The sequence below is a fragment of the Polymorphospora sp. NPDC050346 genome (assembly GCF_040655695.1).
In the GTDB taxonomy this organism is placed as follows: domain Bacteria; phylum Actinomycetota; class Actinomycetes; order Mycobacteriales; family Micromonosporaceae; genus Polymorphospora; species Polymorphospora lycopeni.
The window spans coordinates 246015-303685 of record NZ_JBFAKM010000001.1 but is presented as its reverse complement, the minus strand read 5'-3'; the positions used below and the strand labels follow the sequence as shown (position 1 = coordinate 303685).

At 72.1% G+C, this 57671-nt stretch carries 43 protein-coding genes and 1 tRNA gene (2 of these 44 cut by a window edge); 26 read left to right on the top strand and 18 right to left on the bottom strand.

Going from position 1 to position 57671, the window contains the following annotated elements; all coding sequences use genetic code 11:
- From AB0I42_RS01235 to AB0I42_RS01205, 7 genes are all read left to right on the top strand, one after another.
- On the top strand, positions 1-368 hold the 3' portion of the coding sequence (locus AB0I42_RS01235; protein ID WP_357533019.1) for a winged helix-turn-helix domain-containing protein. 139 nt of this gene lie to the left of the window's left edge; only the last 368 of its 507 coding nucleotides appear in the window; its start codon lies off the left edge, out of view; its stop codon occupies positions 366-368.
- A gap of 57 nt (positions 369-425) precedes the next feature.
- Positions 426-2936 carry an ATP-dependent Clp protease ATP-binding subunit gene (locus AB0I42_RS01230; RefSeq protein WP_357533017.1) on the top strand — a complete coding sequence of 837 codons (2511 nt, stop codon included), beginning with the start codon at positions 426-428 and terminating at the stop codon, positions 2934-2936.
- A 37-nt stretch (positions 2937-2973) separates the two neighbouring features.
- On the top strand, positions 2974-4224 hold the full coding sequence (locus AB0I42_RS01225) for a nitric oxide synthase oxygenase (RefSeq protein WP_357533015.1): 1251 nt from the start codon (positions 2974-2976) through the stop codon (positions 4222-4224).
- Between the two features lie 94 nt (positions 4225-4318).
- The gene (locus AB0I42_RS01220; RefSeq protein ID WP_357533013.1) at positions 4319-5779 is read left to right on the top strand and encodes an FAD-dependent oxidoreductase; all 1461 of its coding nucleotides are present in this window, start codon (positions 4319-4321) and stop codon (positions 5777-5779) included.
- Positions 5780-5839: 60 nt separating this feature from the next.
- Positions 5840-6211: a VOC family protein gene (locus tag AB0I42_RS01215; protein ID WP_357533011.1), complete on the top strand. Its 372-nt coding sequence runs from the start codon at positions 5840-5842 to the stop codon at positions 6209-6211.
- A 40-nt stretch (positions 6212-6251) separates the two neighbouring features.
- Positions 6252-7970, top strand: coding sequence for an alpha/beta fold hydrolase (locus tag AB0I42_RS01210; RefSeq protein WP_357533009.1), 1719 nt, complete (start codon positions 6252-6254; stop codon positions 7968-7970).
- 47 nt (positions 7971-8017) lie between these two features.
- On the top strand, positions 8018-9085 hold the full coding sequence (locus AB0I42_RS01205; protein WP_357533433.1) for an alpha-hydroxy acid oxidase: 1068 nt from the start codon (positions 8018-8020) through the stop codon (positions 9083-9085).
- A gap of 1 nt (position 9086) precedes the next feature.
- Here the strand turns inward: AB0I42_RS01205 and AB0I42_RS01200 are convergent, their stop codons facing one another.
- The 3 genes from AB0I42_RS01200 to AB0I42_RS01190 all read right to left on the bottom strand — a co-directional run bounded on the left by AB0I42_RS01200 (position 9087) and on the right by AB0I42_RS01190 (position 11305).
- The gene (locus AB0I42_RS01200) at positions 9087-9839 is read right to left on the bottom strand and encodes a helix-turn-helix domain-containing protein (RefSeq protein WP_357533008.1); all 753 of its coding nucleotides are present in this window, start codon (positions 9837-9839) and stop codon (positions 9087-9089) included.
- A gap of 360 nt (positions 9840-10199) precedes the next feature.
- Entirely contained in the window at positions 10200-10727 is a 528-nt protein-coding gene (locus AB0I42_RS01195) for a copper resistance CopC family protein (RefSeq protein WP_357533006.1), read from the bottom strand.
- Complete coding sequence (locus AB0I42_RS01190; RefSeq protein WP_357533004.1) at positions 10724-11305, bottom strand: hypothetical protein; 582 nt, start codon at positions 11303-11305, stop codon at positions 10724-10726. The genes AB0I42_RS01195 and AB0I42_RS01190 overlap by 4 nt, the downstream gene beginning before the upstream one ends.
- A 121-nt stretch (positions 11306-11426) precedes the next feature.
- Between AB0I42_RS01190 and add the strand changes: the two genes are divergently transcribed.
- Entirely contained in the window at positions 11427-12479 is a 1053-nt protein-coding gene (add, locus tag AB0I42_RS01185; RefSeq protein WP_357533002.1) for an adenosine deaminase, read from the top strand.
- On the opposite strand, the gene AB0I42_RS01180 is transcribed toward add, so the two are convergent.
- Positions 12466-13386 carry a homocysteine S-methyltransferase family protein gene (locus AB0I42_RS01180; RefSeq protein ID WP_357533000.1) on the bottom strand — a complete coding sequence of 307 codons (921 nt, stop codon included), beginning with the start codon at positions 13384-13386 and terminating at the stop codon, positions 12466-12468. The two genes, add and AB0I42_RS01180, sit on opposite strands and share 14 nt — an antisense overlap.
- Before the next feature lie 155 nt (positions 13387-13541).
- Here AB0I42_RS01180 and AB0I42_RS01175 point away from each other — a divergent pair, with 155 nt between their 5' ends.
- A complete protein-coding gene (locus AB0I42_RS01175; protein ID WP_357532998.1) occupies positions 13542-15827 on the top strand; it encodes a hypothetical protein in 2286 nt (761 codons plus the stop codon).
- Between the two features lie 60 nt (positions 15828-15887).
- On the opposite strand, the gene AB0I42_RS01170 is transcribed toward AB0I42_RS01175, so the two are convergent.
- Both AB0I42_RS01170 and AB0I42_RS01165 read right to left on the bottom strand, forming a co-directional pair.
- Positions 15888-16415, bottom strand: a complete 528-nt coding sequence (locus AB0I42_RS01170; RefSeq protein ID WP_357532996.1) for a class I SAM-dependent methyltransferase — start codon at positions 16413-16415, stop codon at positions 15888-15890.
- Between the two features lie 47 nt (positions 16416-16462).
- Positions 16463-17668: a serine hydrolase domain-containing protein gene (locus AB0I42_RS01165; protein WP_357532994.1), complete on the bottom strand. Its 1206-nt coding sequence runs from the start codon at positions 17666-17668 to the stop codon at positions 16463-16465.
- 232 nt (positions 17669-17900) lie between these two features.
- Here AB0I42_RS01165 and AB0I42_RS01160 point away from each other — a divergent pair, with 232 nt between their 5' ends.
- From AB0I42_RS01160 to AB0I42_RS01150, 3 genes are all read left to right on the top strand, one after another.
- The gene (locus AB0I42_RS01160; RefSeq protein ID WP_357532992.1) at positions 17901-19157 is read left to right on the top strand and encodes a cytochrome P450; all 1257 of its coding nucleotides are present in this window, start codon (positions 17901-17903) and stop codon (positions 19155-19157) included.
- Between the two features lie 189 nt (positions 19158-19346).
- A complete protein-coding gene (locus AB0I42_RS01155; protein ID WP_357532990.1) occupies positions 19347-20882 on the top strand; it encodes an MFS transporter in 1536 nt (511 codons plus the stop codon).
- An 87-nt stretch (positions 20883-20969) separates the two neighbouring features.
- Positions 20970-21665, top strand: a complete 696-nt coding sequence (locus AB0I42_RS01150; RefSeq protein WP_357532988.1) for a class I SAM-dependent methyltransferase — start codon at positions 20970-20972, stop codon at positions 21663-21665.
- 16 nt (positions 21666-21681) lie between these two features.
- Here AB0I42_RS01150 and AB0I42_RS01145 read toward each other — a convergent pair whose 3' ends face one another.
- From AB0I42_RS01145 to AB0I42_RS01125, 5 genes are read right to left on the bottom strand one after another with little or no spacing between them, the layout of a single operon-like run.
- On the bottom strand, positions 21682-22458 hold the full coding sequence (locus AB0I42_RS01145; RefSeq protein WP_357532987.1) for an ABC transporter ATP-binding protein: 777 nt from the start codon (positions 22456-22458) through the stop codon (positions 21682-21684).
- Complete coding sequence (locus tag AB0I42_RS01140; RefSeq protein ID WP_357532985.1) at positions 22455-23486, bottom strand: iron chelate uptake ABC transporter family permease subunit; 1032 nt, start codon at positions 23484-23486, stop codon at positions 22455-22457. The genes AB0I42_RS01145 and AB0I42_RS01140 overlap by 4 nt, the downstream gene beginning before the upstream one ends.
- On the bottom strand, positions 23483-24475 hold the full coding sequence (locus tag AB0I42_RS01135; RefSeq protein WP_357532983.1) for an iron chelate uptake ABC transporter family permease subunit: 993 nt from the start codon (positions 24473-24475) through the stop codon (positions 23483-23485). Before AB0I42_RS01135 ends, AB0I42_RS01140 begins: the two co-directional genes overlap by 4 nt.
- Positions 24462-25280, bottom strand: coding sequence for a siderophore-interacting protein (locus AB0I42_RS01130; RefSeq protein WP_357532982.1), 819 nt, complete (start codon positions 25278-25280; stop codon positions 24462-24464). Before AB0I42_RS01130 ends, AB0I42_RS01135 begins: the two co-directional genes overlap by 14 nt.
- On the bottom strand, positions 25277-26278 hold the full coding sequence (locus tag AB0I42_RS01125; RefSeq protein ID WP_357532980.1) for an ABC transporter substrate-binding protein: 1002 nt from the start codon (positions 26276-26278) through the stop codon (positions 25277-25279). Before AB0I42_RS01125 ends, AB0I42_RS01130 begins: the two co-directional genes overlap by 4 nt.
- Positions 26279-26411: 133 nt before the next feature.
- Between AB0I42_RS01125 and AB0I42_RS01120 the strand changes: the two genes are divergently transcribed.
- The 3 genes from AB0I42_RS01120 to AB0I42_RS01110 all read left to right on the top strand — a co-directional run bounded on the left by AB0I42_RS01120 (position 26412) and on the right by AB0I42_RS01110 (position 35572).
- Positions 26412-27212: an AraC family transcriptional regulator gene (locus AB0I42_RS01120; protein WP_357532978.1), complete on the top strand. Its 801-nt coding sequence runs from the start codon at positions 26412-26414 to the stop codon at positions 27210-27212.
- Between the two features lie 141 nt (positions 27213-27353).
- Positions 27354-31973, top strand: a complete 4620-nt coding sequence (locus tag AB0I42_RS01115) for a hypothetical protein (protein WP_357532977.1) — start codon at positions 27354-27356, stop codon at positions 31971-31973.
- 2 nt (positions 31974-31975) lie between these two features.
- On the top strand, positions 31976-35572 hold the full coding sequence (locus tag AB0I42_RS01110) for a hypothetical protein (protein ID WP_357532975.1): 3597 nt from the start codon (positions 31976-31978) through the stop codon (positions 35570-35572).
- 24 nt (positions 35573-35596) lie between these two features.
- Here AB0I42_RS01110 and AB0I42_RS01105 read toward each other — a convergent pair whose 3' ends face one another.
- Positions 35597-36121 carry a hypothetical protein gene (locus AB0I42_RS01105; protein ID WP_357532973.1) on the bottom strand — a complete coding sequence of 175 codons (525 nt, stop codon included), beginning with the start codon at positions 36119-36121 and terminating at the stop codon, positions 35597-35599.
- 188 nt (positions 36122-36309) lie between these two features.
- On the opposite strand from AB0I42_RS01105, the gene AB0I42_RS01100 reads away from it, so the two are divergent.
- A complete protein-coding gene (locus AB0I42_RS01100; protein ID WP_357532972.1) occupies positions 36310-36612 on the top strand; it encodes a hypothetical protein in 303 nt (100 codons plus the stop codon).
- Complete coding sequence (locus tag AB0I42_RS01095; protein WP_357532970.1) at positions 36609-38273, top strand: amidase; 1665 nt, start codon at positions 36609-36611, stop codon at positions 38271-38273. The genes AB0I42_RS01100 and AB0I42_RS01095 overlap by 4 nt, the downstream gene beginning before the upstream one ends.
- Positions 38274-38320: 47 nt before the next feature.
- Here AB0I42_RS01095 and AB0I42_RS01090 read toward each other — a convergent pair whose 3' ends face one another.
- Positions 38321-41311: a carbohydrate binding domain-containing protein gene (locus tag AB0I42_RS01090; protein ID WP_357532969.1), complete on the bottom strand. Its 2991-nt coding sequence runs from the start codon at positions 41309-41311 to the stop codon at positions 38321-38323.
- A 744-nt stretch (positions 41312-42055) separates the two neighbouring features.
- Between AB0I42_RS01090 and AB0I42_RS01085 the strand changes: the two genes are divergently transcribed.
- From AB0I42_RS01085 to AB0I42_RS01070, 4 genes are all read left to right on the top strand, one after another.
- Complete coding sequence (locus tag AB0I42_RS01085) at positions 42056-43426, top strand: MFS transporter (protein ID WP_357532967.1); 1371 nt, start codon at positions 42056-42058, stop codon at positions 43424-43426.
- A complete protein-coding gene (locus AB0I42_RS01080) occupies positions 43423-45237 on the top strand; it encodes an alpha/beta fold hydrolase (RefSeq protein WP_357532965.1) in 1815 nt (604 codons plus the stop codon). The genes AB0I42_RS01085 and AB0I42_RS01080 overlap by 4 nt, the downstream gene beginning before the upstream one ends.
- Before the next feature lie 265 nt (positions 45238-45502).
- The gene (locus AB0I42_RS01075) at positions 45503-47455 is read left to right on the top strand and encodes a RiPP maturation radical SAM C-methyltransferase (RefSeq protein ID WP_357532964.1); all 1953 of its coding nucleotides are present in this window, start codon (positions 45503-45505) and stop codon (positions 47453-47455) included.
- Between the two features lie 11 nt (positions 47456-47466).
- Complete coding sequence (locus AB0I42_RS01070; RefSeq protein WP_357532962.1) at positions 47467-48150, top strand: DUF5825 family protein; 684 nt, start codon at positions 47467-47469, stop codon at positions 48148-48150.
- A 15-nt stretch (positions 48151-48165) separates the two neighbouring features.
- Here the strand turns inward: AB0I42_RS01070 and AB0I42_RS01065 are convergent, their stop codons facing one another.
- Positions 48166-48789: a GNAT family N-acetyltransferase gene (locus AB0I42_RS01065; protein ID WP_357532960.1), complete on the bottom strand. Its 624-nt coding sequence runs from the start codon at positions 48787-48789 to the stop codon at positions 48166-48168.
- A gap of 188 nt (positions 48790-48977) precedes the next feature.
- Between AB0I42_RS01065 and AB0I42_RS01060 the strand changes: the two genes are divergently transcribed.
- Positions 48978-49406, top strand: a complete 429-nt coding sequence (locus tag AB0I42_RS01060; RefSeq protein WP_357532958.1) for a hypothetical protein — start codon at positions 48978-48980, stop codon at positions 49404-49406.
- 176 nt (positions 49407-49582) lie between these two features.
- On the opposite strand, the gene AB0I42_RS01055 is transcribed toward AB0I42_RS01060, so the two are convergent.
- The 4 genes from AB0I42_RS01055 to AB0I42_RS01040 all read right to left on the bottom strand — a co-directional run bounded on the left by AB0I42_RS01055 (position 49583) and on the right by AB0I42_RS01040 (position 52088).
- A tRNA-Arg gene (locus tag AB0I42_RS01055) sits at positions 49583-49657 on the bottom strand.
- Between the two features lie 20 nt (positions 49658-49677).
- Positions 49678-50418 carry a winged helix-turn-helix domain-containing protein gene (locus AB0I42_RS01050; RefSeq protein WP_357532957.1) on the bottom strand — a complete coding sequence of 247 codons (741 nt, stop codon included), beginning with the start codon at positions 50416-50418 and terminating at the stop codon, positions 49678-49680.
- 76 nt (positions 50419-50494) lie between these two features.
- On the bottom strand, positions 50495-51175 hold the full coding sequence (locus AB0I42_RS01045) for a DUF305 domain-containing protein (RefSeq protein ID WP_357532956.1): 681 nt from the start codon (positions 51173-51175) through the stop codon (positions 50495-50497).
- A 43-nt stretch (positions 51176-51218) separates the two neighbouring features.
- Positions 51219-52088 (bottom strand): DUF3105 domain-containing protein, encoded by an 870-nt coding sequence (locus AB0I42_RS01040; RefSeq protein WP_357532954.1) that lies wholly within the window; start codon positions 52086-52088, stop codon positions 51219-51221.
- A 205-nt stretch (positions 52089-52293) separates the two neighbouring features.
- Between AB0I42_RS01040 and argS the strand changes: the two genes are divergently transcribed.
- From argS to thrC, 4 genes are all read left to right on the top strand, one after another.
- Positions 52294-53964: an arginine--tRNA ligase gene (gene argS, locus AB0I42_RS01035; RefSeq protein ID WP_357532952.1), complete on the top strand. Its 1671-nt coding sequence runs from the start codon at positions 52294-52296 to the stop codon at positions 53962-53964.
- Positions 53965-54041: 77 nt separating this feature from the next.
- Complete coding sequence (gene lysA / locus AB0I42_RS01030; protein WP_357532950.1) at positions 54042-55427, top strand: diaminopimelate decarboxylase; 1386 nt, start codon at positions 54042-54044, stop codon at positions 55425-55427.
- Positions 55428-55441: 14 nt separating this feature from the next.
- Positions 55442-56734, top strand: coding sequence for a homoserine dehydrogenase (locus tag AB0I42_RS01025; protein WP_357532948.1), 1293 nt, complete (start codon positions 55442-55444; stop codon positions 56732-56734).
- 178 nt (positions 56735-56912) lie between these two features.
- A protein-coding gene (gene thrC / locus AB0I42_RS01020) for a threonine synthase (RefSeq protein ID WP_357532947.1) crosses the window boundary here: on the top strand, positions 56913-57671 show its 5' portion. It continues 291 nt past the right edge of the window; 759 of the gene's 1050 nt are visible here — the first part of the coding sequence; its start codon is at positions 56913-56915; its stop codon lies off the right edge, out of view.

Genomic DNA, 57671 nt, shown 5'->3' with positions numbered 1-57671 from the left:
ACGCCAAGGAGGACTGGGTGCGCGCCCCGGTCAGCCGCACGGACCTGGAAGCCCGGATGGCCACCCTGCGCGCGAAGGCATGGGTGGACAGCGTTCCGCAGATCGACCCCGTCGGCGTGCTGCGCTACGGCGGCCGGTCCTGCGCGATCTCGCCGACCGAGGCCGACATCCTGGAATGCCTGACCCGCAACTTCGGCGAGGTCGTGTCGCGCGGCGAGCTGCTGCGCTGCCTTCCGGAACGCCCCGCGCTGAGCCGGCGCAACGCGCTGGATCTGCACATCATGCGGGTCCGTCGCCGGATCGGCCCGCTGAACCTGGCCATCCGCACCGTGTGGGGCCAGGGCTACCTCCTGGAACTCGTCAAGTGACGCGCCGGCGCGGCTGACGGCGTACCGGCCCCTGCGGATTCGTGTCGAGGAGCAGAGATGTTCGAGCGGTTCACCGACCGAGCGCGACGGGTTGTCGTCCTGGCTCAGGAAGAAGCCCGGATGCTCAACCACAACTACATCGGCACGGAGCACATCCTGCTCGGCCTCATCCACGAGGGCGGCGGGGTGGCCACGAAGGCCCTCCAGGGCCTCGGTATCTCCCTGGAAGGTGTCCGACACCAGATCGAGGAGATCGTCGGGCAGGGGCAGCAGTCGCCGAGTGGACACATCCCGTTCACGCCGCGGGCGAAGAAGGTCCTGGAGCTGTCGCTGCGTGAGGCGCTGCAGCTCGGGCACAACCACATCGGCACGGAGCACATCCTGCTCGGGCTGATCCGGGAGGGTGAGGGCGTCGCCGCCCAGGTGCTGGTCAAGCTCGGCGGGGACTTCAACCGGGTCCGCGACCAGGTGACCAAGCTGCTCTCCGGGGAGGGCCGAGAGGCGATCACCCCCGGTGCGCACGCCCAGGAGACCGGGGTGCAGGTCAGCCCGGTGCTGGACCAGTTCGGTCGTAACCTGACCCAGGCCGCCCGGGAGGGCAAGCTGGACCCGGTCGTCGAGCGGGACCGCGAGATCGAGCGGGTCATGCAGGTCCTCTGCCGGCGTACGAAGAACAACCCGGTGCTGACGGGCGAACCGGGGGTCGGCAAGACCGCGGTGGTCGAGGGCCTGGCCCAGAAGATCATCAAGGGTGAGGTGCCGGAGACGCTGAAGGACAAGCAGCTCTACACGCTTGATCTGGGTGCTCTGGTCGCGGGTTCGCGGTATCGGGGTGATTTCGAGGAGCGCTTGAAGAAGGTGCTCAAGGAGATCCGTACCCGGGGTGACATCATCCTGTTCATCGACGAGATTCACACGTTGGTCGGTGCGGGTGCGGCGGAGGGTGCGATCGACGCGGCGTCCATTCTGAAGCCGATGCTGGCCCGTGGTGAGTTGCAGACGATCGGTGCGACGACGCTGGACGAGTACCGCAAGTATGTGGAGAAGGACGCGGCGTTGGAGCGGCGGTTCCAGCCGATCCAGGTGGGTGAGCCGTCGCTGGCGCACACGATCGAGATCCTGAAGGGCCTGCGGGACCGTTACGAGGCGCATCACCGGGTGACGATCACCGACGCGGCGTTGGTGGCCGCGGCGACCCTGGCGGACCGGTACATCTCGGATCGGTTCCTGCCGGACAAGGCGATCGACCTGATCGACGAGGCGGGTGCGCGGATGCGGATCCGTCGGATGACGGCGCCGCCGGATCTGCGGGACTTCGACGAGCGGATCGCGCAGGTGCGTCGGGACAAGGAGTCCGCGATCGACGCGCAGGACTTCGAGCGGGCGGCGCAGTTGCGGGACAAGGAGAAGCAGCTGCTGGGTCAGAAGGCGCAGCGGGAGAAGGAGTGGAAGGCCGGGGACCTGGACGTGGTGTCCGAGGTCGACGATGAGCAGATCGCCGAGGTTCTGGCGAACTGGACCGGTATTCCGGTGTACAAGCTGACCGAGGAGGAGACTTCCCGGCTGCTGCGTATGGAGGCCGAGCTGCACAAGCGGGTCATCGGTCAGGAGGACGCGGTCAAGGCGGTCTCGAAGGCGATCCGTCGTACCCGTGCCGGGTTGAAGGACCCGAAGCGTCCTTCGGGTTCGTTCATCTTCGCCGGCCCGTCCGGGGTTGGTAAGACGGAGCTGTCGAAGGCTTTGGCGGAGTTCCTGTTCGGTAGTGAGGACGCGCTCATCCAGTTGGACATGAGTGAGTTCCATGACCGGTACACGGTGTCGCGGCTGGTGGGTGCGCCTCCGGGGTATGTCGGCTATGACGAGGGTGGGCAGTTGACGGAGAAGGTCCGTCGTCGGCCGTTCTCGGTGGTGTTGTTCGATGAGATCGAGAAGGCTCATCCGGATGTGTTCAACACGTTGTTGCAGATCCTGGAGGATGGTCGGTTGACCGATGGTCAGGGTCGGATCGTGGACTTCAAGAACACGGTGATCATCCTGACGACGAACCTGGGTACGCGGGATGTGGCGAAGGCTGCGTCTCTTGGTTTCCAGGCTTCTGAGGACTCGGAGTCGAACTACGAGCGGATGAAGACGAAGGTCAACGATGAGTTGAAGCAGCATTTCCGGCCGGAGTTCCTGAACCGGATCGATGACACGATCGTGTTCCATCAGTTGCGGCAGACGGAGATCCTTTCGATTGTGGACATCATGATCGGTCGGATCGAGACGCAGTTGCGGAACAAGGACATGAGCATGGAGTTGACCGACGACGCCAAGCGGTATCTGGCGAAGAAGGGGTTCGACCCTGTGTTGGGTGCGCGTCCGTTGCGTCGGACGATCCAGCGTGACATCGAGGACAACCTGTCCGAGCGGATCCTGTTCAACGAGCTGAAGCCGGGCCAGATCGTCGTCATCGACTGCGAAGGCGACCCCGACGATCTCGACGGCGCCCAACTCGTGATGCGCGGCACCGAGCAGCCGGTGGAGACCGTACCCACCGCCGCCAGCACCCCGGGCGAGCCGGGCTAGGGACGCCACCGACCTCCGCGAGCGATCAGGAGTGACCATGACCGTCCCCAGCCGCATCTGGTCGCCGCCGCCGTCGCGCCGGCCGAGCCGGTCGGCGCCATTGGCGGAACTGCCCGCACCGGCGGCCGTCGAGGAGGCGGAAGCCTTCATCCGGCAGTACCACGCCGAGACGCCGGCCCTCGGCCCGCCGACGGAACGCGTCGCCGAGGTCCGCCGGCAGATCGCCGAGACCGGAACGTACGAGCAGACCGCCGACGAGCTGCGGTTCGGTGCCCGGGTCGCCTGGCGCAACAGCGACGCCTGCATCGGCCGGCTCTACTGGCGCAGCCTGCAGGTGCGCGACCTCCGCACCGCCACGACCGGGCGGGACGTGATGCTCGCCTGCGTCGACCACCTGCGGGCGGCCACCAACCAGGGACGGATCCGTCCGGTCATCACGGTGCTTCCGCCGGACCGGCCCGGTCGGCCGGGGCCACGGATCGTCAACGACCAGCTCATCCGCTACGCCGGCTACCGCGAGCCGGACGGGTCGGTCCGCGGTGACCCGCGCAACGTCGAGCTGACCGAGCTGGCCCGTTCGCTCGGCTGGCAGCCGCCAGGCCCGCCCGGCCGGTTCGACGTCCTGCCGCTCATCGTCGAACCCGCCGGTGGCCGGCCGATGCTCGCCGAGCTACCGGCCGACGCCGTACTGGAAGTCGACATCGAGCACCCGGAACTGGACACGATCGCCGGCCTGGGGCTGCGCTGGCACGCCGTACCGGCGATCAGCAACATGGCGCTGCGGATCGGTGGCATCACCTACCAGGCGGCACCGTTCAACGGCTGGTACATGGGCACCGAGATCGGCGCGCGCAACTTCGGCGACATCGACCGCTACGACATGCTGCCGGCGGTCGCCAAACTTCTCGACCTGGACACCTCGGCCGAGCACACCCTGTGGCGGGACCGGGCCCTGGTCGAACTCAACCGGTCGGTCCTCTACTCGTTCCGTAAGGCCAACGTCACCATCACCGACCACCATACGGAGTCCGCCCGATTCATCACGCATCTGCGCAGTGAGGAGCGGGCCGGCCGGATATGCCCGGCGGACTGGAGCTGGATCGTGCCACCGATGTCCAGTTCGCAGACCCCGGTATTCCACCGGTACTACGACACCGCCGAACTGCTGCCGAATTTCCTCACCCCGGCGGCCACCCCGGCCACCGGCTGTCCGTTCAGTTCCGGTACGGCCACCACCGGCGACTCGCCGCCGTCTTCGGCGGCCGAATTAATGGCATCAGACATCTAACAGAATTTTCCAGCCGGTACGTACCGGCGTATAGCTTGCATGGAAATTGGCAACAGTCAGCAGCGTCACGCGCCGCCAGCCAGGGAGCGAACAAATGCCTGAGCAGGATTCAATTGACGTAGTCGTGGTCGGAAACGGCGTCATCGGCACCTCCATCGCCTACGAGTTGGCCCGGCGTTCCCCGGGGACGAGCATCGTCGTGCTCGGCCCGCGGCACCGCTCGGGCGCCGCCTCGATGGCCGCCGGCGCCATGCTCAACACCTTCGGCGAGATCACCAAGTACACCCTGATGTCGCCGGCCAGCCAGGCCAAGTTCCAGCTCTGCCGCGACGCGCTGGACGCCTGGCCCGCCTGGCTGGAGCAGCTCAAGCAGGAGTCCGGGGTCGCCGACGTCGACAAGTCGCTCAGCCACGGCACGACCGTGCTGCTCAACGCCAAGTCCGGTCACCTGGACGACGAGAACTTCGCGGCCCTCCTGGCGGCGCTGGCCAAGTTCGACGAACCGCACGAGGAGATCGCGCCCGCCGACATCCCCGGCCTGGACCCGCTGGCCGAGGCCCGGCCGCTGCGTGCCCTGCACCTGCCGCGCGAGGGCGCGATCGACGCCCGCGCCGTCCTGTCGGCGCTGGAGACCGCCGCGACCCGGCACGGCGTACGGTTCGTCGACGCCGAGGCCGCCGGCTTCGAGGTCGAGAACGGCACCGTACGCGGGGTGAGCCTGGCCGACGGCAGCACGCTGAGCGCCGGCACCGTCCTGCTCGCCGCCGGCTCGTTCAGCGGCCCGCTCACCAGCGTCTTCGAGGAGGGCAGCGTCCCGGCGATGTTCGCCGGCAAGGGCATCGCGGTCCAGACCCAGCGGCGGGTCGGCGTCGGCTTCCAGCACGTGGTGCGTACGCCGAACCGCTCCGGCTCCTGCGGCCTGCACGCGATCCCGCTCGGTGACGGGGTCGAATACCTCGGCGCCACCAACCTGCTGTTCTCCGAGCCGGCACACACCCCCGACATCGGCATGAGCGAGTTCCTCGTGCAGGTGGCCCGCGAGCAGCTCGACCACCGGCTGTTCTACTCCGACGTGGTGAGCTGGCTGGTCGGCAACCGCCCGGTCGCGATCGACGGTTTCCCGCTGATCGGCCGTACGTCGATCGACGGGCTGCTGGTCACCACCGGCACCTACCGGGACGGCTTCCACTGCTCGCCGGTGCTGGCCAAGCTCGTCGTCGACGACATCCTCGGCGAGGGCAGCCTCGCCGAGGCGCTGCCGCACTTCAAGCCGGAGCGGCGGCCGATCGAGTCGATGACGGTCGAGGAGGCGGTCAAGGAGTTCGCCTTCCACGGCGTCTCCGCCTCGATCGAGGCCGGCCTGCGGCTGCCCTCGCACACCGACACCACGGTGCTCGACGTGTTCTACCAGCAGGCGGCGCAGCGCTACTACGACGCCGTGGAACACCCGATCGGGCTGTCGCCGGAGGTGCTGCTCAGCATCGTCTTCGACCCCGACCACGCCGACCACCGGATCACCCGCTACCTCAACGCCGTCCACGCCCGTTACGCGTAGGTTCCCCGGGCCGGGTCCGACGGACCCGGCCCGCCGATCCCGACTGGGAAGGTGAGTGCTGTGCCGACCGGCAGCGTCGAATGGTTCGACATCCGTACCCCGGACCCCGAGGCCGCGAAGGCCTTCTACGCCGAGCTGTTCGCCTGGACGTACCAGCCGTTCGCGCCGCTGGGGGAGGTCATCGGGGCCACCATCTGGCACGACGGCAAGGAGATCGGAATGATCACCCAAGCCGACGGGGCGATCGTCGGCACCGCCAGCACCGTGCTGTTCGTCTACACCGACGACCTGCGCGGCACCGTCGAGCAGGCGGTGAAGCTCGGCGGCACGGTCCGCTCCGAACCGTCCATGATGGATGCCGAGTCGGGCGCGTTCGCCGAGCTGGCCGACCCCACCGGCGTACCGATCGGCGTGTGGAGCATGACCCTGTAACACCGCCGGATCACCGGGCGGGCGAGACGAGGTGGGGGAGATGACGGACAAACCCGTACGGCGGCACTGGCGGCTCCTGGGGGTCGGCCTGGTCGGCCTGCTGACCGTCGTCACGGCCGTGCTGGCCGTCCAGCTCGGCGCCCGTAACCTCGGCGGCGTCCCGCACCGCGACGTCGTCATCGACGGCCGCATCCCGGCCACGATGTACGTGCCGGGCGCGGTGCCGGGCAACAGCAGCACGGTCGACCTGCCGCCGTCGCCGCCCGGCGGCCTGCCGGCCGTCGTCCTGGCGCACGGCCACTCCGCGGACCGTTCGATGATGAACTGGCTCGCCCGCCGGCTGGCCGACGCCGGCTTCGTGGTGGTCACCTTCGACTTCCGCGGGCACGGCGGCAACACCGACCGGCACGAGATCCACGGCTTCGAGGGGCGCCGCGCCGACCTCACCGCGGTCTTCGAATGGGCGGCCCGGCAGTCGTACGTGGACGAGCGGCGGATCGCGGTCGCCGGGCACAGCATGGGTGCCGCCGCCGTGGTTGACTTCGCCACCCACGACACGCGGCCGGTGGCCACGATGGCGCTCGGCGGGTCGGTCGCCTCGGTGGAGGGCGGCGTCACCGCCCGCAACATGCTGTTCCTGGTCGCCCAGGGTGATCCGGTCCTGGTCCGGGACGAGGCGGTACGGACCGCCGAGGAGGTCTTCGGCGGCGACATCGACTTCGGCAGCGAGTACGGCGACATCGCGGCCGGGTCGGCGGTCGGGTTGCGCGAGATCGCCAACTCCAACCACCTGTCGATGCTGTACGCCGGGCAGACCGCCGACCTGATGGCCGACTGGATGGACCGGGCGGCGGGGCCGGGCGCGGCACCGCGTACCACCGACGACGACACCCGGCTGCTCGCCGTGTTCTACCTGGTCGCCGCCGTCGGCGTGCTGTTCGGGCTGGGGATGCTGGCCGGCACCGTCGCCGGGCGCCGGCCGGACCGCCGGGGCGCCGGCTGGCGCGCCCTACCGCTGGTGCTGGTCGCCGTGGTGCTCCCGATCCCGTTCCTGGCCTGGGGCGACGCCGGCTTGCTGATCGGCGTGGAGGCCGGTGGTGCGCTGGCGCTGCTGCTCGGGGTGGCCGGCGTCCTGCTGCTGGCCGTACGGCGCCTCGATCCGGTGCGGCGCTGGCTGACCCCGACCGGGCCGGTGCCGGCGTACGCCGCGACGGCATCCGTCGCGCCACCCGGCGCGGCACCGGCGCGGGTCGCGCCGCCGGAGCCGGCACCGGAAGCGGTGGCGCCCCCGGCCGGGCCGCGCCCCGAAGCCCCGACGGCCGGGGTACGCCGGCTGCTGCTGCCGGTGGCGCTGGCCGTGGGCGGCCTCCTGCTGGTCCTGCTGCCGGTCGGACCGACCGGACACACGCTGGTCCCGACCCCGGCCCGGATCGTGATCGCCCTGCTGATGGCGCTGATCATGCTGCCGTTCTTCCACGTCGTCGACGACCTGCTGCGGGCCGGCTCGCCGCTCGCCGCCAGCGGCTGGTCACTGGCCGCCCGCGTACTGATCCTGGGCGCCGTGATGGTCGGGGTCGGCAACGCGGTGCTGCCCGGCATGCTCGGGCTCTACCTGATGGTGCTGGCGCCGTTCCTCATCCTGCTCGAACTGGTCGTCGCCGGGGTCTACGTCGCCAGCCGGGACCCGCGACTCACCGCGCCGGTGCAGGCGCTCGCGTTGGGTTGGCTGCTGGCCACGCTCTCGCCGGTGGTCTGGTGAGCGACACCCTGACCGGTCCGGTCGAGGCCGCGGTCTGCCTCGACGACCTGCGGGCCGCCGCCGGCGCGACGACCACCGCCGACGCGTGGAACTTCGTCGAGGGCGGCAGCGGTGGCGAGCACACCATGCGGGAGAACGGGCTGGCGTTCGACCGGGTCCGCCTGCTGCCCCGGGTCGCGGTCGACGTCGCCGGCCGTACGGCCCGGACCCGGCTGCTCGGCCTGCCGGTGCCGGTCCCGCTGGCGGTGGCGCCGATGGCCTACCAGACGTGGCTGCACCCGGACGGGGAGGTCGCCACCGCGGCGGCGGCCGCCGCCGCCGGGGTGCCGTTCGTGGTGAGCATGATGGCCAGCCGTACGGTCGAGGACATCGCCGCGACCGGTGCCGCCACCGTCATGCAGCTCTACTGGCTGCGCGACCGCGGGCTGTTCCGGGAACTGATCGGCCGGGCCGAGGCGGCCGGCTGCGCGGCCCTGATGCTGACCGTCGACGTACCGCTGCTCGGCCGCCGGCTCCGCGACATGCGCGGCGGGCTGGTCCGGCCGGCGACGGTGGTGGCGGCCAACCTCGGCGGCGCGGGCGGCGGCCCGGGCGCGGGTGCCGGCCGGGCCGGCAGGTCGGAGGTGGCCCTCCACACCAAAGTCCTGTTCGACCCCTCGTTGAGCTGGGCGGACGTGGCCTGGGTCCGGTCGGTAACCCGGTTGCCGCTGGTGCTCAAGGGAATCCTCGACCCGGACGACGCCGCGCTGGCGGTCGACGCCGGCGCCGACGCCGTGGTGGTCTCCAACCACGGTGGGCGGCAACTCGACGGGGCGGTTGCGACGGCGACCGCGCTGCCGGCGGTGGTCGACGCGGTCGCCGGCCGCTGCGAGGTGCTGGTCGACAGCGGCATCCGCGGTGGCGTCGACGTGCTCAAGGCCCTGGCGCTCGGCGCGGCCGGGGTGCTGGTCGGCCGGCCGTTGCTGTGGGGACTGGCGGCCGGGGGAGCACCGGGCGTGACCCGGGTGTTCGACCTGATCAGCGAGGAGCTGCACGAGGCGATGGCGCTGGCCGGCTGCCCCGACGTGGACAGCGCGCGCCGGCTGCGTACGTCGGTCGCCGGCGGCGGGTGCTGAGCTACCGCGCGGAGGTCAGTGCCGGGTCGGCGCCGGTCGCCGGCCGGCGGGGCGTGCGGCGGGCCGGCCCCAGCAGGCTGCGCTCGGCGGGCTCGGAGCCCAGGCCGAGCAGGTAGAGGCAGCGCGGCACGGCGGCCGGCGGGCCCTCGATGGTGACCGATCCGCTGAGCACCGCCTCGACCGGCTCGATCAGCCCGGAGCCGAGGTCGAAGAACGTCTGCGTGTCGGTGCCGATCCGCAGCACCGGGTCGGTCGCCGGCCCCGACCTGGTCGCGACCTTGCCGTCGCTGGCGATGACGTGGAAGACCTCGCCAGCGACGTCGAACTCGTACGTCTCGTCGGCGGTGGCCCGCTCGGCCTGGCACATCGCCTCGATCGCGAGCACCGCCCAGGAGGCGCGGGTGACCGTGGCCGGGCTGGGCTCGGACTGCCCGGACATGACGGCGAGGCCGAAGCGGGCCATGGCGAGCACGGGCTCACGCAGCTTCTCGCCGAGCTCGGTGAGCGCGTAGCCGCCGGTGCGCCGGTCGGGGTCGGTCGGCTCGATCACCCCGGCCTGGGTGAGGAAGTTGAGCCGTTCGGCGAGCAGGTTCGTGCCGATGCCGGGCAGCGCGTCGAGCAGTTCGCGGTAGCGGCGGGGGCGCAGCAGCATCTCCCGGACGATGAGCAGGGTCCAGCGCTCGCCGACGATGTCCAATGCGTACGCCAGACCGCACTGCTGCCCGTATGTGCGCCGTTCGCGCTGCTCCTTCACCGTCGCTCCTCACCGGGCCGTCCCGCGGGCCGTGTTCCGGCCGCGGCGGCGCCTACCCGGGGCCGCGCGCCCGCGGCCCCACCACCACCCGGCCCCACCATCACCTGGTCAGAACACCGCCTGGCCAAACACCACCCGACCCCACCCGGGCCGGGCGGCACCGCAGCGGGGCCGCCCTCCCAGCTTACCTTCAAAATCACGTAGTGCGGGGTACCCGTTCGGTGGGTGCCGGTGTGGTCGTTACATGATCCCGTTTGCCGTGCTAGACGATCTGCGATCGGCTCGCTACCGGCAGTGCCGAGGGGGTGGTGAGGTGAGCGTGGCGGCGCGGTTGGTATGTCCGGAGGATAGTAAAGGGTCTCAGGTGGGTGGATCCGTCCGGGCCGGCCGTCGCCGGGCGAGCTTCCAGCCGATCACCACGAGGGCGACGACGTTGGCGGCCAGCACGGTGAGCGTCACCGGGTCGATCTGCCCCCCGTGGCTGGCGTGCCCGCCCGCCACGCGGGGCGGTGCGCCGTCGCCGACCCCGAACGACACCGTGCCGGTCGCGACCGCGCCGTTGGCGAACCTGACGTGGTACGTGGCCGAGTAGCCACCGGAGCCGCTGATCGAGACGGGCTGGCGGATCTCGTAGCGGTCCACGACCGGACGGCCGGCGATGACCGCCCGGCCGTCCGCGTCCAGGACCGTGACGTGCGCCGAGTCACGGTCGATCTCGCCGGCGAAGGTGAGCGAGACCGTCTGCGGTGCCGCCTCGACGACCGACTGGTCGGCCGGTGCCGCGGCCGCGAGCCCGACGGGTTCGTCCAGCACCAGCGGCAGCAGCCCGAGCAGCGAGACGGCGAAGATCCCGATGGCGACCGCGCGGCGCAGGGTCGCCGCGGTCATCGGGCCAGTGCGGCCGCCGTACGGGCCGGTGCGCAGCGGCAGGTCATCTTCGCGGCCTCGACCTTGGTCGGGCGCACGTGCAGGTACATCGCGATGATCATCGGCAGGAACACGATCGCGTTGTAGAAGAGGTGCAGCTCCACCCGGGGCACCACCAGCTGGGCGATGCTGACCGGGGTGGCGCTGCCGAGCAGGTGCGCGCCGGTGAGCGACTGGATGAGCAGCAGCAGGTGCTCGAGGTGGTGCCACACCTGGATGATCAGCGAGATCCGCCACCAGGTCCGCGACCGGCCGTGGAAGCCCGGCAGCAGGATGGCCAGCCCGATCAGCATCACCAGCGCGTATCCGTAGTGCAGCCACTCCTGCTGCACCAGCCAGGGGAACGGCATGCCGAGCACGCCGCGCGCCTCCGGCGTCGGCCAGCCGAGGCCCCAGATCTGCACCGCCTGGACGATGTGCTCGGCCCAGTGGGCGACCACGATGATCATGTAGATGGCGAGGGCCCGCTGGTGCAGCGGGCCGTTGAGGGTGGCGATCAGGCTCTTGGCCCGGCTGCCGGATGACTGGGTGGCGGTCATTGACGCACTCCGTCCGGGGTGGTGACGAGGGCGGTCGCCCCCGTCCTGGTGGACAGCTCGACCGGTCGAGGGCGCTCGACCGGTGGTGTACTTGACGACACCGTCAACCTAAGATCGATCGATGTCATCCTCTCTGTGTCATGCGGACCTCTCGGCCGTCGTGGCGGCGATGCCGAAGGTCGAGCTGCACGTTCACGTCGAGGGGTCGATGCGCCCCGAGACGTTTCTGCGGCTGGTCCGCAAGCACCACCTCGACCTCGGCGTGCGCACCGAGGCGGAGGTGCGTGAACTGTTCCGGTTCCGCGACTTCGCGCACTTCCTCGACCTCTACGAGAGGTGCACGGCGGCGATCCGCGAACCGGACGACATCTCTTTGATCACGTACGAGCTGGGGCTGCGCGCGCACGGTCAGAACGTCCGCTACCTGGAGGCGACGTACAGCCCCGGCCCCCGCTACCGCGGCCGGGGCATCCCGTACGACGAGCAGCTCGACGCGCTGTCCCGGGCGGCCGACCGGGTGCTCGCCGACACCGGCGTACGGATGCGCTTCGTGCTCGACCACGTCCGGGGCGAGCCGCTCGACGAGTGCCACGAGGTGGCGGCCATGTGCGTGGCCGGTGCCCGCACCGGTGCCGTGGTCGGCCTGGGGCTCGGCGGCTTCGAACCCGGCCGGCCGGCCTCGCTGTTCGCCGAGGCGATCCGGTACGCCACCGCCAACGGTGTCGCCTTCGTCCCGCACGCCGGCGAGGCGGTCGGACCGGAGGGGATCTGGGACTGCCTCGAGTTCGGCCCGGCCCGCATCGGGCACGGCATCCGGGCCGCCGACGACCCGGACCTGCTCGCCGTGCTGCGCGACCGCCGGATTCCGCTGGAGGTCTGCCCGACCAGCAACCTGTGCACCGGCACCGTGCGCGACCTGCGCGAGCATCCGCTGCGCCGGCTGTGGGAGGCCGGGGTGCCGGTGACCGTCAACACCGACGACCCGTCGATGTTCCACACCGACCTGACCGACGAGCACCGGCTCGCGGTGACGCACTTCGGGTTCAGCGTTGCCGAGCTGGCCGAGATGACGCTGGCCGGGGCCGACTCGGCGCTGCTGCCGGAGCCGGACCGGCACGACCTGGGCCGGCGGCTGCGGGCCGAACTGGCGGAGTTCCGGGTCAGCGCGCACTGAACCTCGCTCCCGCCCCGGCGAACCCGGCCGCGGCCGCCGCCACGTGTGCGGGCGTGGTGCCACAGCATCCACCCACAATGGACAGTCCGAAGTGGTCGCACCAGTCGGCCAGCAGGGCGCCGAAGCCGGCGGGGCCGGTGTGCGGTGCGACGTACCGGTCGACCGCGGTGTTCGGCGCGATCCCCGTCCGGTCCTCCACGTTCGGGTACGCGCCGAACGGCGTACCGGTGTCGGCCAGCGCCGCCGCCAGGGCGGTCAGCGCGGCGCCGGTGTCGGCCGGCCCGGTGCAGTTCACCAGCACCGCCGCCGCCCCGGCCCGCACCAGCCGGGCCGCCACCGGTGCCAGCGGCTCGCCGGACAGCAGCCGGGCGCCGGGGGCGCACACCAGGCTGACCCAGACCGGCACGCCGTACGCCCGCGCCTCGGTCAGTGCCGCCAGCGCCTCGCGCGCGGTGTTGACCGTCTCGACCAGCAGCAGGTCCACCCCGTTGGCGACGAGCAGCCCGGCGAGCCAGCGCGCCTCGGCCCGGATCTGCGCGTCCGGCGGCACCAGGTGCGGCTGGTAGCAGTCCTCGGCCGGCCCGATCGAACCGGCGACCCGCGCCGCCGGCCGGACCGTGTCGCGGGCCGTGACCGCCAGCCGGACGGCGATTTCGACCAGGTGGCGGGCGGCTGGTTCGTCGAGTCCGGCGCGGTCCAGCGTCCGGCGGTTGCACCGCAACGTGTTGGCGGTGACCACGCCGGCGCCGGCGGCGAGGTAGCGCTCGTGCACGTCGCGGACCAGGGTCCGACCGGCGGCGTCGCCGAGCGCCTCGCTGCTCCACAGTGGATCGCGCATCGACCGGCCGTGCCGCTGGAGTTCGGTGGCCATCGCACCGTCGAGGAGCGTCGGTCGCGCCGTGGGCACCGGCACCTCCCGGGGAAGTCGGCTCGAATCGATGCTCCGCCGCCGTTTCCGCGTAGTCCACGGGTCTTGCCGCCGGTTGCCATATTTCGCGGCCGGTCGATCTACGGCACCTATGGTTTTGCTCGTCCGAGCCGTCCCAGCCGTGAGGAGTTTCCATGTCACGACGGCGCAGCAGATTTCCCACCATGGCACTGGCCCTCGCGGTCGTGCTGCCGGTCACTACCGCGGTGCTGGCCGGTGGCGCGCAGGCGGCCCCGTCGACCACCGGTGCCCCGTACGCCGAGCCGTGGCTGACTCTCGTCACCGGCGACCGGGTGCTGTCCCGCCCGGACGCACCGGCCGGACAGGAACTGGTCGTGAAGCCGGCGCCGGGCCGCGAGTCGGTCCGGTTCCAGCGGTCCGTCCGGGGCGGCGACGTACACGTCGTACCCTCCGACGCGGCCACCCTGATCGCCGCCGGCACCGTCGACGCGCGCCTGTTCAACGTCAGCCGCCTGCTCGAACTCGGCTACGCCGACGCCGACGCCCGTGAGCTGCCACTGATCGTGACCGCCGCCGACGAGACCCGGGCCGCGGCGGCCGCCGGCGGCCAGGCCGTCACCCGGCTGCCGCTGATCGACGCGGCGGGGGTACGGGTGGCGCGCGACCGGGCCGGGCAGTTCTGGTCCCGGCTGGCACCCAAGAACGACGTACCCGTGCTGGGCGGCGGAGCCGCCGGGCTCTGGCTCGACGCCCCGCTCTCCGCCACGGCCGGCGGCAGCGGCGCGCCGGACCTCGGTGCCGACTCGGAGTCGCGGCTGATCGCCGCGATGCGGGCGGCCACCGAGCGCCGGGAGGCCGTCGTCGACCTCGCGGTCGTCGAGCGGTTCCCGGCCACCGGGGCCGGTCCGATCGACCTCGCCGTGACCGCCGGCGGGACCGACGGCACCCGGTTCGTCCGGTCCGGCGCGGCGGCGCGTACGCCGGTCGTGACCCAGGCGAGCCACCAGCTGACCCTGGTCGCCACCGACCACAACGGCAACCCGGCCACGAACTGGACCGTCACCTTCAACGACGTGGAGCGGGAGAACGTCGTGACGGCGACGGACCCGTCCGGCACCGCCGTGGTCTCGCTGCCGGCCGGCAACTACTTCATGGAGGCCCAGATCGGCACCGGTGCGCTGAGCACCTACATCGCCGAGCCGCTGGTGGTGCACGACCGGGCCCGGACGATCGCGCTGACCGCCACCGAGGGCCGCCCGATCGGGCTGACCGTCGACCGGTCCGACGCCGAGCCGGGCGAGGTCGCCGCGATCTTCTCCCGGATGACGGTCGACGGCCGGATGATCGGCGGCAGCACGCACGGGGTCAACTTCGACGGCATGCTGGTCCGGCCGTCGGACAGTGCCGCGCCGGCCGACCAGTTCGTCTTCTACGTCGCCGCCCGGCTGGCCCGGCCGGACGGCCAGGGCGGATTCGGTGGCAGCCCGTACCTCTACCATGTGCAGTGGCTCGAACCGGACCGGGTGCCGACCGACCTGATCCGGCACATGGGTGACGCCGAGCTGGGCAAGGTGCAGGCCCGGCTGGCCGCCGCGGCCCCGGGCAAGACCGGCCGCAAGGACTACCTGGTCCACGGCACGCTGCCGTTCACCATCACCGAGTACTACGTGCCGGACACCCCGTGGCTGTCGTCGGTGGGCACGTTCACCGGGGCGCCGAACGACAACCCGGAGACGATGCTCTACAGCGGGGCGCGCATGTTCAGCGCCGGCAACCAGGGCAGCGAGCGCTGGAACACCGGGGTGTTCGGTCCGTCGTTCCCGGCGAGCTGGCCGTGGTCGTGGACGAAGGCGACCCGGACCGGCAACCAGATCGATGTCGAGATCCCGCTCTTCACCGACCACGGCGCGAACCGCGAGGCGCGCTCCAACGTGACCGGCGCGACGACGAAGCTCTTCCGCAACGGCTCGCTGGTCGGGCAGAACACGCAGGTGGCGACCGGGTCGTTCACCGTGCCGGCCGGGCAGGCGACGTACCGGCTGGAGGCGAAGGCGACCCGCAGCGGGGTGGCCGACCTGACGAGTTCGGTGTCGGTGCAGTGGACGTTCAAGTCGGCGACGGTCACGGCCCCCCAGCGGCTGCCGCTGGCGGTGGTCCGGTTCGCGCCGAACCTCGACGACCACAACCGGGCGCCGGGCAGCACGGTGTTCTCCGTACCGGTCTCGGTGCAGCGCCAGGACGGATCGGCCGGTGCCGCGACGAAGCAGTTGACCGTCGAGGCGTCGTACGACGGCCGGTTCTGGTTCCCCGTGCCGCTGCTCGGGTCGGGTGACTCCCGTACGGCACTGGTGCCGCACCCGCGGGGTGTGGACCACGTGTCGCTGCGGGCCACCCACCTCGACAAGGCCGGCAACCGGGTCGAGCAGACGATCACCCGGGCCTACCAGGTGCGCCGCTGACGCAGGACCAACCGCGAACCGGGGTCGGCCCGACGGGCCGGCCCCGGTTCGTGTGCCGGATCAGCGCACCGTGCCCCGTACGTCGACCAGGGCCGCTCCGGTGCCGGTCGTGCCGGTTCCGACGGTGACCTCGAACCCGTTGTCGGAGAGCAGCCCGCCGACCGTGTCGGCGATCTGGGTGGCCTTGCCGCCGCCGGGCGGCTCCCACACCAGATGCAGCCGGCCTCCGGGGCGCAGCAGCCGCTTGAGCAGGCCGGCCTCGGCGTCGGCGCGGCGCACCCAGAAGAGGTTCACGTTGACCGCGAAGATCACGTCGAAGGTGGCGGCACCGAGTTCGACGTCTTCCAGCGCCGCCGTGTGCAGGACGACGCGGCCGGTGTCGACGTGCTCCCGGTTGCGTTGCCGGGCGCCGTCGATGGCCTTGTCGGAGCGGTCGATGGCGGTGATCGTTCCGCCGTCGAGCAGGTCGGCGACGAGGGCCACGGCGACACCGCGGCCGCAGCCGATCTCGAGTACGTCGTCGCCGGGCTTCAGCCCGAGCCGGTCGACGGTCCATTGCAGACGCTCAGGAACGGACTGTGTGCCCATTTCACCATGTTAGCGGGTGAACCGGCGGAAAGCGGCCCGTGGCGGGCTTACCAGTCGACGCGGTACAGCGCCTGCTCGACCTCGTTGGCGAACCCGCCGATCATTCCCTCCAGCGCCGTGTTGGTCAGCGACACCACGCTGACCTCGGCCACCGGGTCGACGTAGCAGTGCGTGCCGTAGACCCCGCTCCAGCCGTAGCTGCCGACCGGCCGGGCGTCGCCCGCCTCCGCCCGGTCGCGTACGACCGAGAAGCCGAGCCCGAAGCCGTAGCCGGGCGCGATGTCCAGCGGGTGACCCTCGACCGCGTCGGTCGTCATCAGGTCCGTCGTGGCGGGGGAGAGGACCGGTGCGCCGCCCAGCCGAACCGCCTCCAGGAAGCGCAGGTAGTCGCGGGCGGTGCCGACCATGCCCATCCCCGCGGACGGGTAGGCGTCCGGGTCGGTGACCCGGTCCGGCGCGTAACGGATCACACCCGCGTAGGGCAGCGGCACCTCGTCGGCGGCGCCCATCCGGCGGGCCGGCCGGCCCGGCTCGTCGGCGTACGCGGCCGGCAGTCGGGCCGGGTCGGCGGCGTGGAAGACGGTGTCGCGCATCCCCAGCGGGCCGGTCACCAGACGCGCCACGACGGCGGGCAGCGGCTCACCGGTCAGCGCCTCGACCATCGCGCCGACCACGTCGGTCGCCAGCGAGTAGGACCAGGCCGTGCCCGGCTCGAAGAACAGCGGCACGCCGGCCAGCCGGCGCAGGTTGTCGGCCAGCGTCGACGTGCTGACGTCGGCGCCGTCGGAGACCCCGGCGTCGGCGTACGGCTGGTTGTCGGGCTGCAGGAAGCCGTAGCCGAGCCCGGCGGTGTGGGTGAGCAGGTGGCGCAGGGTGACGTCCGGCGTGCGGCCGTCGGCGAGCGCGGGGCGGAAGTACGGCAGCACCTCGTGTGCCGGGGTGTCCAGGGTGAGCCGGCCCTGCTCGACCAGGGCCAGCGCGGCAACCGAGACGAGCGGCTTGGTCATGCTGGCCAGCCGGAACTGGGTGCCGGCCGAGGGGCGGACCTGGTGCTCCCGGTCGGCCCAGCCGGCGTAGCGCTCGTAGACGACGACGCCGCGCCGGGCGACCAGGACGGCCGCGCCGATCACCCGCCCGCTGTCGACCGCGTCGTCGACGACCGGGTCGAAGTGCTTGGCCACCCCGGGATCGGGCACCGCCGGATCGGCGGCGTGGGCCGGGGCGTGGGGCGTGATGGGCGCGGCGTCGGACACAGCGGGCCTCCCGGGTCGGGGTCGCGTCGCCGCCAGATCCTAACAGGATCGACCGGCCAGCTATATGAATCTTGCAATCCGTCGACGGCTTCCGTCCGGCAAAGGTCTTTCAAAGCGTTGAAAGACAAGGATTACAGCAGGATGCGGACCGGTTCACGGGTATACATGGTCAGTCATCAACTCTATGATTTTCAAGTGACTGAGCACCCGGGTCTGTGATGGAGGAAGGCAAATGACGATCCCGCTCATCGGTACTCCGGTTCCCGCGACCGGCCTCGACCCGCTGGAGCCGAGCTTCCAGAACGACCCCTACCCCTACTACAACTGGCTGCTGCGAAACGACCCGGTCCACCAGGGCGCCGAGGGCACCTGGTACGTCACCCGCTACGCCGACGTACGGCTCGCGATGAGTGACAAGCGGTTCGGTTGCGCCAGCGTGCGCGACTTCTGGGAGGTCATGATCGGCCCCGGGCCGCTGAAGGACATCATGGCCTACACCCTCTTCTTCGAGGACGACCCCAACCACACCCGGCTGCGGTCCCTGGTCGCCCCGGTGTTCGCCCCCAAGCGGATGCGGGCCCTGGAGCCCGACATCGACCGCACCGTCGACGCCCTGCTCGCCCCGCAGGCCGCGCGCGGCGAGATGGACCTGGTCAGCGACTTCGCCGCACCGGTCGCCCTGGTCTTCGTCTGCGACCTGCTCGGCATCCCGCCGGAGGGCTACCAGGGTGTGCGCACCTGGTCGCTGGACATCGCCCCGACCCTCGACCTCGTGCCCAACGAGGAAGAGATCAGGAAGGGCAACATCGCGATGGGGGCCTTCGCCGACTACCTGCGCGAGCTGATCGAGATCCGCAAGGCCCAGCCGCGCGACGACCTGATCAGCATCATGCTCGCCGAGGTCGAGACGAGCACCCGCGCCGGCGAGCGCCCGGTGAGCGTCAACGAGATCATCAGCACCATCATCTCGGTCGTGTTCGCCGGCCACGACACGGTGACCAACCAGATCACCAACACCATCCTCGCCCTGCTGCGCCACCCCGAGCAGCTCGAGATGCTGCGCCGCGACCGCAGCCTGATCCCGGGCGCGGTCGAGGAGGGGCTGCGCTACGACTCCGCGGTGCAGTCGAACAGCCGCCGGCTCGGCGAGGACGTGGAACTGGGCGGCAAGCTCCTCAAGAAGGGTGACTTCGTCGTCGCGCTGATGGGCGCCGCCAACCGCGACCCGCTGCAGTTCGACGACCCGGACCGCTTCGACGTGACCCGCACCAACGTCCAGCCGATGTCGTTCGGCGCCGGAATGCGCTTCTGCCTCGGCGCGGTGCTCGCCCGGATCGAACTGCGGTCGGCGCTGGACCGCCTGGTCAACCTGGAGAACATGCGGTTGGCGTGCGCCGAGGAAGACCTTTCCTACCAGCGCAGCTCGATGTTCCGCAGCCTGGTCGACCTGCCGATCACCTTCGACCCGGTGCGCAACTACCCGCGCTGAGCGATCCGAGTCCGATCCACCGTGGTCAATCGGGGAATCCGTCGCCGGATCTTGGCTTTCACCCTGAGCGATGATCCGATGACATAAGATACGCCCGCACGGCCGCCCCTCCCGCCACGCGGGAGGGGCGGCCATCGTGCTCACTGGTGCGCCGCCGCCGTCCGCCGACCCCCAGGGAGATCCGCGCCGATGACCACCGAAGTCGCCAGCCCCCGCGCCGGACACCGCGAGTGGCTCGGGCTCGCCGTTCTCGCCCTGCCCTGCCTGCTGGTCTCCATGGACCTCACCGTGCTCAACCTGGCGGTGCCGCACCTCAGCGCCGACCTGCGGCCCAGCGGCGCCCAGCTGCTGTGGATCGTCGACATCTACGGCTTCCTCATCGCCGGCTCGCTCATCGCCATGGGCACCCTCGGCGACCGCGTCGGCCGGCGCCGGCTGCTGCTGATCGGCGGCGCGGCCTTCGGGGCGGCGTCCCTGCTGGCGGCCTTCTCCACCAGCGCCGAGATGCTCATCCTGGCCCGGGCACTGCTCGGCGTCGCCGGTGCGACCCTGATGCCGTCGACCCTCTCGCTGATCCGCACCATGTTCCACGACCCGGCCCAGCGGACCCTGGCCATCGGCATCTGGACGATCAGCTTCTCGCTCGGCGCGGTGATCGGCCCACTGGTCGGCGGTGTCCTGCTCGAACGGTTCTGGTGGGGTTCGGTGTTCCTGGTCGGCGTACCGGTCATGGTGCTCCTGCTGGCCCTCGGCCCGGCCCTGCTGCCCGAATACCGCAACCCGGCCGCCGGACGGTTCGACCTGCTCAGCGCGGCCATGTCGGTGGTCGCCGTGCTGGCGGTCATCTACGGCATCAAGCAGATCGCCGAGGGCGCCGCGGCCTGGACCGCCGTGGTCTCCATCGTGGCCGGCGTCGTGGTGGCCGTCCTGTTCGGCGTACGGCAGCGCCGCCTCGCCGACCCGCTGCTCGACCTGCGGCTGTTCCACCGCGTGGCGTTCAGCGCCTCGCTCGCCGCGCAGACGCTGGCGTTCCTGGTCGCCTTCGGCACGCTGTTCCTCATCGCCCAGTACCTGCAACTGGTGGTCGGGCTCTCGCCGCTGGCGGCGGGCCTGTGGACCGTACCGTCGTCGATCGGGTTCATCGCCGGCGCCATGGTCGGACCGGCGCTGGCCACCCGGCTACGGCCCGGGTACGTCATGGGCGCCGGACTCGCCTGCGCCGCGATCGGGTTCGCCGTCCTCACCCAGGTCGAGGCGGGTGGGGGAGTGGCCATACCGGTCGTCGCCTCGGTCGTGTTCTGCGTCGGCCTCGCCCCGGTCTACATCCTGGCCACCGACCTGATGGTGTCGACCGCGCCGGAGGAGGAGGCCGGTGCCGCGTCGGCGATCTCCGAGGCCGGCTCCGAGTTCGGCACCGCCCTCGGCATCGCCATCCTGGGCAGCGTCAGCACCGCCGTCTACCGCGGCATCATGGCCGACACCACGCCCGTCGGGGTCGCCTCCGACGCCGCCGGCTCGGCCCGGGACACCCTCGGCGGCGCGGTCGCGGTCGCGGAGGAACTGCCCGGCCCGCTCGGCGCCGAACTGCTCGCCGCCGCCCGCGACGCCTTCGCCCGGGCACTGGAGGTCACCGCCGTCATCAGCGTGGTGCTGACCGTGGCCATGTGCGCGGTCGCCGTCGTCGCGCTGCGCACCGTACGGACCGCGCCGGTCAAGACCGACTGACAAGTCCCTTTCAGGTTTCGGCCCGGCCCGTACGGCCGGGTGTAGAAAGCTCCTGGACGGCTGTCCGGCCCGCGCTGAGGAGGACCGATGAGCACCAACCCCACCGACAGTTCCACGATGGACTTCGAGGCGTTCTACCAGGGTGAGTCACCGGTCGAGGGGATGACCTTCGCCGCCGTCCCGTGGGACATCGGTGCGGTGCAGCCGGTCGTGGTCGACTGCGAGCGGGCCGGCCGGATCTCCGGCAGCGTGCTCGACGCCGGCTGCGGGCTCGGCGACAACGCCATCCACCTCGCCAAGCTCGGCTACCAGGTCGTCGCGGTCGACGTCGCCCCGACCGCCGTCGAGTGGGCCCGTAAGCGGGCCGACGCCGCCGGTGCCGACGCCGTCTTCGAGGTCGCCGACGCGACCAGCCTCGCCGCGTACGAGGGCCGCTTCGACACCCTGCTCGACAGCGCCCTGTACGACGTACTCGACGCCGACCAGCGCCGCGCCTACGCCGCCGCCCTCCACCGGGCCGGCCGTCCCGGCTCCCGGCTCAACCTCTTCTGCTTCGCCGACACGATGCCGTTCGACCTGCCCGGCGTCTACCGGATCTCGGCCGACGAACTGCACGGCACCCTCGGCGGCGCCGGCTGGCGGATCACCGACCTGCGGATCGGCACCTACCTGGTCAACACCGTCGCGGGCGAGTTCTTCAGCCGGGCCGGCATCCCGGTCGACAAGGACGAGCTGGGCCGCCCGAAGCTGCCGGCCTGGATCTGCGAGGCCGAGCGCGACTGACCGGGCGGCGGCCCGTTCAGGCCGTCGGCACCACCATCGGCGCACCGGTCGCCGGGTTGGGCATCACGATGCTCGGCAGGTCGAAGACCCGCCGCATCAGCGCCGCGTCCACGATGTCGGCCGGTGCCCCCTCGGCGACCACCCGGCCGTCCTTCATCGCCACCAGGTGGTCGGCGAACCGGCACGCCTGGTTGATGTCGTGCAGCACCGCGATGACCGTACGGCCCTCGTCCCGCAGCCGGGCGAACAGGGCGAGGAGCCCGTACTGGTGGGTGATGTCGAGGAACGTGGTGGGCTCGTCGAGCAGCAGGTACGGCGTCCGCTGGGCCAGCACCATCGCGATCCACACCCGTTGCCGCTGGCCGCCGGACAACTCCTCGACCTGCCGTCCGGCCAGTTCGGCGACCCCGGCCGCCGCCATCGCCTCGTCGACCGCCCGTTCGTCGTCCGGCGACCACGTCGACAGCAGCGACTGGTGCGGGTAGCGGCCCCGGGCGACCAGCCGCCGGACCGTGATGTTCTCCGGCGCGACGAGTCCCTGGGGCAGGAAGCCGACCTCCCGCGCGAAGGCCTTCGGCCGGTGGGCGGCCACGTCGCGGCCGTCGAGGCGGACAGCGCCGGTCGCCGGGGTGAGCAACCGGACGAGCGCCTTCAGCAGCGTCGACTTCCCGCACGCGTTCGGCCCTACGATCGCGGTGAACGCGCCGTCGGGGATGTCGAGGTCGATCTGTGTCGACACCACCCGGTCGCCGTACGCGAGGGCCAGGTCCCGGGCGGTCAGCCGCGCCTTCACCGTCGCTTCACCTCCCTGATGAGCAGCCAGATGAGATAGCAGCCGCCGATCGCCGTCGTCACCACGCCGACCGGCAGCGCGACCGGGGCCAGCAGCAGCTGCGCGACGAGGTCGGCGCAGAGCAGCAGCAGCGCGCCGGTCAGCGCGGCCGGCAGCAGGGTGACGCCGGCGGCCCGGGCCAGCCGGCGGCCGATCTGCGGCGCGGCCAGCGCGATGAACACGATCGGACCGGCGACCGCGGTCACCGTCGCGGTGCAGCCGACCCCGACCAGGACCAGCAGCAGGCGGAGCCGGTTCAGGCCGACCCCGGAGGTGACCGCGAGCTGGTCGCCGAGTGCCGCCTGGTGCATCGCGTTCGACAGCGTGACGAGTGCGAGGGCGAGCACGCCGACCACGGCGAACGGCAGGTACAGCTCGTCCCAGTCGACGCCGTTCAGCGAGCCCGCGTTCCAGCCGGTCGCGGCGATCGCCACGTCGAGTTCGGCGCGCAGCACGATCCACGAGTTGAGCGCGGTCAGGATGGCGTTGACCGCGATCCCGGTGACGACCAGCCGCAGGCCGCTGAGCCCGGAGTCGAGCGACAGCAGGTAGATCGTCGCCGCGGCCAGCAGGCCGCCGAGCACCGAGCCGGTGGCGAGCTGCGCCGACGTCCCGTTCAGGACCGCGATCGCGATCAGCGCGCCGGTGTACGCGCCGGCGTCCAGGCCGATGACGTCCGGGCTGCCGAGCGGGTTGCGGGTCAGGTTCTGGAAGATCGCCCCGGCGAGGCCGAGGGCGGCGCCGAAGACGAGGGCCGCGGCCACCCGGGGCAGCCGCCACTGGAGGATCACCACCGACGAGTCGCCGCGTCCGGTCAGCGCCGCGAACACCTCGGGCGGTGTCGACCAGGTGCTGCCGTGGCTGAGGCCGACGAACGCCAGCAGCAGTGCGACGCCGAGCAGGGTCAGTGACACGGCGACCGTACGCCGCTCGACCAGGGCCGAGAACCGCCCGGCCCGGATCGCGACCGGGGGTGCGTCGCCGGTCACAGCGCCGCCGCCCCGTAGCGGCGGACGGCCCAGATCAGCACGACGCCGCCGATGAACGCGGTCACCACGGCCACCGGCACCTCGCCGGTGGGCAGCAGGACCCGGGCGCCGATGTCGGCGATCAGCAGCAGGACCGGCCCGAGCACGATCGCGTACCCGGTCAGCCAGGGGACCGAGCCGGCGGCCAGCCGGCGGGCCAGGTGCGGGACGATCAGCCCGACGAAGGCGATCGGCCCGGCCACCGCCGTGGCCGCCCCGGCGAGCAGGGTGACGAGCACCAGCACGGCGGTGCGGGTCCGCGCGACGTGGGCGCCGAGCGCGTGGGCGACCTGCTCGCCCAGGGCGACGGCGCGCAGCGGCCCGCTCACCACCATGGCGCCGACCAGCGCGGCCACGATCAGCAGCACCGGTACGGCCAGCGGTGTCTGCTCGGTGCCGGCCAGCGTCCCGACCGACCAGAAGCGGTAGCGGTCGAAGACGTCGGGGAAGAGCAGCCGTAGCCCCAGCGAGACGCCCATCAGGACCGAGGTGAGCGCCACGCCGGCGAGGACCAGCCGCAGCGGTGAGGTACGGCCGACGGCGTACACCACGAGGGCGGCGAGGGCGCAGCCGGCGACCGCGAGCCCCAGCCGGGCGGACTGCGTGCCGGCGAGGCCGAACAGGACACCCAGGTTGATCGCGAACCCGGCACCGGCGGTCACCCCGAGGATGCCGGGTTCGGCCAGCGGGTTGCGGGTCAGGGCCTGGATCAGCGCGCCGGCGGTGCCGAGGGCGGCGCCGACGCAGATGCCGATCACCGTACGGGGGATCCGGATGTCGCGGACGATGAGGTGCTCGTCGGTGCCGGCGTAGTCGGTCAGGGCCCGCCACACCTCGGCCGGTGGGATCGCGTGCGCCCCGATGCTCACGCTGGCACCCGCCGCGACGACGAGCAGCGCGACGGAGCCGGCCAGGATGGCGACCTGCCGCGGCAGCTCAGTCGTCGTCAAACCCGGCAACTCCGCGCTTCCAGTACCCGGTGAACAGGGCGTCGAGCCGGCCCCGGCGCCACGCCCGCAGCGGCCTGATGTCACCGGCCTCGCCGGCCGCGAAGAGGAAGTTGCGCCCGTCGGGCAGCGGCAGCGCCTCGACCGTGGCGGCCAGCCGGGAGCGGCCGTCGGCGCGCAGCAGCCAGGTCACCTCGACGCCGGCCCGCTCCGCCAGCGGGTACGCCTGCTCGTCGGCGTGCCCGGTCTCGATCACGAGGTGGGCCGAGACGTCGGCCGGTGACTCCTCCAGCCAGCGGGCGGCGGCCGGCAGCGCGGTGGCGTCGACCGCGAAGACGTAGTGGTCGTAGTTGAGGGCGAACGCCTTCGAGCCGGGCGGGCCGGCGATGGTCACCTCGTCGCCGACCCGTACGCCGGCCGCCCAGGTCGAGGCGATCCCGCCCGTGTGGAGCACGAAGTCGAGGTCGAGTTCGCCGGCCGCCGCGTCGTACCGCCGAACGGTGTAGCGGCGGGTGGTGGGCAGCGGGTCCGGCCAGTCGAGCATCTGTCGGTCGTTGGGGACCGGCACCCGCCGGGTGCCGTCCCGATCCGGGAAGACGATCTTGACGTGGTCGTCGGCCTGGTAGGTGTGGAATCCGGCGAGATCCGGTCCGCCGACCGTGAGCCGCACCATGCGCGGGGTGACCTGTTGCCGGGCCAGGACCGGCACGGTGCGGACCCCGATCGGGTACGGCACGCGTGTCGTGCCGGTCCCCGTCCGCTGGTGGGCGGCCATCGCCGCACGCGGGTCGGGGCGGGCCGCGCTCATCGGGTGAGCAGCGGCGCGAGCGCCTGGTCGAGCGAGTCGAGGGTTTTCAGTGCCGACGCGAACGTCGCCGCCTCGGTGTAGCGCACCGGGAAGACCAGGCCGGCCTTCACCGCCGGCAGGTTCTTCCACAGGTCGGTGTCGAGCACCCGCTGCACCGCCTCGCTCACCGTGCCGTCGGCCTGGAGCGTGTACGTGATGGCGTCGGCCGCGCCGAAGCTCGCCGGCACCTCCTCGATCGACGGGTACTCGGTGACGTCGAGTCCGCCGCCGCCCTTCTTCTTGACCTCGCCGTAGTACGTCACGCCGACGTCCTGGGCGATGTTGGTGCCCCACGAGCCGGCGAACTCGCGGTGGAACGTGCCGGCGGCGACGGCGCCGTACGCGCCGAGGTGGCCGAACTCGAGGCCGGTGAGGGCGTCGGCGTACTTCGTCTTGAGTTCGGCGGCCTTCGTCTCGTACGCGGTCTTGGCGGCCTCGAAGTTGTCGAGCCGGCCGGCGGCGTCGGACTGGCGCCGCGACAGGTCGCGCCACGCCGAGGGGACGGTCGGGCCGATGGCCACGACGGGCGCGATCGACTCCAGCCGGTCCAGGTCGATGTCGGCGAGGACCGGTGCCGGTACGCCGATGACGATGAGGTCGGGTTTCGCGTTGGCGATGGCCTCGTAGTTGGTCTCGGCGGCCGTCTCCCCGGCGATCTTGTCGAGGCCCTCGTAGGTGGCGAGGTCCTCCTCGGTCATCATCGCCAGCCCGCGCTTCCAGGTCGAGATGCCCACCAGGGCGGCGTCGGCCTCGATCAGGACCGGGACGGCGTAGCCGGTGGCCACCACCCGCTTGGGGTCGGCCGGGATCGTGATGTCGCCGTTGTCGGCCTGGAAGACGCGGGTCGCCACGTCGCCGCCGGTGTCGTCGGTGCCGGAGTCGGTGGCGCCGCAGCCGGCGAGCAGGCCGAGCGCCAGGACCGTGGCACCGACCAGGCGCCAGGAGGGTCGAGTTGACATTGCCTTGTTCCTTTGAACCGTCGCAGGTCAGAGCGGTGGACCGGCTTCACGCCGGAGCGTAACTAAGGCTAGCCTTAGCTCCGGTCGTGCGATGTCGACGGGAGGTCACGCAATGTCGAGCGGAGGTCAGTCGGTGACCGTGCAGGACCCGGTCGGCGCCGACCCGCACAGTTGCGAGGAGTACGGGTACGGCCTGGGCCGACCCGACGGGATCCTGATCCTCAAGTACCGCTCGGCGGCCCTGCTCGACTTCGGGGAGAGCCGGCAGGACTTCCTGCACCAGTTCTACTGGTCACCCACCGGCGTGCTCGCCACCCGGCACGGGACGCGGACCCGGTTCGTCGGCGGCGGGGAGGTGTTCTGGGTGCACCGGGCCGTCACCCACGAGGTGCGGGCGGCCGACCAGCAGACCGTCTACCGGGTCTGCCTGCGCCAGGTGCCGCCGGCCCTGGCCGACCTGCGCGCCGGCGCCGCCGCCATCGACGACGAGGCGGCCCGGCTGCTGCCGGTCATCGCCCGCAAGGGCTGCGCCGAGGACACCGCGCTCACCGCCCGGGCCCGCATCATGGCCGGACTCGGCGCCCCGGTCGCCGAGTCGTCCGCCGGTCCGGCCGGCGGCCCCGGGTTCGCGATGACCGTCGCCCGGGCGATCTCACACGATCCCGGCGACCCGACCCGTCTCGACGAGTGGGCCGACCGGCTGCACATCAGCGTCAAGACCCTGCAACGCGACTTCGAGCGGGAGTTCGGGATGCCGTACTCGCGGTGGCGGACCCGGCTGCGCCTGCTCGCCTCGCGGGTGCTGCTGGAGACACATCCGGTGACCGAGGTCGCGCACCGGGTCGGGTACGCCAGCCCGTCGTCCTTCATCACCGCCTTCGCCCGGGAGTACGGCTACACCCCGGGCCGCCACACGCCCCGGGAGACGACCTGAACGGGGATCATGCCTACTCCCCGTGACTGTCCACGATCGGACTGACGCCCGGCGTGCCGGTGCCCACGATGGGGGGTAGGCCGTCGTAGACGATTCCGTTCCAGGTCCGCCGCCTCGGCCGCCCGGCCCGAGGAGGCCCGCGTGTCCGATCCGCAGCGTGGACGCCGCGTAGCCAGCGACGCCTTCACCCAGATCACCGCAGACATCGACGACGACAGGTTCGCGGGCATCCCCGCGGACGCGCTGGTGGCGCACCGGCGCGACGAACACCAGATGCTCCTCGCCGGCCGGCCGGCGGACGCCCTGTCCGGGCTGGCGCCCGCCCGGCGGCTCGGGCCGTACCGGAACCGGGCCGGCGTCGACATCTGGTTCGACGTGTTCGCCGCGGCGCGCCGGCTGGAGGTCCGGGCCGGCGGGGTCACCGCACCGGCCCTGGTGCTGACGGCGGCCCGACCGCCGGTGGTCACGCCGCGCACCACGACCGTCGACGTCGGTCCGGGCACCGTCTGGGTCCGGGGCGACCTGCTCGACGCCGCGCTGCCCGCCGACGCGTACGTCGGGGTGCGGGTGCGCGCCGGGGCGCTGCGGCTCGCCGGCGCCGCGACGGTCACCGGCGACGTCGTCGAGTTCGGCACGCCGCTGGAGGGCTCGGTACGGCTCGAACCGGAACCCGACGACCCGGCGGCCCGCGGCTCCGTGCTCCCGGAGGCGTTGACGCTGTGGTTCCGCTCCGGCGGCAGCCGGGTCGAGGGAGCCGCCGGCCGGGCCGAGGTCTGGGGCCGGGTGTTCGACCTGCCGGGCCCGACCGGCGCCCGGACCTTCCTTGAGCCACTGTGGACGCTCGTGCTGGAGTACGACGTCGATCCGCGCACCCTCGACCCGGCGGCGGCCGACACCGAACTGGTCCGGTACGCCGGCACCGGTCGGGTCACCGGCGCCGGCCTGGGGCTGCCGGTCGTGGTCGCGCCCGACCCGGCGATCCTCGGCACGGCCGCCGTCACGCCACACTGGTGCCTGCGGGTGAGCGGCCTGACCGCCCGCTGGTACGGGCCCGACTCCCGGCCGCACGAACTCGGCGACGCGTGGCTCACCGTCGCCGGCACCGGCGTCACCGTCTTCGCCGAACAGGTCGCGCCGCTGCCCGTACCCGTCACCCACGAATTCGACCTGTGGGCGATCAGCGACGGCGGCGGGCAGCGGCTGCCCTGGCGGCAGCGGTACGACGACACGTTCCTGTTCCACCACCGGTGCCACGTCGCCGACGGCGAACAGCTCATGGTGACCGGGCGCGCCGACCTGGCCGTCGACCGGCCGGTCACCAGCGACGGCCGACCGGTCGTCACGCCGACCGGCGGTTCCGTGCTGCTGCTGCGCCACGCGGCCGGCACGGTCACCGCCCGGCTCGGTGCCACCGTCGCCGGCGGTCCGGCCGTCCACCAGTTCGCGCTGCGCAACGCGCTGGTGTGGACCACCGCACCCACGCTCGTCATCGTCGACGGCACCCTGGCCGACGCCCGCCGGATCGACGCCGGCACCGCGCAACTTCTCCTCCAGGCGTACGCGTGGGCGCCGATCCTGCCCGACCCGTACGTGTCGAACGTGTCCGTGCGCCGGCCGCGGATCGGGCGGGAGCCCCGTACCCCGTTGCTGTGCCGGGTCACCTGGACGGCGCCGGAGACCGTGGCGGTGTCGTTCGCCGGCCTGCTCGCCGGCAACCTCGCCGTCGGCGGGCGGACCGCGTCACCGGGCGGGTCGCGGCCGGTGCCGGCTCCCGACGGCGCCCCGGACGTCGGCCTGACCCAGGTCGAACAGGGCACGCTCACCTTCGACCGCGCCGGCGCCGCCGCCTGGAAGGCGGCGCGGACGGCCGAGGAACGCGGCCGTGGGCAGCGGGTCGAGGTGGCGCGGCGGGAGGACGAGCGGAGCCTCGCGATCGTCGACAACTACCTGACCGAGTTCCTCGGCCCGGCCCCGGGCCTGACGCTGCTCGACGTGTCGACGAACCAGGACCTGCTCGGCGTGGCGGTCGGTGACCGGTCCGACGGCCCCGCGCCGACCGGCGCCTTCCCGGTGGACGGCCTCGCCGTGCGGTCCGAGGTGGCCCGGATGCGGGTGGTCGCGCTGCCCCAGCACCAGTGGGAGCCGGTCCGCACCCTGGACGAGGACCAGGACCTCATGACGCTGGGCTGGTTCCCGACCCCGCTGGCCGCGGCCGGTGACGGCGGTGCCACCCAGGTCGGCGCCCGCTCGCAGCGGCTGATGCCGATCATTCCCGAGGACGCCCTGCACGGCACGGTCGAGGCCCACCGCGACGGCGAGACGGTCGCGGTCCGCACCACCTTCCCGTTCGGTCTGATCGCCGCGATCCGGTTGCAGCCGCAGGAGACGCCGGACCGGCGGGCCGACCTCTACGGGCTGACCCGGCCGGAGTTCCCGGAGGTGACGGCGCGGGGCGGCATCCAGATCACCGCACGGGCCGAGGGGGGCCGGCCGGACGGCGGTGGCGTCTCGCCGACGTTCGCCGGCCGGATGCGGCAGTTGCTCAACGGCGTCGACCTCACGTCCGGCGCTCCGCTCGGCCTGTCCGTGCTGGGCGCGACCGCCGGATCGGGCGGCAGCGTCGAGACGGTCTTCAACAACGACATGGCCGCCCGGCCCCGGGTCCCGGTCACCCGGATCGACCTGTCCGGCTACGGCGGTTCCAACTTCAGCGACTGGAACAACCCGTTCGCCGCGTTCAGCGAGGCGGCCAAGGTGCAGTTCCGGGTCCTGCTCGGCCGGACCGCCCTCGAGGTGGTCAAGGTCAACAGCGTGCTGCACCCGTGGGGCATCCGGGTCACCCGGTCGGTGACCATCGAACGGCGCCCCGGCGGTGGCGTGATCCGGCGGGACAGCGGCTGGCAGGCGTTCACCCCCGGCCTGTTCGACTACCGCTACTTCGACTCCGCCGCTGGCGACATCGTGGTGGCGCCGTACGGGTTCGACGCCGGGCTGTTCCGGGGCCTGTTCGACGTACGCACGATCCGGCCCGCGCCCGGCGCGGAGTTCGCGCACGGCGGCGCCCGGTTCGTCCCGTACTACTTCGACGCCGACGTGGCCCTCGACGGGCGCGCCGGCCGTACCCCGGCCCGGGGTGTCCTCGGCTACCTGCAGACCGCGCCGAGCGGCGTACCCGCCGGCGCCGACGCGCTGCGGGCGCTGATCGAGGCGCAGGGCCCGATCGGCGGACCCGTCGACACCTGGCTCGACCTCGGCGGCAGCGGGCTGCCGTTCCGGGCCCAGCGGGTCGAGGTCGGCGTGGCCATGGCCGGCACCGACCCGCTCTTCGTCGCGACCGTGCGCGGCGTACCGAAACTGCCGACGACCGGGGCGTGGTCGATGGTCACCCGGCCGGTGGCGGCCGTGCCGCCCGGCGGCGGCGAGGCGGTCCCGGTCGCCGACAGCCGGGGCGTCCCGGTCGTCCGCCGCTACCCGATCGCCTACCCGGCCGACGACTCGCTCCACGCCGAACCGCCACTGGCCGGCGTGCCCGGCCCGTACCGGTTCGCCGACGCCGCCGACCTGCTCACCCCGGCGACCCCGGCCAACGACTACGCCCTGCTCCAGAGCACCCCGACGCACGCCTTCCTGTTTCCCCGGCCGTCGGTGCCGGCCGCCGGCACCGCCCGGATCGAGGCCGGCGTACGGCCGGCGCTCGCCGACATCCTGGCCCGGTCGACGTCGAAGGGGGCGTTCCCGCCGCCGGCCAACACGATCGAGCTGACCGGCGGGCCGCACCTCGACGTCGGGCCGGGCGGTGAACTCGCCCTCTCCGCGCCGGTCGAGGTCGTCAACCATCCGACCCCGCTGCGACTGTCCGGCACCCCCGGCCACGGATCGAGCCTCTTCTACGACAGCGCGACGCTGCGGCTGGACCTGCGCTTCGACCGGTGGGACGTCGACTTCACCGGGCTGCGGATCTGGAGCGACATCTCCGGCCTGGCCGGGCTGACCGGCTCGCAGTGGCACGTCGTGGGCGGCTCCGACCGCCGGCCGCAGATCGCCGAACTGACCTCCCTGCTCCTGCCGGAGATCGAGGAGATCCTGCGCTACATCCCGACCTTCGGCGCCCGGGGCAGCCAGGGGCCGGTCGACCTGGGGGCCAGCAACGCCAAGCACGAGATCAAGATCAGCGTCCGGGTCGGAAAGACCATCCCGCCGACCACCGCCGTCTTCCCGGCCGGCAGCGGCGTCAAGCTGACCCTGTCGATAACCCAGAGCGCCGGCGTCGACCTGGCGACCGGTGGGGCCAAGGCGTCGGCGGCGTTCGGCGCCGAACTGGAGGGCAAGGTCCCGCTGTTCACCGTCGGGGCCGCCGCAGCGTTCCTCGTCGTCAGCGGCAAGGTCGGTTTCAGCCTCTCGTCGGTGAACGGCGTGATCGACAGCGAACAGCTCGAACTGACCGCGTTCGTCGGCATCGGCGTCGAGGGCACCATCGGCCCGTTCAAGGCGTACGCCTTCCTCGGCATCGGGTTCGTCCTGGTCTACGACGTGATCGCGGGCACGACGAAGTACGGCGGCCTCGTCGCGATGGAGGCCGGCGTCGACCTCGAAATCGTCAAGGTCAAGATCAGGGCCGAGCTGAAGGGCCTGGTCTACAAGGCCGACGGCGTCACCAAGTGCGACTACAGCGGATCGGTGAAGATCCAGGTCGACATCTTCCTGTTCCTGTCGATCAGCGCCACCTACCAGGTCACCGAGACAGCGGAGCTAGGGAGCTAGCGATGGCCACCCCACCCAGACTCACCCTCGTGCCGTACCTCCAGCGGTGGAACCCCGGCTCCCGTACCCTCTCGATCCGGCTTCTCGTCGCACCGACCGGCAACCCGCTCGCGCCGCTGCTCGCCGCGCCGCCCGCGGTTCCCGCGTTCGCCGACGCGAAATGGGCCTTCACCGTCCACATCAGCGACACCGCCGGCGCGCTGCCGCAGCGCACCCTGGTCGACCAGACGGTGTCGCTGCCGGCCACCGGGACGATCGGACACCCGCACTCCCGGGCCGTCTTCACCGCCATCAAGGACGCCCTCGACATCCCGGACTCGCCCGCCGCCGACACGTTCGCCCCCCAGGGCCGCGACCTGACCCGCCAGGTACGCAAGTACCTGCCGACGAGCTACCGGCGGTCCTTCCCGTTCGTCCGGCCCCGCACCTCGCTCGCCGTGGTCGACGACTCCTACCACTGCCTGATGAACTGCCCGCCGGAGCCCGAACCGGCCCCGCCACCGATGGTCGTCGGCTGGGGCGAAGCCCTCGCGTACGCCCTGCGCCTGCCCCGGCTCGCCGAGGTGCTCGGCCTCGTCGTCGACCTGGACGTGCCGCTCGACGCCGCACCCCGGCTGGCCGGCGGCGGCTGGCTGTGGGCCGAACTCGCCCCGGCCGGCGACTACTTCGGCCACGTCGTCCCGCGCCCGTTCGCGACCCGGGTCCCGGAACTGTCAGACACCGAACGGCCGGTCTTCACGCCGGTCGTCTTCCCGGTCTCCGACGACGCGACGGCCGCCGCCGCCCTCGGCAACTTCGACAAGGTGTTCGTCGAGGCGGTCCGGTTCGACGACGGGCACGCGAAGGTCGTGCACGCCCGGCAGCCGGTCAGCGCCGACCCGCTCGACGAGGACGGCACCGGCGCGCCCATCGCCCGGGACGAGGGCATCCAGCTCGCCTGGGACGACGAGGACATCCTCGAGGGTCAGAACCGGGCACTCGGCGCGCCGCCCGACGGCGAGGACCCGGTCCTCGCCCCGCGCGGCATCCTCGGCTACCGCGTCGACGTACGCCCCGCCGGCGGCACCACCTGGACGTCGCTGTCGGTGGTCAAGGCCCCGCTCGACATCGGTGTCGACCTGGGGGCCGCCGTCGAGGAACGCTGGACCGAGGTGGCGCCGGCCGAGCACAGCGGCCAGACCTGGCTGCCGGCCTGGTTCGCCAACTGGCGCGGTGGTTCGCTCGTCGTGGACACCGTCGACGAGCAGCGGCTGATGGAGGTGCCACCGGGCCGTCCGGAACCCGCCACCCCGGTCGGCGCCGACGCCGTCGAACTCCGGTACGGCAACCGGTACGAGTTCCGGGTCCGACTCGCCGACACCACCGGCGGCGGACCGGGCGTCGACAGCGCCCCGGGGCGCGGCGGTGAGGCGCCGACCACGACCATCCATATGAGACGCCACCGGGCGCCCGGCATGGTCGAGGTCGACCAGGTGACCGCGCCACCGGACGGCGCCCTGCCCACCGTCCGGATCCGGCGGCCACGGCTCGGCTATCCGGAGGCCGTCTTCGCCGCCGGCCCCGCCGCCCGCGCCGACCTCCTCGCCCAGATCGCCGCCAACGACACCGCGCCGCCCGACACCGCGAAACCGCCGACGATCCCCGACCCGGACGCCGCCCTCCTCCGCATCCAGGTGCTGCTCCGGGCGCCCACGTTCGACCCGCTCGCCGACGACGAGGGCTTCGTCGAGTGGTACACCACCACCCGCGCCTTCCCGGACGACCCGGCCGAGCCGCTCGACCTGGCCCTGTCCTGGACCGACGCCGCCGACTACCACGCCGTCGACGTCACCGCGCAACACGGCACCGTCGACGGGCCGGTCACCCTGGTGACCGCCCGCGACGTCCGCCTGCGGGTACGCGCCCTCGGCCCGGACGACCCCGGCTACTTCGGCAGCCAGCGGGCCCGGACCGGGCCGCCGGAGACCATCGACCTCCACGCGACCGCCACCGAGACCGACCCGCTGCGCCCGCTGCCGCCGGCAGACCGACTGCGGTCGGTGTTCCTGCGCCCCGACCCGGTCGGTGACCGGGCCCCGGCCCGGCCGGTGGTCGCCCAGAACCAGCCGACCCCCGCCCTGCTCGGCCGGCTCGCCGGCGCGCTCGACCTGGTCGCCGACGGCCCGCTGCTCACCGGGCCGCCCGGTGACCGGATCGCCTTCGGCTGCGCCGGGCTCACCCACCACGCCGCCCCCGACGCCTCCAGCCTCGAGTTCGGCGAACCCACCGAACTCGCCGACCAGTGGATCAACGCCGTCCAGGTCGTGGTCGACCGGGACTGGACCTGGCGCGGCAACGGATCACCGACCCTGGTCGTGACCAGGGCCGTCGACCTGCCCGACGCGCCCGGCGCGGCCACCGAGACGGTCGACGTCGGCGCCATCGAACTGATGCACACCGTCAGCGTGCAGGCGGCGAACCGGCCCGACCGCTCGTCGGTCCGGCTGCTGTTCCTCGACGCGCTGCCGCCCCGGTCCGGCCCCGACGGGCTGCCGTACGAGATGGCGGTCACCTACCGGGCCCGGTTGCTCTTCGAGGACGGTGCCGCCGTCGACCAGACGGTCGAGACCCTGCTGCCGGTCGTCACCCCGCCCCGGCAGGCGCCGCGGGTCGTCGCCGCGGGCATCGCGCTCACCCCCTACGGCCACGACCCCGGGTACGCCAGCACCACCCCGCGCGTACGGCGGCTCTGGCTGGAGTTCGCCGAGCCGCTCGCCGACCCCCGGGACGCGTACTTCGTCCGGCCGCTGACCGGCACCCCCGACCCGATGCTGCTGCCCGGCGTCGAGCCGGTCGCCGATCCGGTCGTCGTCGAAGGCGTCCCACTCGACCCCGAACCCGTCCGGGTGATCACCCCCGGCCAGGTGCAGGACCTCGCCGGCCTGGCCACCATGCAACGGCTCGAACCAAGCGCCGACAGCGACCGGCACTTCCTGGTGCCGCTGCCGCCGAACACCGACCCGAACTCACCGGAACTGTTCGCCTTCTACACGTACGAGATCCGGGTCGGCCACGACCGGGGCCCGGCGGCCGACCCGCTCTGGTCGACCGCGCAGGGCCGCTTCGGTGAGCCGCTCGTCCTCGACGGCGTCCAACACCCCGCGCCCGAACTGGTGTGCTCGGTCGTCGCCGAACCGGACGGGGCGGTGCGGACCCGGGCCCCGTACGCCGCCCCGTACCTCGGACTGCGGCGGGTGCTGCCACACCCGCCCAACACCGAACTGTGGACCGTGCTGTACGCCCGGGTGGTGCAGGCCGACGGCAGCACGAGCCGCAACGTCCAGATCGACCTGCGCCGGATGCGTCCGCCCCGGAGGCGGCGGACCGACACCGTCCCGCTGGTCGTGCAGGGGGAGACCCACTGGACCGGTGCCGAGGTGCGGGCGGCCCTGCAACTGGCCGGACTGCCGCCCGGGGCGCCGGTCAGCGCGCTCGCGGTCGAGCTGCTGCCCGAGCCGAACGGCGACTTCGCCGATCCGCTCGGCGGCGACCTCGGTGAGGTACGCATCCTGCGTACCTCACCGCTGGCCGGGGTGGAACGCGACTGCTGCGCGCCGTAGCCGGCCGGGTGCCGGGAGCGCGGGTCAGCGGGCGTTGACCACCGCGATCCCGGCCTCGCCGTCCTCGAAGGAGGCGAACAGTTCGGGCAGGGTCGCCGGTCCGACGTGATCGATGATCAGGACCGGCGGCATGTCGTCCGGACCGACGCCGACAATGAAGTCGGTGTCGGTCCGGATCTCGCGGTGCAGCAGCGTGACCCGGCCGTCCCCGATCTCGTCGGGCGGCAGCCCGGCCGCCGTGGCGGCCAATTCGTCGTCGCGCGACTTCAGGGTTCTCTCGATCACCGTCGGCCAGCCCAGCAACCGGACCGAGACCCGGTCGCCGATCCGCTCGCAGCGCGCCAACAGATCGTCGGGGAGCAGGTAGAACACGCCCTCCTCGCCCTCGTGTCCGTAGTCCAGCAGCGCCGAGACGATCCGCTCGCCCGGTCCACCCTGGATGTCGACACCGAGCACGAGGTTGAGGCCGTCGGCGTCCTCCATCGGCACCGTGGTGATCCACATGCCGGCCGCCGGGGTGGCGTCGACCGGGGCTCCCGCTTCGCTCATGGGCCGCAGTCAACCAGCCGGTCCGCCCCACCCGTACGCCGGGGCGGGGCGAACCGGCCGACGTCCGCCGGGGTCTTCAGATCAGCAGGTCAGAGCCTTACAGTTTCATGATCACGTGATCATCGGGACACACGCCGGACACGATCCGGCCAGAGATTGTGGCCATCCCTTCGCAACCAGGAGGTTCCATGCCCCCGACTCCTCCGACCGACGACGAACTGAACACGTTCATCCGCGCCCACCTCGCCTCGCTCGGCATCGACCTCGACCAGCTCCCCGCCGGCACCGCCGCCGACCCGGTCACCGGAAGCCCCGGCCGGGACTCCGTCCTCGCCTCGCTGCGCTCCTTCGTGCGCGGCACGGTCCCGGTCCTCGCCGCCTACCAGCTGCCCACCCCCGGCACCACCGACCCGGCGCTCGCGATGGCCCTGTCCCAGCAGCCCGCGCCGATGCTCTACCCGTCGATCAGCACAGAGTGGCGGCAGTCGTGACGACCGAGACGACACCGGACCAGCAGCCCCTCGACCGCACGATCGACCGCCGCGCCTTCCTGGCCCGCACCGCCGCGCTGACCGCCGCCGCCTCGGCCGGCACGGTCGTGCTGCCCGGACTGGCCGGCGTCGCCGCCGCGGCACCCGGCCCGGCCAGCGGCCCGGCCGCCGCGAGGTTCAACCCCGAACTGGACAAGCCGGCCGCGTACAACAAGCCCCGCGCGGCCACCATGGCCGACCCCACGGAGTGGACGGTCTCCGAGGCGGCCTGGATGATCCGGCAGAAGAAGATCACCCCGGAAGAGCTGGTCAAGGCCTACCTCGACCGGATCGCCGCGTACGAGCCGACGTACCAGGCGTTCAACCTGGTCCTCGCCGAACAGGCGGTCAAGGCCGCCAGGCAGCTCGCCAACCGGCCGCACCGCGGCCCGCTGCACGGCATCCCGCTGGCGATCAAGGACAACTACTTCACCGAGGGCGTGCCGACCACCGCGAACTCCTACCTGTTCAAGGACTTCGTGCCGCCGTACGACGCGACGTCGGTCGCCAAGCTCGTCGCCCAGGGCGGGATCGTGCTCGGCAAGACCCAGATGGGGCCGCTGGCCACCACCCGGGCCACCACCCCCAACGGCGAGATCACCACGGTCAACGCCTGGACGCCGACGAACCCGGGCACCAACCCCGGCGGCTCGTCGACCGGCACCGCCACCGCGGTCGCCGGCCGGCTCGCCACCGCCGGCACCGGCACCCAGACCGGCGGCTCGATCACCGCGCCGTCGAACGCGCAGAACCTGACCGGCCTCAAGCCGACCATGGGCCGGGTGTCGCTGGCCGGCATCATCCCGCTCAGCTACACCCGCGACCACCCCGGACCGCTGGCCCGCGACGCCAAGGACGCCGCCATCATGCTGATGGCGATGGCCGGCGAGGACCCGGCCGACCCGCGCAGCCAGGGCCTTCCGCCGGTGCCGAACCTGATCAACGCGGCCACCCCGCGGTACGACGGCGGCCGGCTGCGGATGCGCTGGAAGACCCGGATCGGCGTGCTCCCCGGATACGCCGACGGCACCTCGGCGACCGCGCTGGCCCGGCAGGCGTTCCTCGCCGCGCTGGCCGCCATCCCCGACGCCACCCTGGTCGACGTGCCGTACCCCGATGACTGGGACCTGCTCACCGGCACCGCGTTCAACAACGTACGGCTGCCCGAGCGCAGCGAGCCGTTCATGCCGTACCTGCGGACCGACCTGAAGGGCTTCGGCGTCTCGCTGACCGGCTGGCTCCAGGGCGCGATGCTCGGCGCGAACGCCTTCGTCACCGGACAGCGGGCCAAGCTGGTGCTGCTGGAGCGGGTCTTCGACCAGATCTTCAGCAAGTGCGACGTGGTGGTGCAGACCAGCCCGAACCCGTTCGACGCGATCGGTCTGCCGGAGATCGGCTTCCCGATCGGGTTCACCGCGGCCGGGCTGCCGATCGGCACCATCCTCGGCGGCCTGCCGTACGCCGAGGACCGGCTGCTGTCGGTCGTCGCCGCCTACCAGGCGGTCACCGACTGGCACTGGCGCCGGCCGGTGGACCCGCCGGTGGCGGGCGCGCAGGCGCGTACGGCTCCCGGCTCCCGCGGCCGGCTGACCGCCGAAGAGGTCGCCGAACTCAGCCAGTGAACCGGTCCGGCCGGTGCGACGCCGCGTCGCACCGGCCGGGCGCCGGTCTACCTCAGGTACGGTCCGGTGTCGCCGACCTTGCCGGGGGCCGGGTTGCCGGGCAGGTCGAGCACGTACGCCCGCAGGTTGCCCTGGCCGCTGACGTTCGCGGTCAGGGTGCCGTTGGTGACCGTACGGCGGTCACCGGTGACCGCGTCGGTGTAGGTGCCGTTGGGGATGCCGGTGAAGGTGGCGTTGCCGGAGACGGTGACCAGCACGAAGCTGTCCACCCCGCCGCCGGTGTATCGGCGCTTGAACGCCATGCCGCCGCTGATCCCCTCGGTTGAGTACTGGCCCTTCTGCAGGGCCGGGATCGCCCGCCGGATCTGGTTGAGCCGCTGGACGTGCTTGACCAGCGGTTTGTCCAGGGTCGCCGCGACCGGGCCGGTGGCGCCGGTGACCACCCCGAAGTCGGGTGCGGTGACGGTGCCCTCGATGTGGTCGCCGAAGTACGCCCGGCCGGTGGTGGCCAGCGGGCAGGTGGGCCCGCAGTCGATCCGGGCGCCCTTCTGGAACTCGATCTCCGAGCCGTAGTAGAGCGTCGGGATGCCCCGGAAGGTCCACATCAGACTCATGTTCTCCGCCCAGGCGGCGGTGCCGCCGGTGTAGCGGACCGACGACTTGTTCGGGCCGTAGTCGTGGCTGTCGACGTACACGACGTTGTAGGTGGCGTCGTTGTAGCTGTCGTCGGAGTCCTTGCCGTTCCAGAACGCGTTCCCGGCGTTGCCGAAGTTCATGTGCATCCGCATGTCGATGACGTTCATGCCGGAGAACCTCGAGTGGTCGGGGGTGTGGTAGCTGTTGCCGCGCAGGAAGGCGTTGTCGCTGGTCGGCTGGCCGCCGGTGCCGAGCAGTTGCTCGTGGTCGTACTGCTCGATGGCGGCGCGTACGTCGTCCGGGCTGTACTCCTTGCGCTCCTTCCAGGTGAAGAACTGGGCGGAGTGGTTGACCGAGCCGCGGTTCCACTTGTCGTTGACGAACGCGGCGACCTCGCCGAAGACGTAGAAGTCCTTGCCCTTCTCGCCGTGCTTGGCCACCGCGTGCTGCTGGAGGGCGGGCAGGAAGCGCCGGTTCCAGGTGACCCGGGGGATGTGTACGGCGGTGTCGATCCGGAAGCCGTCGACGCCCATGTCGATGTAGCGGTTGTAGGCGTCGATCAGGTACTGCTGGACGGTCGCGTTCTCGGTGTTGAAGTCGGCCAGGTCCTCGTGCAGCCAGCAGCTGCGCGAGTCCTCGCCCTCCCAGTTGCCGATCCAGCACTGGTGGTAGAGGTCGGCGGGGAAGAGCTTGTTGGTGGGCGACGGCCACTGGCAGTTGTAGAGCGCGTAGCCCTCCGGGCTGGTGCCGTTGCGGACGCCCCAGTTGAGGCACTGGTTGCCGGCCGGGACGGTGGTCGACCAGACGTCGCCGTTGTACGGCCTGCCCTTGGCCAGCGCGTTCTGCGCCGGGGTCAGCGCCGGGTCGTTTCCCTGGTGCTCGACCATCGGGTCGTACTGGCGGCCGGCCTGCTTCTCGCTGTACATCCACTTCCACTGCTCGTCGCGTACGCCGTAGACGGTGGGGGTGAAGAGGTCCTTGGCGCCCCAGCGCGAGCTGTGGTTGTAGACCACGTCCTGGAAGATCTTGATGCCCTTGGCGTGCGCCTTGTTGATCAGATCCTGGTAGCTGGCACCGGGTGTCTCCAGGCGCGGGTCGACCCGGTAGAAGTCCCAGCCGTGGTAGCCGTGGAAGTCGTAGTCCGAGCGGTTCAGCACCACCGGGGTGATCCAGATCGCGGAGAACCCGAGCCCCTTGATGTAGTCGAGCTTGTCGATCAGGCCCTGGAAGTCGCCCCGGAACATCGGGTCGTCGTTCGCGGCGTTGCCGGACCGTACGTGCTGGCTGCCGCCCCGGTTGTTGGACTCGTCGCCGTCGAAGAAGCGGGCGGTCATCACGAAGTAGATGGTGTCCTCGCGCGGGTCGCCGCCGAGCGGCGAGCCGTTGGTCGGCGCCGGGGGAGCGTTGCCGGTGGTCGCCGACGCCGCCGCGCTGGCCGCCGACCGGTTGCCGGCGGCGTCGCGGGCCCGGACCGTGTACGTGTACCGGGTGTTCGGGGTCAGCCGGTTGTCGACGTGGCTGGTCGTGGTCGCGGTGAAGCTGGCGGTGCCCTGCGGCCCGCCGGTACGGGTGATCTCGTAGCCGGTCACGCCCCGGTTGTCGGTCGACGCCGACCAGGCCAGCGTGATGCTCAGCCCGCTCGCTGTCGCGGTGACCCCGGCCGGCACCGACGGCGCCTCGGTGTCCGGCGGGGGCGGCGGGCCGCACGGGTCGGTCGCGTTCGGGGTCACCACACCGGCCCGTACGGTGCTGCGGCCGGTGCCGAGGGTGTAGTCCGCGCCGTTGTTGTTGTCCCACTGGCCAGCGCTGTTGAACGCCGCCCGGAGGCCGCCGGCGGTGCCGAGGGCGACGACCTTGCGCACCCACCCGGCGCAGGCGGCCTCCATCGCCACCCCCGGCACGCTCGTCCAACTCCCGCCGGTCGGCTGGTAGTGGATGTTCGCGCCGGACCAGCCCCGGGTGGCGGTGTGGTAGTAGACCTCGGCCGTGGCGCCGGTCGGCTCCGGCGTCGGCGCGCAGGGGTCGCCCGCGCCGACCGTGCCGCCGGAGACCCGGACGGTGCCGGTGCCGAGCCGGTAGTTGCGGCCGTTGTTGTTGTCCCAGACGCCGGAACCGTTGTTGAACACCACCTGGAGCCCGCTCGCGGTGCCGAGGTCGATGGTCTTCTTCCGCCAGCCGGTGCAGGCGGCCTCCATCGCGATGCCCGGTACGGCGGTCCAGGAGCCGCCGTCCGGTGCGTAGTGGACGTTGACCGTCGCGTTCCACGCGGACGGTGGCTGGTAGTAGACGGTGACGCTGTTCGCCGCCGCCGCGACGTCGAGGGGGAGCAGGCTCGCCGCCAGCGCGGTGGCGAGGGCGAGTCCGCCCCACCGTCTGCGAACCCTTGCTGTGCCTGGTCTCATGGGGAACTCCTGACCACGCGCACCGGCTCGGCCGGCGCGATCGGTGGAACCTCTTGCAGACAGCGCAAGCAGCGGGCACGCCATGGACCGGTGCTGCGCATCAGTCGTGCCTTATTTGGACAGAGACCAGTCCGGGTGCGACTGGTATTGCAAGACCTTGCAGAGTTTCCAGGAAGTTACCAGTCCAACGTGCATGACACTAGAGGTTCACAATGATCGTCTATGTTGCTAGGTTGTTGAGCTGCGGTCCTGGAGCCGTCGTCTCGTGCAAGAAGTTTCAGGCGTGCCGTGGGGGGTCGGGGTCGGGGTCGGCCGGGCGGCGGAGGTGGTCCGCCGGCGGCGCGGCCCTCCGGGGCGCTCCGGTGCCCTCCGGTCGCCCGGAGGGTGAGGTGCCTCCGGGAGTGATCCAGGGCAATGTGACGTATTCGCCCTAAAGCCGTGTTGGCCCTTGAAGTGGTCCGCAGATCGTGAACTCGAATAACGGGGTGTTGGCGTACGGCATCCGGATGGGTGTGGTGAATTCCGGCACACCGGTCGCAAGTCGCTCAATCATTGCCCCAGGTAACTCGATGTATTCACATCCTTGCCTTCGGAAGTGAAGGCTGTTAGCCTTCTGGCCACGGCCTTCTGATATGGGGTCGGCATTTCATTTCGCTGTTCGCGGTTCTGGTATTCGGAATCTCCCCGGCCGGCACGCTTTCGTTCATTGATTTGGACACTTATGCGATCAATGCGATCCATGTAATGGCAGCTCATTCGCCATCTGCCGTGAAAACGGAGGAAGACGCCCGACGGAGCCGCGATTTCCGGCTCTATTGGATGGCCGGAGCCATCGACCAGATCGGGTCGCAGGCGTCCGGAATCGTGTTTCCTCTGGTGACTCTCGCGGTGACGGGCTCACCGGCGGCGGCCGGACTGGTCGGCGCGCTGGCACTGGCCGGCCGGCTCGTCACCGCACCGGTGGCCGGTGTGCTCGCCGACCGGCTGCCGCGGAAGCGGATGATGATCGGCGCGCTGCTGCTCGCCGCCGCCGCGATGGCCGTGGTCTTCGTCGCGGTCGCGGCCGGGGTGCCGACGCTCACCCTGCTGGCCGGTGCCGCGTTCGTCGAGGGGATCGCGCAGAGCGGCTACGAGTCGGCCGGCGCCGGCGCCATCCGCCGGGTGCTTCCGGCCGACGACAAGAAGGCCCTGGCCCGGCTCGAGGCGCGCAACCACGCGGCGCAGATCGCCGGCCCGGTCCTCGGCGGCGCCCTCTACCAGCTCGGGCGCTGGGTCCCTTTCCTGGTCGACGTCGTGTCCTATGTGCTCGCGGCCGGTCTGGTGGCCGCCATCCGCACGGATCTCACGCCCGACCGGCAGGAGCGCACCTCGTTCCTGAGCGACCTGCGGGCCGGGCTGCGGTTCGTCTGGCACCAGCCGGTCCTGCGCTTCGTGACCATCTGGGCGGCCGGGATCAACTTCGTCTTCGGCGCGCTCATCTATTACGCGATCCTCACCGCCGGCCGGCAGGGCACCCCGGCAGTCTCCATCGGACTGCTGCTGACCATCGCCAGCGTCGGCGGGCTGGTCGGCGCGCTGGGCGCCCCCCTGGTCTTCAGCCGGGTCCGCCCGATGACGGTCGTCGTGTTCGCGTCGTGGGCCATGGTCGCCCTCGTCGTCGTGATGTCCCAGGCCCGCCAGACCTGGAACTACGGGCTGTTGTTCGGGCTGGTCTTCCTGCTCAGCCCGCTGCTGGGGGTCATCTTCCAGTCCCGGGCGATCGAGCTGACCCCCGACGGGATGCAGGGCCGCGTGGCCACCGTGATGGGAACCGTGGGCGAGGTGCTCCAGACGCCGGCACCGCTGCTGGCCGGCGTGCTGGTGGCGTGGCAGAGCCCGACCGTGGTCGCCCTGGTCTTCGCCGCCGCGCTGGCGGTGCTGGCCGCGTACACCACCGCCAACCTGCGCCGGCTCGCCGCCCCCGTCGACACCGGGACCGGCCCCGAAACCGACCAGGACGCCGGCGCAGCCGGCCGTGGAACCGACCAGGATGCCAGCGCAGCCGGCGGTGGGGCCGGGCAGGACGCCGGCCCGGCCGGCCGGGAAACCCAGGCGACCGAGGAGGTCCGCGGATGAGTCGCGGCTACCGGCTCTTCTACCCGGCGCTGCCGGTGCTGGCCGAGCATGCCCCGCACCGGGCCGTCTACGTCGGCGACGTCGACGGCCGGTGCGAGATCCTGGCCTGGGACCGGCGCGACGGTACCGCCCGACAGGTCACCGACCGGGCCACCGGCACCATCCGCGCGGCCCTCGACCCCACCGGGAACACCGTGTGGTGGTTCGACGACGACCTCGCCGGCGTCGGCCGGTGGCGGATCTGCGACTTCGACCGGCCCGACCGGTCCGTCGAGGCGCTGCCCGGGGTCGCCCCGGCCCGGCACGGCGGCATCGCGACGGCGACCGACGGCACCACCCTGGTCGGGCTCTCCGGCGACGACGGGCTCGTCCTGCACCTGCGCACCGCCGACGGGCGGATCACCGAGGCCGCCCGGATCCCCGGATACGCGTACCTGGTCGACCTGGATCCGGCCGGCCGGCTGGTCGCGGTCGGCGCCGACGCCTCGGCCGGCGCGGCGGTCACCGTGCTGACCGCCGACGGCGAGCGGGTGGCCGGGATCGCCGGCCGGCCCGAGCGGCGGGTGTGGGCCCTCGGCTTCGCCCCCGGACCGGGCCCGGCCCGGCTGCTGCTGGTCGTCGAGGACGGTGGCGGCTACCTGCCGGCGACCTGGACCGAGACGGACGGGCTGACCCGCCACGACTGGTGCCGGTTCGACACCGAGGTCACCGCCGGCTGGTTCGCGGACGGGCGGCGGATCCTGGTCCGGCAGGACCGGCACGCCCGCAGCCTGCTGTACGAGGTGGACCTCGACGGGCGCACCCGGACGGTCGTCGACACCCCACCCGGCAGCGTCCTCGACGCGGCCGTCTGGCCGGACGGCGACATCGCCTACATCTGGAGCGACTCGGTCACCCCGCCACAGCTGCGCTCCCTGCGTGGCGTGGAACTGCCGTACGGGCCGACCGGGCCGGACGGCCCGAGCGCACCGGACGACACGGCGACGACCGACTGCCGCCGCGACGAGATCTGGGTGCCCGGACCGGGCGGCCCGGTCCACGCGCTGGTGGCCACCCCCACCGACCGGGAACTGCCGCGGCCGGCCGTCTTCCTGGTCCACGGCGGCCCCTTCCAACACGCCCGCGACGCCTACGACCCGCTGGTCGAGATCCTGGTCAGCACCGGCTGCACGGTGGTCCGGGTCAACTACCGGGGCTCCAGCGGCTACGGATCGGCCTGGCGCAACGACTTCGGCGCCGGGGTCGGCCTCACCCAGCTGGAAGACCTCGCCGCGGTCCGCGCCCACCTGGTCGCGCAGGGCGCCATCGAGGACCGCCGGGTCGCCCTGTGGGGCACGTCGTGGGGCGGCTACCTGACCCTGCTCGCGCTCGGCCGGCAGCCGGACCTGTGGCGGCTCGGGGTGGCGATCAGCCCGGTCGCCGACTACGTCGCGGCGTTCGAGGCGGCCACCCCGGCTCTGCGGGAACTGGACGTCCTGCTGTTCGGCGGCACCCCCGACCAGGTGCCGCAGGCGTACGCCCGCGCCTCGCCGGTTACCTACGTCGACCAGGTCCGGGCCCCGGTGCTCTTCGCGATCTCCACCGGTGACGTGCGCTGCCCGCCGGCGCCGGTCGAGGCGTACGCGAAGCTGCTGGCCGCCCGGCGGGTTCCGCACCAGGTGGTCCGCCGGCAGGCCGGGCACGAGGACTTCGACGCCCAGAGCCACCTGGCCCTGATGCAGACGGTGCTGCTGTTCATGCAGCGCCACTTCGACGGCGTGCGGGAGGAGGGCACGCCGGTCGCGCTCGCGATGGCGCGACCGGCGGGCTGACCCCGTCGGCACGCGACCCGGTCCCGGCGACGCGGAGAGGAGGTGAACGACATGCGCAAGAACGTTGTCGAGAACGACCCGATCAACGGCAACCGCGACCAGCTCCGCAGCTCGAACGTCACGGTCACGGTCACGGTCAAGGTCAAGTTCTAGGTCCGGCCGTACGGGGTGCGGGCCGCCGGGCCGGCGGCCATTCGTGCCGGCGTGGCGTCCCCACCCCGTATCCGGTCATCCGGCCCTGGCGGAAAACGAGAGGAGAGGTTACGTGCGGATTCTGCTGGTCAACATGCCATGGACTTCTATCGACGTCCCTTCACTGGCGCTGGGAATTCTCACCAACAGTGTCCGCCAGAAGCTGCCGGATGCCGAGGTCGAGGTTCTCCACGCCAACCTCGATTTTGTCGACTGGGTGGTCGACCGGACCGAGTTCGGATTGAGCGACTACTACTACTATTCGCTGTTCACCTATTTCGCCGGCTGCGGCGACTGGGTCTTCTCGTCGGCCCTGTACGACGATCCGCAATGGCGGGTGGAGGAGTTCACCAGCCGGGTCCGGGACCAGATGACCGAGCGGGAGCTGGCGCTCAACCTCGAACTGCACCGGATCGCCCCCGAATTCGTCGCCGAGCTCGCCGCCCGGATCGTCGAGCGGGCCCCGGACGTGGTCGGCTTCACCTCGACGTTCCAGCAGAACGCCGCCGCCCTGGCCACCGCCAAGGCGATCAAGCGGCTGGCGCCCGGCATCCACACCGTCATGGGCGGCGCCAACTGCGACGGCGAGCAGGGCGCGGCCATCCACCGCAACTTCGCCTTCATCGACTACGTGGTCCGGGGCGAGGGCGAGACGGCGTTCCCCCGGCTGCTCGCCGCGCTCGACGCCGAGCGAGCCACCCCGGCCGCCGACCCGTCGGGCGCCACCGGCCTGGCGGACGCGCTCGCCGGCATCGAGGGGCTGTGCTGGCCCGGCCCCGGCGGCCGGCATGTCGCCAACAAGATGAGCACCACGCCGCTGCCGCCGGCCGAGATCGTCGCCCCCGACTACTCGGGCTACTTCGAGCGCCTCGCCGGGTCCCGGGCCCGGCACTGGGTCGAGCCCCGGCTCGTCGTCGAGGGCGCCCGCGGCTGCTGGTGGGGCGAGAAGCACCACTGCACGTTCTGCGGTCTGAACGGGTCGTTCATGCAGTTCCGCAGCAAGCACCCGGGCCGCTTCTACGAGGAGATCATCGGCCTGGCCGAGCGGCACCAGGTCCTGGACATGTTCGTGGTCGACAACATCCTCGACATGTCGTACGTGACCTCGCTGCTGCCCCGGCTCGCCGAGTCCGGCTACGACCTGCGGCTGCAATACGAGATCAAGTCCAACATGAAGAGTGCCCAAGTGCAGGCCCTCGCCGACGCCGGCCTCGTCAGCGTGCAACCCGGGATCGAGAACCTGAACAGCCGGGTGCTGAAGCTGATGGACAAGGGCGTCACCGGCTGCCTCAACATCCGGATGCTCCGCGACGCCGAGACCAGCGGGATCACCATCGCCTGGAACTACCTCTACGGCTTCCCCGGCGAGACCGACGACGACTACCTGTCCGTCGTCGAGCAGATGCCGGCCCTGCACCACCTGTGCCCGGCCGACGGCAGCACCCGCATCGCCATCGAACGGTTCAGCCCGTTCTTCGTCAAGCCCGAACTCGGCTTCACCGACCTGCGCCCGGCCGCCCAGTACCGGCTCATCTACGACCTGCCCGAGTCCGAGCTGATGGACCTCGCATACCTCTTCGACGTACCACCGCAGGGCATCGACGAGGAGACGGCCGACCGGCTGGAGCGGGCGGTCACCGAATGGCAGCACGAGTACGCCCGCAGCAGGCTCTCCCACCACGACCTCGGTGACCAGATCGTGCTGGTCAGCCGCCGGCGCCACTTCGACTGGCACGTCCTGCGGCTCACCGACCCGGTCGAGGTCGCCGCCTTCCGGCAGCTCGACCAGCCGCACACCGTCGCCGCCCTCGCCCGTCGGCTGTCCAGCCCCGAGCCGGCCGTGGCGGTGCTGCTGCGGCGGTGGCGCGAACTGGGCATCGTCTTCGAGGACGCCGGCCAGTTCATCCAGATCGCGCCCAAGGCGATGAACCAGGACCTGCTCCGGATCGACCACCTGCACCAGGAGCGGGAGGCGGCCCGGCAGGCCGCCGCCGCGCAGGAGCCCGCCGTACTGACCGCCGTCTGAGGGGACCGAACGTGCCCAGCACCGACACCGACCTGCGGCCCATCCCGGTGGGCCTCGCCCGCGACCACGACCCCGAGGTCATCGCCGTCCCCGGCATCGACATCGGCCCCGCCGAGCTGCGCGGCCCGGCCGCCGACGCCGTCGTGCGGTGGCTCCGGGACGGCGTACGCAAGGTCGTCCTGCCGGATCCCGTCGACCTGACGGTGGCCGGCGGTGCGCAGGCCGTCGACACCGTACGGCGCCTGGTCCTGATCCGCGAACTGACCAGCCACGGCATCGCGGTCGACTGGCGGCTGCGGCTGCCCGGCGAGGAGGAGCAGGAGTGGCTGCCGTACGGCCACCTGCGGCCGCCGCTGGAACTGCTGCCCCCGCCCGGGACGGGGGGTGGAGACCCGGCCGGGCAGCTCGCCGACTGGCGCAAGGCGTTCTACTTCGACAAGTGCACGTACCGGCGTGGGCCCGGATTCGTCCAGGTGCGTGACCGCCGGTCCGGCCGGCTCAACCTGATCACCATCGACGACCCGGCCTACCTGGCGGTGCTCGACCAGCTGATGGACGGTGCCGACCTGACCACCGTCGACCTCGACATCGCCCGCGACTTCGGCGAGGAGGGGCTGGTCACCAAGGTCGGCGACCTCCTGGTGTGGCTGCCCTACCGGCTGCGCCGCTGGCCGCTGCCGTCCATGGTGGTCTGACCCGGGTGGGCCGGGCTAGAAGTCGACCCGCATCACGACCCGCCGCCGGGTGGGCCGGCTGACCTCGGTGTAGCCGGCGGCGGCGAAGATGCTGCGGCTGCCGACGTACAGCTCGCCCCAGACCAGGTCCTGCCCCGCCTCCGTGATCATCGGATAGCCCTCGACGGCCCGGGCGCCGCGCTCGCGGGCGAAGTCGACGGCGGCCCGGGCGAGCGCCCGGCTCACCCCCCGGCGACGGAACCCCACCCGGGTGACGAAGCAGGTCACGGCCCAGACGCCGGGGTCGCCCGGGTCCTCGTCGCGTCCGCTCCACGGGACCCGGGCCCGCAGCAGGCGTACGTATTCGGTGCGCGGCTCGACCGCGCACCAGCCGACCGGTTCGCCGTCCAGGTAGGCGACGAGGCCGGTCGTCGTCTTCGCGTCGGGATCGCCGCAGTTGGTCTGCTCGCGTAGCCGGCGGGCCCGTTCCTCGACCGGAGCCGACCGCCACGACGAGTCGGCGTGCCGGAAGTGCTGGCACTGGCAGTTGGCGGCCTCGCCGCGGGTGCCGAAGACGGCCTGCAGGTCGTCCCCGCTCGCCTCATTGGCCGGTACGACGGAGATCTTGCCGCCCGCGTCCGTCCGGGCCGTGCCTGCCATCTCGAACACCTCCACCGGCGCGGCGTGCCTGACCCGTCACGCTACCGATGGTCCGGGCGTCTGTTCGTCCCGACGGGCCGGTGAAAGGCATGACCCATTGGTCGTCCGGCGCCGGCAGCGGATTCCGGCGGCCGTGTCGGGTGGCGGCGGTCACGTCACGTCCCTCGGTTGTCGCCCGTCTACCCGCTATGAGCCTCCACGCAAAACGCGTCATCGTCCTGGTGCTCGCGCTCTCCGCCGCGGTTGTCGGTATCTGGGCCGCCGGCTTCCCCGTCTCGTTCTACGACGACTTCCCGTTGCCGGGGCGCAAGTGGGTCTCGACGTTGGGTCCGTACAACGAACACCTCGTCCGCGACGTCGGCGGCCTCTATCTCGCCCTGATGGTGCTCAGCGTCTACGCCTGGCGCCGACCCACGGTGGCGGCGGTACGTATGGCCGGCGCCGCCTGGCTCATCTTCAACGCCGAGCACTTCCTGTGGCACATGCTGCACCTGGACATGTTTCCCACGATCGACAAGGTCGGACACGTGGTCGCCCTCGGCGGGGTCCTCGTGCTGTCGATCCTGCTGCTCCTGCCCGACCGCCGGCCCGCGCCAACTCTCGACACACCCCGATGACGTCCCGGTCCTCGGCGCCACCTCCGGGCGGCAGGCGCCAGGCCACTGAGGAGCCGTCCCAACCTCGGCCCGCATCCGGCACGGGTATCCGGGAAATCGCCGGATCTGGCCGGACACACGAATAAGGCCGCTGACCGGTTTACGCCTGGTCAGCGGCCTTTCGTGCTGGTCATCGGTGGTGCCCCCGGCAGGATTCGAACCTGCGCCCCCGCCTCCGGAGGGCGGTGCTCTATCCCCTGAGCTACGGGGGCTCAGCGACCACGGAAGAGTATCAGGGCCCCTGCTGTCCCGCCCAACCGGTATCGCCCGTGTCGGCGCCCGGCCGGGTCGCGGTGCCGCGTCCACAACTCGGCAGCGGGTGCAGCACGATCCGGGCCGGCGTGCGGCGGGGACTGTCGACCGAGGCCCACGATCCGTCGACGACGACGTGGACCGTACGGTGGTCGGCGCCGCTGAGCCGGAGCAGGAAGTCGCGGGGGACCGACCGGTCTGCCCACGGTGTGGTGATCATGAAACGGATCCGACCCCGGGCGGAGACGGCCGACAGTACGTCGGCGGTCGGTGCCACGCCGTGCAGCCGGGTACGGCCGACCCAGTACAGGTCGGCGTGGTGGTCCAGCGCGCTGCGGACGATGGCGGGGTATTCGGTGTCGACCCAGTGGGCGACCGCGCCGGCGCACAGGCCGCAGGCGCGTTCCACGGGCTCGCGTGGGCCGAGGCCCCAGCCGCGCAGGTAGCGGCCGATGATCCGCGGGGTCATCGGGATGTCGTAGAGGTGCTCGACGAGTTCGGCGACGCTCTGCCGGGTCCACAGTTCCTCGTCGAAGCCGACCTGGTCGGGCAGCCGGCCGCGGAGCACGTCGATGAGATCGAGTTCCTGCTCACGGGTGAGCGGGTCCGCCTGCTCCGGCCCGTCCGTGCGGCGGGTGACGACCGCGCCGTCACCGCCGATCGTGTGCCGCCGGCACCAGCTGGCGACCGACCGCCTGGTGTCTCTCAATACAGCCCGCACGTCCGGACAACGAGCCCGGGACGGGCGGGGTCGCCGTCAGCGCAGAGAAACTACGCAAACAGCATGGTCGGACATTTCAGGAGGTAAGTCGCTTCTCGAGGGTGTCGAAGTTGGCGAGCTCGGTCTGCTGGGTGTTCTTCATGGTGGTCGCGACCTTGATGACCTCGGGGTCGTCGGTCATGTCGATGATCGCGTCGGCCATGTGGATGCCGCCCAGGTGGTGGTCACGCATCAGCTGGATGAAGAGCAGGTCGACCTGTGGCCCGGTGGCGGCACGGAGCGCGGCCATCTGCTCGGGGGTGGCCATGCCGGGCATCAGGTTGCCCCGGTCGCGCATCGCCTCGGCCCCGTCCGGCATCCACGCCATCGGCGCCTGGGAGCCGGACGCCGCCACGCCCCAGAACCGCAGCCAGGTCTGCATCGTGCCGATCTCGCCCTGCTGGGCGGCGGCGATGTCGATGCCGATCTGCTGGGTGTCCGGGTCGGTGGCGTTACGGAAGGCGATGAGGCCCATCTCGACCGCCTGCGCGTGGTGCGCTGACATGTCCCGGGCGAACCCGACCTCGGGCGAACCCTCGCCGGGACGGGTCAGGGTCGGCGTGAGCCAACCGCCCGCGTAGCCGGCGAGCAGGCCGGTGACGAGGGCGATCACCACCACGGCCAGGCCGTAGCGCGGGGCGGGCCGGCGCTCGGTCGAGTCGCCGGGAGCCGAGGTGCCGGTGTTCGTCGGCACCTCGGCCTCCACGGATGTGGCCATTCGCGTTCCTTACCGGTCGGGTGCGGGCCGCTGGACGGCTCGGTTACTGGCCGTTACCGATGTTGCGCGGGGTGGTGCCGGTGGCGGTGATGCCCTGGGCGCAGAGCGCGGTCGGGCCCTCGATCGACGCGTTGATCCGGAGTGCCCCGATGAAGTCGTCGATCCGGCTGTCGCCGGCGTCGTCGACCTTGAGCTGGTAGCCCCAGGCCTGGAGCGAGATCGCCGAGTCGAGGCCCTCGTAGGGGCTCATCATCGTCTTGTCGGTGCCCTGCACCCGTTCTGCCAGCCGGGCGACCTGGTCCTGCGGCAGGTCGGGGCGGTAGGTGATCCAGATCGCGCCGTGCTCGAGGCTGTGCACCGCGTGCTCGTTGGCGATCGGGGCGTCGTAGACGTCACCGGAGCAGTTCTGCCAGGCGGCGTTGTGCGGACCGGCGACCGGCGGGGTGATCGTGTACTGCACCGGGTCGGGGGTGTGCTGGCTGCCCGCGACCAGTTCGGGGTCGGTCTCCCGGAAGTTGGTGATGCCGGAGATGTCGGCGGCCCGGTCCTCCCACGGCTTCGAGCCCTGGAAGGCGGCGAAGGCGCCGTAGCCGATGATGCCGGCGGCCAGCACGCCGACCGCGACGAACATGGCGATCGGGCCCCAGGCCCGGCCCTGGCTCACCTTGACCGGCGCGATGGGCTTGCGGCCCTTGCCGCCGCCCTTGCCGCCGCCGGCCGGGCGCCCGCCGGGGCGGCCGGGGCCTGTCTTCGGTCCGCTCTTCGTCGCGGTGCCGGCCTTGCCGCCGGTCGTGGCGTTCTTGTCGTCCGTGTCCGGCTTGCCGTCGGCGGTGGCCTTGCTGGCCGGGGCCTTCTTACCGGTGCTGACCACGGAGGGACGGCGTTGGTTGCCACCCGGGGTGCTGATGCTCATGGGGCCTCGCCATATCGGGATCGGTCACGGGGGGACGTGTCGTACGCGGATCTTGGTGCTGTGGTGCTCGTCACTGCGCGTGTTGCGAACCGTGCTGCGATCCGTACTGCGTCCGCAGCACGGTCTGTTGCACGGGGCCGGCGGCTCCCGAGAACGCGCAGGGTCGCCGCCGAGTGACCGAGTCTACCCCCGGTAACATGCATCGGTGACTCCCGCCAAACTCGCCGAGGTCGTGCTCGCCGCTGCCCACGCCGTCTTCGACCAGCGCGGGCTCGACCCGTCCGTGCTGCCGGACGTAACGACGGTGGAGCGGCCGCGTAATCCCGAGCACGGCGACTACGCGTCGACGCTGGCGATGCAGCTCGCCAAGCGGGTCGGTGTGCCGCCACGTGATCTGGCCGCCAGCCTCGCCGAGCAGTTGAACCGGACGCCCGGTATCAAGTCGGTCGAGATCGCCGGCCCCGGCTTCCTCAACCTGCGTCTCGACGCGGCCGCCGCCGGCCAGTTGGCCCGCGAGGTGGTCGAGGCCGGCCCGACGTACGGGCACAGCGACCGGCTCGCCGGCCAGAAGATCAATCTTGAGTTCGTCTCCGCCAACCCGACCGGCCCGGTGCACATCGGCGGGGTGCGCTGGGCGGCGGTCGGCGACGCGCTCGGCCGGCTGCTGCGGGCCACCGGCGCCGAGGTCGGCACCGAGTACTACTTCAACGACGCCGGTGCCCAGATCGACCGGTTCGCCCGCTCGCTGCTCGCCGCGGCCCGGGGCGAGCCGACGCCGGAGGACGGCTACGGCGGGGCGTACATCGCCGAGATCGCCACCGAGGTCCGGGCCCGCCGCCCCGACGTGCTCGACCTCGACGACGCCGCCGCCCAGGAGGTCTTCCGGGCCGAGGGTGTCGCGCTGATGTTCGACGAGATCAAGTCGTCGCTGACCCAGTTCGGGGTGCACTTCGACACGTACTTCAACGAGAAGGACCTGCACGACCGGGGTGAGCTGGACCTCGCCCTGGCCCGGCTGCGCGACCAGGGCCGGGTCTTCGAGGCCGACGGGGCGACCTGGCTGCGCACCACCGACTTCGGCGACGACAAGGACCGGGTGCTGCGCAAGTCCGACGGCGACTGGACCTACTTCGCCGCCGACTGCGCCTACTACCTCGACAAGCGCGAACGCGGCTTCGACCGGGTCGTGATGATGCTGGGCGCCGACCACCACGGCTACGTCGGCCGGCTGCGGGCGATGTCGGCCTGCTTCGGCGACGACCCCGACCGGGCGCTGGAGGTCCTGATCGGGCAGCTGGTCAACCTGGTCCGCGACGGCCAGCCGATGCGGATGAGCAAGCGGGCCGGCACGGTCGTCACGCTCGAGGACCTGGTCGACGCGATCGGCGTCGACGCCTCCCGGTACGCCCTGGCGCGCTACTCCAGCGACTCGCCGATCGACATCGACGTGGAGCTGTGGACCAGGGCGAGCCGGGACAACCCGGTCTACTACGTGCAGTACGTCGCGGCGCGGACGGCGAGCGTGTCCCGCAACGCCGCCGACGCGGGGCTGAGCCGGGGCGACGCCGCGGACTTCCACCCCGAACTGCTGGACCACGACAAGGAGCACGAACTGCTCAAGGCGCTGGGCGAATACCCGGCGGTGGTGGCGGCCTCGGCCGAGTTGCGTGAACCGCACCGGGTGGCCCGCTACCTGGAGGAGCTGGCCGGCACCTACCACCGGTTCTACGACGAGCCGAAGTGCCGGATCCTGCCGCGTGGCGACGAGGAGATCACCGACCGGCACCGCGCCCGGCTGTGGCTCAACGACGCCACCCGGACCGTGATCGCCGCCGGCCTGGGCCTGTTGGGCGTATCCGCGCCGGAACGGATGTAGTGCTGGCGCGGCGGCGCGTCACGGCCCGGCGTCGTGCCGTGACCCGCCGGCCGCGAGCCGTAGGAGAGTAGGAACACATGCGCGCACACGAAGCGGGGGCGCTGCACGGCGACCTCGGCAGCCGGGGGCCGGCCTGGCTGCGTACCCCGGACGACGTCAACCACCTGGTGCCGCAACTCTGGCCGCGCAACGTGGCGCGCGACGCGACCGGCACCCTCGCCGTCGGCGGGCTCACCGCCGGGGCGCTCGCCGAGGAGTTCGGCACTCCGGCGTACGTGCTGGACGAGGGCGACCTGCGGTCGCGCTGCCGGGACTTCCGGGCGGCCTTCCCCGACCAGGACGTCTACTACGCCGGCAAGGCGTTCCTGTGCCGGGCGGTGGTCCGGGTCATCGCCGAGGAGGGCCTGCACCTCGACGTCTGCACCGGCGGCGAACTGCGGACGGCGCTCGCGGCCGGGATGCCGGCCGAGCGGATCGGTTTCCACGGCAACAACAAGTCGGTCGCCGAGCTGACCCGGGCGGTCGACGCCGGGGTGGGCCGGATCATCGTCGACTCGTTCGACGAGATCGACCGGCTGACCGGGATCGCCCGCGAGCGGGGCGTACGCCCCAAGGTGCTGGTCCGGGTGACGGTCGGGGTCGAGGCGCACACGCACGAGTTCATCGCCACCGCCCACGAGGACCAGAAGTTCGGCTTCTCGCTGGCCGGCGGGGCGGCGGCGGAGGCGGCGTTCCGGATCATCGACGAGGACGTGCTGGACCTGCGCGGCCTGCACTCGCACATCGGCTCGCAGATCTTCGACGCCAGCGGCTTCGAGGTGTCGGCCCGCCGGGTGCTCGGCCTCCAGGCCCAGATCCGTGACGCGCGCGGGGTGGAGCTGCCCGAACTCGACCTCGGTGGCGGGTTCGGCATCGCGTACACGACCCAGGACGACCCGGCGACGCCGCAGGACCTCAGCAAGCGGCTCAACAAGATCGTCGACAGCGAGTGCGCCGCGCTCTCGCTGGCGGTGCCGCACCTGTCGGTCGAGCCGGGCCGGGCGATCATCGGGCCGGCGGTGTTCACCCTCTACGAGGTGGGCACGGTCAAGGACGTCGACGGCATCCGCACCTACGTCAGCATCGACGGCGGGATGAGCGACAACATCCGCACGGCCCTTTACGATGCGTCATATTCGGCGACGATCGCGTCACGATCGTCGGGCGCGACGCCGATCCTCGCCCGCGTGGTGGGAAAGCATTGTGAGTCCGGGGACATCGTGGTGAAGGATGAATTCCTGCCCGCCGACGTGCAGCCCGGAGATCTTCTCGCCGTGCCCGGCACGGGTGCCTACTGCCGGAGCATGGCCAGCAACTACAACCATGTCCCGAGGCCCCCGGTCGTCGCTGTCCGTGACGGTAAGGCACGTGTGATCGTTCGCCGGGAGACCGAGGACGATCTGCTGGCACTCGATGTGGGGTGATCATGGTTAAGCCGGTGCGCCTGGCGCTGCTGGGGTGCGGAACCGTCGGCGCCGAGGTGGTGCGCCTGCTGCACGAGCAGGCCGCCGACCTGACGGCACGGGTCGGGGCACCGATCGAGATCGCCGGCATCGCCGTACGCCGGATGGGCCGCGACCGGGGTCCGCTGCCGGTCGACCCGACGCTGTTCACCACCGACGCGCTCGGCCTGGTCAAGCGCGACGACGTCGACGTGGTCGTCGAGGTCGTCGGCGGCATCGAACCGGCCCGCACCTGGCTGGTCGAGGCGCTGCGGTCCGGCAAGAGCGCGGTGACCGCCAACAAGGCGCTGCTGGCCGAGGACGGCGGCTCGCTGCACGACGCCGCCGCCGAGGGCCAGGCCGACCTCTACTACGAGGCGGCGGTCGCCGGGGCGATCCCGCTGCTGCGTCCGCTGCGCGAGTCGCTGCACGGCGACCGGATCACCCGGGTCACCGGCATCGTCAACGGCACCACCAACTTCATCCTGTCCGCCATGGACGCCACCGGCGCCGGCTTCACCGAGGCGCTGGAGGAGGCGACCGAACTCGGGTACGCCGAAGCCGACCCGACCGCCGACGTCGAGGGTTTCGACGCGGCGGCGAAGGCGGCGATCCTGGCCTCGCTGGCCTTCCACAGCCGGGTGACCGCGGCCGACGTGCACCGCGAGGGGATCACCGGGGTCACCGCGGCGGACGTGGCCAGCGCCAAGGCGATGGGCTGCACGATCAAGCTGCTCTGCATCGCGTCCCGGGGGCCGGACTCGACCGGCGCCGACTCGGTCAGCGTGCGGGTGCACCCGGCGATGATCCCGCGTACGCATCCGCTGGCCAGCGTCGGCGACGCCTTCAACGCGGTCTTCGTCGAGGCGGAGGCGGCCGGCCAGTTGATGTTCTACGGCCGGGGCGCCGGCGGCTCGCCGACCGCGAGCGCGGTGCTCGGCGACATCGTGGCGGTGGCCCGCAACCGGCTCGCCGGCGTACGGGCACCGAGCGAGTCGGTCTACGCCGACCTGCCGGTGCGGCCGATGGGGGAGGCGGTCACCCGCTACCACATCAGTCTCGACGTGGCCGACCGCGCGGGTGTGCTGGCCACGGTGGCCGGTGTCTTCGCCAAGCGGGACGTGTCGATCGCGACGGTCCGGCAGTCCGGCCGCGCCGACGACGCCAGCCTGGTCGTGGTCACCCACGGCGCGCCGGAGGCGGCGCTGGCCGCGACGGTCGAGGAGTTGCGCGGGCTCGACATCGTCCGGTCGATCGCGAGCGTGCTGCGGGTCGAGGGCGGCGCCTGACGGTGCCGGACGGCGGCCGGCGGGCCGCGCCGGGCCGGTACGGCACCGGTGACCGGGCCGCCGTCCCGCCAGGTGGGTAACCGGCGGTGCGGCTTTCCGGCACCGGGTGGGCTGGGGGACCCTGGGCTGACCGCGGCCCGGGTGGGACGGACGGGTCGAGTTGCGCGAGGAGAGCGACATGTGGCGGGGTTTGATCGAGACCTACCGGGACCGGCTGCCGGTCACCGACTCCACGCCGGTCGTCACGCTGCACGAGGGCAACACGCCGCTGCTGCCGGCCCCGGTGCTGTCCCGCCGGCTCGACTGTGACGTCTATCTCAAGATCGAGGGTGCCAACCCGACCGGTTCCTTCAAGGACCGCGGCATGACCATGGCCGTGTCCAAGGCGGTCGAGGCCGGCAACAAGGCGATCATCTGCGCCTCCACCGGCAACACCAGCGCCTCCGCGGCCGCGTACGCCGCCCGGGCCGGGATCACCTGCGCGGTGCTGGTGCCGCAGGGCAAGATCGCGCTCGGCAAGCTGGCCCAGGCGCTGGTGCACGGCGCCACCCTGCTCCAGGTCAGCGGCAACTTCGACGACTGCCTCTCGCTGGCGTCGAAGCTGTCCCAGGACTTCCCGGTGGCGCTGGTCAACTCGGTCAACCCGGACCGGCTGCACGGCCAGAAGACCGCCGCCTTCGAGATCGTCGAGGCGCTCGGCACCGCCCCCGACATCCACTGCCTGCCGGTCGGCAACGCCGGCAACATCACCGCGTACTGGATGGGCTACCAGGAGGACGCCGACGCCGGCAACACCAAGGTCCGGCCGAGGATGTACGGCTTCCAGGCGGCCGGCGCCGCCCCGATCGTGACCGGCCAGGCGGTCCGTGAGCCGTCGACGATCGCGACCGCGATCCGGATCGGAAACCCGGCGAGCTGGACCAAGGCGCTCGACGCG

Bases quoted from the DNA above. Each gene is read 5' to 3' on its own strand.
- AB0I42_RS01150 (WP_357532988.1), top strand. From the start codon at position 20,970: ATGAGCACCAACCCCACCGACAGTTCCACGATGGACTTCGAGGCGTTC.
- AB0I42_RS01060 (WP_357532958.1), top strand. From the start codon at position 48,978: ATGAGCCTCCACGCAAAACGCGTCATCGTCCTGGTGCTCGCGCTCTCC.
- AB0I42_RS01170 (WP_357532996.1), bottom strand. From the start codon at position 16,415: ATGGGCACACAGTCCGTTCCTGAGCGTCTGCAATGGACCGTCGACCGG.
- AB0I42_RS01210 (WP_357533009.1), top strand. From the start codon at position 6,252: ATGACGGACAAACCCGTACGGCGGCACTGGCGGCTCCTGGGGGTCGGC.
- add (WP_357533002.1), top strand. From the start codon at position 11,427: ATGTCATCCTCTCTGTGTCATGCGGACCTCTCGGCCGTCGTGGCGGCG.
- AB0I42_RS01110 (WP_357532975.1), top strand. From the start codon at position 31,976: ATGGCCACCCCACCCAGACTCACCCTCGTGCCGTACCTCCAGCGGTGG.
- AB0I42_RS01225 (WP_357533015.1), top strand. From the start codon at position 2,974: ATGACCGTCCCCAGCCGCATCTGGTCGCCGCCGCCGTCGCGCCGGCCG.
- AB0I42_RS01195 (WP_357533006.1), bottom strand. From the start codon at position 10,727: ATGACCGCGGCGACCCTGCGCCGCGCGGTCGCCATCGGGATCTTCGCC.
- AB0I42_RS01190 (WP_357533004.1), bottom strand. From the start codon at position 11,305: ATGACCGCCACCCAGTCATCCGGCAGCCGGGCCAAGAGCCTGATCGCC.
- AB0I42_RS01155 (WP_357532990.1), top strand. From the start codon at position 19,347: ATGACCACCGAAGTCGCCAGCCCCCGCGCCGGACACCGCGAGTGGCTC.
- AB0I42_RS01125 (WP_357532980.1), bottom strand. From the start codon at position 26,278: ATGTCAACTCGACCCTCCTGGCGCCTGGTCGGTGCCACGGTCCTGGCG.
- lysA (WP_357532950.1), top strand. From the start codon at position 54,042: ATGCGCGCACACGAAGCGGGGGCGCTGCACGGCGACCTCGGCAGCCGG.
- AB0I42_RS01080 (WP_357532965.1), top strand. From the start codon at position 43,423: ATGAGTCGCGGCTACCGGCTCTTCTACCCGGCGCTGCCGGTGCTGGCC.
- AB0I42_RS01160 (WP_357532992.1), top strand. From the start codon at position 17,901: ATGACGATCCCGCTCATCGGTACTCCGGTTCCCGCGACCGGCCTCGAC.
- AB0I42_RS01130 (WP_357532982.1), bottom strand. From the start codon at position 25,280: ATGAGCGCGGCCCGCCCCGACCCGCGTGCGGCGATGGCCGCCCACCAG.
- AB0I42_RS01085 (WP_357532967.1), top strand. From the start codon at position 42,056: ATGGCAGCTCATTCGCCATCTGCCGTGAAAACGGAGGAAGACGCCCGA.
- AB0I42_RS01100 (WP_357532972.1), top strand. From the start codon at position 36,310: ATGCCCCCGACTCCTCCGACCGACGACGAACTGAACACGTTCATCCGC.
- AB0I42_RS01105 (WP_357532973.1), bottom strand. From the start codon at position 36,121: ATGAGCGAAGCGGGAGCCCCGGTCGACGCCACCCCGGCGGCCGGCATG.
- AB0I42_RS01220 (WP_357533013.1), top strand. From the start codon at position 4,319: ATGCCTGAGCAGGATTCAATTGACGTAGTCGTGGTCGGAAACGGCGTC.
- AB0I42_RS01040 (WP_357532954.1), bottom strand. From the start codon at position 52,088: ATGAGCATCAGCACCCCGGGTGGCAACCAACGCCGTCCCTCCGTGGTC.
- AB0I42_RS01230 (WP_357533017.1), top strand. From the start codon at position 426: ATGTTCGAGCGGTTCACCGACCGAGCGCGACGGGTTGTCGTCCTGGCT.
- AB0I42_RS01045 (WP_357532956.1), bottom strand. From the start codon at position 51,175: ATGGCCACATCCGTGGAGGCCGAGGTGCCGACGAACACCGGCACCTCG.
- AB0I42_RS01065 (WP_357532960.1), bottom strand. From the start codon at position 48,789: ATGGCAGGCACGGCCCGGACGGACGCGGGCGGCAAGATCTCCGTCGTA.
- AB0I42_RS01175 (WP_357532998.1), top strand. From the start codon at position 13,542: ATGTCACGACGGCGCAGCAGATTTCCCACCATGGCACTGGCCCTCGCG.
- AB0I42_RS01090 (WP_357532969.1), bottom strand. From the start codon at position 41,311: ATGAGACCAGGCACAGCAAGGGTTCGCAGACGGTGGGGCGGACTCGCC.